Source organism: Actinopolymorpha sp. B17G11 (genome assembly GCF_040196095.1).
Lineage (GTDB): Bacteria > Actinomycetota > Actinomycetes > Propionibacteriales > Actinopolymorphaceae > Thermasporomyces.
This window is the reverse complement of record NZ_JBEFTW010000018.1, coordinates 57,672-115,342: the sequence shown is the minus strand read 5'-3', so window position 1 is coordinate 115,342 and position 57,671 is coordinate 57,672. Positions and strand designations below refer to the sequence as shown.

Annotated in this window: 41 protein-coding genes and 3 pseudogenes (2 of these 44 cut by a window edge); 18 read left to right on the top strand and 26 right to left on the bottom strand. The window is 69.1% G+C overall.

Annotated elements, in window-relative coordinates; all coding sequences use genetic code 11:
• Positions 1-283, bottom strand: partial view of a LacI family DNA-binding transcriptional regulator gene (locus ABN028_RS19200; protein ID WP_349697518.1) — the 5' end (the start) only. 737 nt of this gene lie to the left of the window's left edge; only the first 283 of its 1,020 coding nucleotides appear in the window; the start codon lies at positions 281-283; its stop codon lies beyond the left edge, outside the window.
• Between the two features lie 138 nt (positions 284-421).
• Here ABN028_RS19200 and ABN028_RS19195 point away from each other — a divergent pair, with 138 nt between their 5' ends.
• A complete protein-coding gene (locus ABN028_RS19195) occupies positions 422-877 on the top strand; it encodes a GNAT family N-acetyltransferase (RefSeq protein ID WP_349697517.1) in 456 nt (151 codons plus the stop codon).
• A 253-nt stretch (positions 878-1,130) separates the two neighbouring features.
• Here the strand turns inward: ABN028_RS19195 and ABN028_RS19190 are convergent, their stop codons facing one another.
• From ABN028_RS19190 to ABN028_RS19175, 4 genes are all read right to left on the bottom strand, one after another.
• Complete coding sequence (locus ABN028_RS19190; protein ID WP_349697516.1) at positions 1,131-2,087, bottom strand: phosphotransferase enzyme family protein; 957 nt, start codon at positions 2,085-2,087, stop codon at positions 1,131-1,133.
• Between the two features lie 44 nt (positions 2,088-2,131).
• Positions 2,132-2,545 (bottom strand): cytidine deaminase, encoded by a 414-nt coding sequence (locus ABN028_RS19185; protein WP_349697515.1) that lies wholly within the window; start codon positions 2,543-2,545, stop codon positions 2,132-2,134.
• 86 nt (positions 2,546-2,631) lie between these two features.
• On the bottom strand, positions 2,632-3,306 hold the full coding sequence (locus tag ABN028_RS19180) for a class I SAM-dependent methyltransferase (RefSeq protein ID WP_349697514.1): 675 nt from the start codon (positions 3,304-3,306) through the stop codon (positions 2,632-2,634).
• Positions 3,307-3,450: 144 nt separating this feature from the next.
• The gene (locus ABN028_RS19175) at positions 3,451-6,135 is read right to left on the bottom strand and encodes a bifunctional acetate--CoA ligase family protein/GNAT family N-acetyltransferase (RefSeq protein WP_349697513.1); all 2,685 of its coding nucleotides are present in this window, start codon (positions 6,133-6,135) and stop codon (positions 3,451-3,453) included.
• A gap of 268 nt (positions 6,136-6,403) precedes the next feature.
• Here ABN028_RS19175 and ABN028_RS19170 point away from each other — a divergent pair, with 268 nt between their 5' ends.
• From ABN028_RS19170 to ABN028_RS19155, 4 genes are all read left to right on the top strand, one after another.
• Positions 6,404-9,052, top strand: a complete 2,649-nt coding sequence (locus ABN028_RS19170) for a cation-translocating P-type ATPase (RefSeq protein ID WP_349697512.1) — start codon at positions 6,404-6,406, stop codon at positions 9,050-9,052.
• Between the two features lie 83 nt (positions 9,053-9,135).
• The gene (locus ABN028_RS19165) at positions 9,136-10,830 is read left to right on the top strand and encodes an NAD(P)H-dependent oxidoreductase subunit E (protein ID WP_349697511.1); all 1,695 of its coding nucleotides are present in this window, start codon (positions 9,136-9,138) and stop codon (positions 10,828-10,830) included.
• A complete protein-coding gene (gene fdhF / locus ABN028_RS19160; protein WP_349697510.1) occupies positions 10,827-13,580 on the top strand; it encodes a formate dehydrogenase subunit alpha in 2,754 nt (917 codons plus the stop codon). Before ABN028_RS19165 ends, fdhF begins: the two co-directional genes overlap by 4 nt.
• A gap of 9 nt (positions 13,581-13,589) precedes the next feature.
• Positions 13,590-16,346 carry a cation-translocating P-type ATPase gene (locus ABN028_RS19155; RefSeq protein ID WP_349697509.1) on the top strand — a complete coding sequence of 919 codons (2,757 nt, stop codon included), beginning with the start codon at positions 13,590-13,592 and terminating at the stop codon, positions 16,344-16,346.
• A gap of 11 nt (positions 16,347-16,357) precedes the next feature.
• Here ABN028_RS19155 and ABN028_RS35415 read toward each other — a convergent pair.
• Positions 16,358-16,510: pseudogene (locus ABN028_RS35415) on the bottom strand (RNA 3'-terminal phosphate cyclase); the annotation flags it as partial.
• A gap of 264 nt (positions 16,511-16,774) precedes the next feature.
• Between ABN028_RS35415 and ABN028_RS19150 the strand changes: the two are divergent.
• On the top strand, positions 16,775-17,935 hold the full coding sequence (locus ABN028_RS19150; protein WP_349697508.1) for a site-2 protease family protein: 1,161 nt from the start codon (positions 16,775-16,777) through the stop codon (positions 17,933-17,935).
• 160 nt (positions 17,936-18,095) lie between these two features.
• Here ABN028_RS19150 and ABN028_RS19145 read toward each other — a convergent pair whose 3' ends face one another.
• From ABN028_RS19145 to ABN028_RS19110, 8 genes and pseudogenes are all read right to left on the bottom strand, one after another.
• Positions 18,096-18,974 carry a universal stress protein gene (locus ABN028_RS19145; protein WP_349697507.1) on the bottom strand — a complete coding sequence of 293 codons (879 nt, stop codon included), beginning with the start codon at positions 18,972-18,974 and terminating at the stop codon, positions 18,096-18,098.
• A gap of 60 nt (positions 18,975-19,034) precedes the next feature.
• Positions 19,035-21,467, bottom strand: a complete 2,433-nt coding sequence (locus ABN028_RS19140; RefSeq protein ID WP_349697506.1) for a glycoside hydrolase family 65 protein — start codon at positions 21,465-21,467, stop codon at positions 19,035-19,037.
• A 326-nt stretch (positions 21,468-21,793) separates the two neighbouring features.
• Positions 21,794-22,855, bottom strand: a complete 1,062-nt coding sequence (locus tag ABN028_RS19135; RefSeq protein WP_349697505.1) for a fatty acid desaturase family protein — start codon at positions 22,853-22,855, stop codon at positions 21,794-21,796.
• Positions 22,856-23,882: 1,027 nt separating this feature from the next.
• Positions 23,883-24,443, bottom strand: a complete 561-nt coding sequence (locus ABN028_RS19130) for a class F sortase (RefSeq protein WP_349697504.1) — start codon at positions 24,441-24,443, stop codon at positions 23,883-23,885.
• A 447-nt stretch (positions 24,444-24,890) separates the two neighbouring features.
• Positions 24,891-25,052 (bottom strand): hypothetical protein, encoded by a 162-nt coding sequence (locus ABN028_RS19125; protein ID WP_349325929.1) that lies wholly within the window; start codon positions 25,050-25,052, stop codon positions 24,891-24,893.
• A 35-nt stretch (positions 25,053-25,087) separates the two neighbouring features.
• Positions 25,088-25,732 (bottom strand): annotated as a pseudogene (locus tag ABN028_RS35410) (hypothetical protein); the annotation flags it as partial.
• Between the two features lie 305 nt (positions 25,733-26,037).
• Positions 26,038-26,763: an SDR family NAD(P)-dependent oxidoreductase gene (locus ABN028_RS19115; protein WP_349697503.1), complete on the bottom strand. Its 726-nt coding sequence runs from the start codon at positions 26,761-26,763 to the stop codon at positions 26,038-26,040.
• Positions 26,764-26,918: 155 nt separating this feature from the next.
• On the bottom strand, positions 26,919-27,752 hold the full coding sequence (locus tag ABN028_RS19110; protein WP_349697502.1) for an isocitrate lyase/PEP mutase family protein: 834 nt from the start codon (positions 27,750-27,752) through the stop codon (positions 26,919-26,921).
• On the opposite strand from ABN028_RS19110, the gene ABN028_RS19105 reads away from it, so the two are divergent.
• Positions 27,751-29,355 (top strand): AlkA N-terminal domain-containing protein, encoded by a 1,605-nt coding sequence (locus tag ABN028_RS19105; protein WP_349697501.1) that lies wholly within the window; start codon positions 27,751-27,753, stop codon positions 29,353-29,355. The two genes, ABN028_RS19110 and ABN028_RS19105, sit on opposite strands and share 2 nt — an antisense overlap.
• Here the strand turns inward: ABN028_RS19105 and ABN028_RS19100 are convergent.
• Positions 29,324-30,355 (bottom strand): helix-turn-helix domain-containing protein, encoded by a 1,032-nt coding sequence (locus ABN028_RS19100; protein ID WP_349697500.1) that lies wholly within the window; start codon positions 30,353-30,355, stop codon positions 29,324-29,326. The two genes, ABN028_RS19105 and ABN028_RS19100, sit on opposite strands and share 32 nt — an antisense overlap.
• Positions 30,356-30,461: 106 nt before the next feature.
• Here ABN028_RS19100 and ABN028_RS19095 point away from each other — a divergent pair, with 106 nt between their 5' ends.
• The 7 genes from ABN028_RS19095 to ABN028_RS19065 all read left to right on the top strand — a co-directional run bounded on the left by ABN028_RS19095 (position 30,462) and on the right by ABN028_RS19065 (position 40,807).
• On the top strand, positions 30,462-31,694 hold the full coding sequence (locus tag ABN028_RS19095; RefSeq protein WP_349697499.1) for a YbfB/YjiJ family MFS transporter: 1,233 nt from the start codon (positions 30,462-30,464) through the stop codon (positions 31,692-31,694).
• Between the two features lie 60 nt (positions 31,695-31,754).
• Complete coding sequence (locus ABN028_RS19090; protein WP_349697498.1) at positions 31,755-33,500, top strand: glycoside hydrolase family 99-like domain-containing protein; 1,746 nt, start codon at positions 31,755-31,757, stop codon at positions 33,498-33,500.
• A 175-nt stretch (positions 33,501-33,675) separates the two neighbouring features.
• Positions 33,676-36,534, top strand: a complete 2,859-nt coding sequence (locus ABN028_RS19085) for an AfsR/SARP family transcriptional regulator (RefSeq protein WP_349697497.1) — start codon at positions 33,676-33,678, stop codon at positions 36,532-36,534.
• Between the two features lie 190 nt (positions 36,535-36,724).
• Positions 36,725-37,423, top strand: a complete 699-nt coding sequence (locus ABN028_RS19080) for a hypothetical protein (protein WP_349697496.1) — start codon at positions 36,725-36,727, stop codon at positions 37,421-37,423.
• Positions 37,424-37,615: 192 nt separating this feature from the next.
• A complete protein-coding gene (locus ABN028_RS19075; protein WP_349325919.1) occupies positions 37,616-38,884 on the top strand; it encodes an MFS transporter in 1,269 nt (422 codons plus the stop codon).
• A 10-nt stretch (positions 38,885-38,894) separates the two neighbouring features.
• A complete protein-coding gene (locus ABN028_RS19070) occupies positions 38,895-39,407 on the top strand; it encodes a nucleoside deaminase (protein WP_349325918.1) in 513 nt (170 codons plus the stop codon).
• Between the two features lie 125 nt (positions 39,408-39,532).
• Positions 39,533-40,807, top strand: a complete 1,275-nt coding sequence (locus tag ABN028_RS19065) for an erythromycin esterase family protein (RefSeq protein ID WP_349697495.1) — start codon at positions 39,533-39,535, stop codon at positions 40,805-40,807.
• Positions 40,808-40,839: 32 nt separating this feature from the next.
• Here the strand turns inward: ABN028_RS19065 and ABN028_RS19060 are convergent, their stop codons facing one another.
• The 7 genes and pseudogenes from ABN028_RS19060 to ABN028_RS19030 form a co-directional block, all read right to left on the bottom strand.
• On the bottom strand, positions 40,840-42,477 hold the full coding sequence (locus tag ABN028_RS19060; RefSeq protein WP_349697494.1) for an ankyrin repeat domain-containing protein: 1,638 nt from the start codon (positions 42,475-42,477) through the stop codon (positions 40,840-40,842).
• 218 nt (positions 42,478-42,695) lie between these two features.
• Entirely contained in the window at positions 42,696-44,102 is a 1,407-nt protein-coding gene (locus ABN028_RS19055) for a winged helix-turn-helix domain-containing protein (RefSeq protein WP_349697493.1), read from the bottom strand.
• Positions 44,103-44,251: 149 nt separating this feature from the next.
• Positions 44,252-45,052 carry a metallophosphoesterase family protein gene (locus ABN028_RS19050; protein ID WP_349325913.1) on the bottom strand — a complete coding sequence of 267 codons (801 nt, stop codon included), beginning with the start codon at positions 45,050-45,052 and terminating at the stop codon, positions 44,252-44,254.
• Positions 45,049-45,960, bottom strand: a complete 912-nt coding sequence (locus ABN028_RS19045; RefSeq protein ID WP_349697492.1) for a diacylglycerol/lipid kinase family protein — start codon at positions 45,958-45,960, stop codon at positions 45,049-45,051. The genes ABN028_RS19050 and ABN028_RS19045 overlap by 4 nt, the downstream gene beginning before the upstream one ends.
• A 266-nt stretch (positions 45,961-46,226) precedes the next feature.
• A complete protein-coding gene (locus ABN028_RS19040) occupies positions 46,227-46,808 on the bottom strand; it encodes a hypothetical protein (RefSeq protein ID WP_349697491.1) in 582 nt (193 codons plus the stop codon).
• 120 nt (positions 46,809-46,928) lie between these two features.
• A pseudogene (locus ABN028_RS19035) lies at positions 46,929-47,837 on the bottom strand (DUF418 domain-containing protein).
• Positions 47,838-48,146: 309 nt separating this feature from the next.
• Positions 48,147-48,596, bottom strand: coding sequence for an SRPBCC family protein (locus ABN028_RS19030; RefSeq protein ID WP_349325909.1), 450 nt, complete (start codon positions 48,594-48,596; stop codon positions 48,147-48,149).
• A 166-nt stretch (positions 48,597-48,762) separates the two neighbouring features.
• On the opposite strand from ABN028_RS19030, the gene ABN028_RS19025 reads away from it, so the two are divergent.
• Together ABN028_RS19025 and ABN028_RS19020 are read left to right on the top strand one after the other, a co-directional pair.
• The gene (locus ABN028_RS19025) at positions 48,763-51,357 is read left to right on the top strand and encodes a polysaccharide lyase family 8 super-sandwich domain-containing protein (RefSeq protein ID WP_349697490.1); all 2,595 of its coding nucleotides are present in this window, start codon (positions 48,763-48,765) and stop codon (positions 51,355-51,357) included.
• A 128-nt stretch (positions 51,358-51,485) separates the two neighbouring features.
• Positions 51,486-52,301, top strand: a complete 816-nt coding sequence (locus ABN028_RS19020; protein WP_349697489.1) for a trypsin-like serine protease — start codon at positions 51,486-51,488, stop codon at positions 52,299-52,301.
• Positions 52,302-52,313: 12 nt separating this feature from the next.
• Here the strand turns inward: ABN028_RS19020 and ABN028_RS19015 are convergent, their stop codons facing one another.
• The 3 genes from ABN028_RS19015 to ABN028_RS19005 all read right to left on the bottom strand — a co-directional run bounded on the left by ABN028_RS19015 (position 52,314) and on the right by ABN028_RS19005 (position 55,555).
• Positions 52,314-53,783, bottom strand: a complete 1,470-nt coding sequence (locus ABN028_RS19015) for a right-handed parallel beta-helix repeat-containing protein (protein ID WP_349697488.1) — start codon at positions 53,781-53,783, stop codon at positions 52,314-52,316.
• 62 nt (positions 53,784-53,845) lie between these two features.
• The gene (locus ABN028_RS19010; RefSeq protein ID WP_349697487.1) at positions 53,846-54,010 is read right to left on the bottom strand and encodes a hypothetical protein; all 165 of its coding nucleotides are present in this window, start codon (positions 54,008-54,010) and stop codon (positions 53,846-53,848) included.
• A gap of 189 nt (positions 54,011-54,199) precedes the next feature.
• Positions 54,200-55,555, bottom strand: a complete 1,356-nt coding sequence (locus ABN028_RS19005) for an HNH endonuclease signature motif containing protein (RefSeq protein ID WP_349697486.1) — start codon at positions 55,553-55,555, stop codon at positions 54,200-54,202.
• Between the two features lie 222 nt (positions 55,556-55,777).
• Here ABN028_RS19005 and ABN028_RS19000 point away from each other — a divergent pair, with 222 nt between their 5' ends.
• Complete coding sequence (locus ABN028_RS19000) at positions 55,778-56,545, top strand: 2-phosphosulfolactate phosphatase (protein WP_349697485.1); 768 nt, start codon at positions 55,778-55,780, stop codon at positions 56,543-56,545.
• 24 nt (positions 56,546-56,569) lie between these two features.
• Here ABN028_RS19000 and ABN028_RS18995 read toward each other — a convergent pair whose 3' ends face one another.
• Entirely contained in the window at positions 56,570-57,109 is a 540-nt protein-coding gene (locus tag ABN028_RS18995; RefSeq protein WP_349697484.1) for a histidine phosphatase family protein, read from the bottom strand.
• A gap of 477 nt (positions 57,110-57,586) precedes the next feature.
• On the opposite strand from ABN028_RS18995, the gene tuf reads away from it, so the two are divergent.
• On the top strand, positions 57,587-57,671 hold the 5' portion of the coding sequence (tuf, locus tag ABN028_RS18990) for an elongation factor Tu (protein ID WP_349697483.1). 1,097 nt of this gene lie beyond the right edge of the window; the window shows 85 of its 1,182 coding nt (coding positions 1-85); its start codon is at positions 57,587-57,589; its stop codon lies off the right edge, out of view.

Here is a 57,671-nt window from a genome sequence, read left to right as displayed (position 1 = left end):
CCGCGGTCGTGAGATCCCAAGCGAGCTGCTCGAAATACGGTGCGCCTAGTCGCGGGAGCACCAGGCACACCCGATCGGTCCGCCGACGACTCAGTGCCCGGGCGGACTGGTTGGGCGCATAGCCGAGGGATCGAACCGCGTCGAGTACCCGCTGCCGGGTCTCCTCACTCACCCGACTGCTGCCGGAGCGGCGACCGCTCAGGACATAGGACACCGTCGCCTTGGACACGCCGGCCAACCGAGCGACGTCGGCCACCGTGGGCGCCCGCGGTGGCTCACTCATCGCGGATCGCCAGTTCTATGGTTACCCGATTAACCATGCTCGCGACGATAATGCGCACCCGCGACGAGCGTCAAGATGCTGGGTCGCACCCATCGAGGCATTCTGGAACGAGTTCCGTTGTCCCGAGGGAGTTGAGTCGTGACCGAACGCCACGATGAACACGCGAGCATCACGGTTCGCACCGCCACGATGGCGGATGAGGCCGAGATCCGGCGCGTGCTGCTCGAACTGCATCCGGATGGGGTAGACGCCGTGACGCTGCCTCACGTCCGTCAGGAGGCTCGTACGTTCGTCGCCACGCACAGCGATCGCGTGGTTGGAGTGGCGGTCGCGACGCTTGTCGACTACGGCCACGAGGCGTATGGATCGGTTGAAGAGCTCGTAGTGGAGGCTCAAGGGCGTGGCGTCGGAACCGGAGGGAGTCTGTTGGACGAATGCCGGAGATGGCTCGAAGCGTCAGGCGCCGAAGTCGTCTTTGTCTCAGCCGCCGACGACCAGGCGGCTCACTTCTACCGCTCTTCCGGCTTCGTCCGATGTACCGGACCCTGGCTCTACTGGGTGCCGAATGCTTCCAGACGAAAGGGTGAGCCTTGATGACTCACCCACGATGCACCGTAATCCTCTACTCCACGGACATCTCAGGCCTCACGGAGAGAGATCTCGACGGTGGCTGCGGCTGCGCCAGTACTACGAAGGGCTCGGAATGCAGGCACTTCACAGGCATGGCCGTTCGACGGTGGCACGTACTGAACGGACGGCAACCGTGGGCGGCGTACCCGAAACCTGTACAGGGCCGCAGGGCCAAGCCCGACGGGTCGCCGCGTCGAGCCTTTGCGGGTGCTGCGTCTCAGGGCGCGAGCCCGCACAGGTGGCGCATTCGGGCGACGTGCCCGCGTAGCACAGCCGCTGGGTCTGCGCCTTCTCGCTCTCGTATGCGGTATCGCGCTGCGTTGCGCGCCTGGGTCGCGACGGTGAAGGCCGGCAGTGCTGCGCGCTCGAGGTCGGTCAGATTGAAGTGCTCCTGGAACGCTGCGCTCAGCTCTGGGCGAATCCGATTGCTGGTCGCGTCTTCGCGGGAGAAGCAGAACGTCGCGTGCGCGACGTCCTCGAGACGGTAGCCGCGATGTACGACGTCGAAGTCAAAGACACCGGTCACCTGGTCGTCGACGAACGCGAGATTCGTACCGTGGAAGTCGGCGTGGACCCACGCTGGCGGGAGCTGATCCACAACTTCGATGGGGAAGTCTCGCGTCAGGCTGGCCAACCAGGCGTCGAGGAAGGCGAGCTCGGCGGCCACATCGCGATCGGCGAACATCGTGTGCAACTCGGCGAGATCTTCAGCGCCGTGCGTCCACCACCGGCGCAGGCTGGGAATGGTGTCGTCGTCGACGGCCGGTTCGGCGAAGTCCTCGGCCGCCTCGTGCAGGTCGGCGAGGCAAAGCGCGGCGTTACGCAGTTGCTCGCTGTTTGCGTAGTCGTAGCCGGCCCCAGCAACCTGACGGAAGAGGACCCAGGTTCTCTGCCCGGTGTTGACGAGACGTTCGCCGTCGTTTGTGGCGATGATGTCTGCGGTGGGAATGCCTTTGCCGAGTAGGTGTTCCTGGAAGTCGAGCTGGAACTGGATGCGCGAATGGTCAACGTTGCGGAGGTAGCAGCGGAGCACGTACCGGCCACCCTGCGCGTCGACCATGATCGCGTTGACGTTGCGGCCGGTCGTCGGCATCAGACCGATCTGGCGGAGCCCTGGGATTCGGTACTGCTCGACAAGCAGCGGCACGTCGTCGCTGAGGTCGGGTCCGGTCACGCATGGGTACGTTAGCCGATCACCTGATCGCCCGTTGGCTGCCGCTACCTCGCGCCGTAGGCCATCCCCCACCAGTGGGGTTGGAGCGATCCAAGCCGGTACGCGCGCCAGCCCGTCGGCGTCTGGTCGTCTGGAACGGCGACCTCGACGTCTGGACCCCAGAAGCGCAACCGTTCCTGACATGATCCACACGAAGCGATGACACGGATGACCGGCGAGTCATCATCTCGGACGACGCACGCAGAGGCTGTGACGGGTTCGTTGAGCTTGTGCGCCTCGGCGATCGCTCCGGTCTCGATGCACAGCCCAGCCGACTCGCTCAATGCCTCCACGAACACGCTCGTGAGGACGGTCCCAGCCGCTGTGTACATGGCGGCAGCTCCTCCCCAGCCAGTGTCGCCGTAGCGGGTGACGAGCAGGGCCTTCGCCGCATCCACGAGGTTCTCGTCCAGCTTCATACCGGCATCCTCCTGCAGACACGCAGCCCCGTCCCAGGCCATCAGCGGCAAGGCCGTTCGGCGGTGGCACGCACTGGACGGGACTGTCACCTTGTCGCACGGAAGACCAGAACTCGGGAGTCGACCGTAACCGGCTCGTTGTGCCAGCCGCCGCGCACGTTGACATCGCTGAATCCGGCACGTTCAAGGTCGGCGGTGATGTCCTCAGCGGTACGGAAGTACAGAACGGTGGTGGTGCGCGTCGAACGCCACTCGAGCCACTCGCGGACGTGACCGAACGAGGTGTCGCGTTCGGTGGAGGTCTCAGCCGGGTTCCAGCGCTCCCACTCCCTGGCTTCCGGATTGCGGGTTTCGAAGCTGATCACCCCGCCGGGTCTGAGCGCGGCCGCAAAGGAGCCCAGGACCGTCGGACAGGCCTCGGGACTTATGTGCATCATCGTGTTCCCACTGCTCACAGCCAGATCCGCGTCGCCGGAACCGGCGAGCATCGTTGCGTCGCCGTGGATCCAGGAAACCGCTTCGGCGCCCGGCTGGCGGCGTGCGTAGTCCAGCATCGTTGCGCTCGGGTCGACACCGATCACTACCCGGCCTGGCGTCGCGAGCGCACGAGTGAGGAGCCCGGTGCCGCAGCCCAAGTCGATGATCTTCTTTGCTTCGACCTCGTCAGCGAGCGTCCGGTAGTACACGTGGTCGTCGCTCGGAGGATTGTCGATGTCGTACCGCTCGACGAACCGCTCATCCCGATACGGGTCCACAGCCATGTCGCTGGCACGGTAGCGAGACCGCGCAGTGCACGCGACAGGGTTTCCCTTGGGTGGGCCGACCGTGCCATCCGCGCCGGCCAAGCAGACATCTAGCTCGAATCGCTGAGCTTTCGCAGCAGCTGCACGGCGTGTTGACCGTCCTCAGGCGCGAAGGCGGCGGAGGTACGGGTCGACAGGCTCGGCTGGCCCCACGCGGATTCTGGCGTCCACGATGCGACAGCCGTCTTCTGAGGCGATCACGGGGTTGAGGTCGAGCTCGGCGACCTCGGGTAGGAGTTCGCCGAGGCGGCTGACCCGCAGGAGGACGTCCGCGAGAGCCTCGGTGTCGAGTCGGGGGATCGCGTGTGGGTCGAACAGCATGGGGGACGCGCGCAGGGCGGCGATCATCTCCTCGGCGTCGTGGCTGGTCATGGGTACGAGCCGGTAGGCGCGGTCGGCCAAAAGGTCGGTGTCCACGCCCCCGAGGCCGAAGGCGACCAACGGCCCGAACGTGGGGTCATTGTGGAGGCCGGCCAGGAGCTCTCGCCCGGGTTCGGCCATTGGTTGGATGAGTACGCCGCGCAGTTGAGGTCCGAACCGGTTCCGAAAGCTGGCGAAGGTCGTACGGATCCGGGTCTCGTCCGCCACGGCGAGGGCGACGCCTCCGCCGCGGGTCTTGTGTTGCAGGTTCTCGGCGATCGCTTTCATTGCCACCGGGTGCCCAAGGTCGTGGAAAGCGGCGACCGCCGCCTGCGGATCGGTGACGACGACGCCGCCGAGCAACGGGAGTCCGAAGTGCCCGAGTAGGGCGGCCGCCGAGTCCGGGTCGAGCCAGCAGCCGGCCGGTTGCCTGTGAAGGATGTCGTCGACGAGTGCCCTGGCCGCGTCGATGTCGATGCCCGGCAGGTCCGGCACCGTGCCCGGCGGCCGGACTCGCCAGGTCCCGTACCGGGCGCACCGCTGTAGTGCGTCGGTTGCCACCGCTGGATCGCCGAACGCGGGTACGGTCCTGTCGGTGGGGCGCGTCGGTCGCAGCCCTTCGACAACCGCGGTCTGGCCCACCCGGACGGCGAGCACAGGCTTGCTGGCGCCGGCCACGCTGTCGGCGAGTCCGACGTCCGGGCGGACGAGTGCGGTCGGAGCGGCGAGGACGAGCACGATGTCGACGCACGGGTCGTCGAGGACCGTGCGTACACAGGTATGGAACGTCTGGTCGGAGATGCCGGCCGTCGTGTCGACCGGGTTGTCAAGACTCGCAGTCGGCGGCAGAAGCGACCCCAGCGTGGCACGGGTCTGTTCACCGAGTTCCGGCAGCGACAGCCCCCGTTCGGCCGCGGCGTCGGCCGCGAGGACCCCGATTCCGCCGACGTTGCCGATGACGGCGACGCGGTTTCCCTGGGGCGGCAGCTGCCAGCTCAGCATGCACGCCACGGCCAGCACCTGGGTGAGGCTGTCGACGGAGATGACGCCAGCCTGGTCGAACAGGGCGTCCCTGGCGACGACGGGCGTGGCGGTCGCCGCCGTGTGCGAGGCGGCAGCGCGCTGCGCCGCCTCCGTACGGCCGGTACGCAGGGCGAGGACGGGCTTGCGCTCGGCCAGAGCGCGCGCCACCTTGGCGAACTTGCGTGGGTTGCCGAACGACTCGACGTAGACGACTGCGAGGTCTGTGGTGTCGTCGCGGTGCCACCACATCAGCAGGTCGTTGCTGCTCACGTCGTACTTGTCTCCGGTCGAGACGAGAGTGGAGATGCCGAGACCCACCGCACGGAACTGCTCGAGGAGAGCGATGCCGACGCCCCCGGACTGGGTCACGATGCCGATCCGTCCGACGGGTAGCGGGCCGCTGGCGAAGGTGGCGTTGAGGCGTACGTCCGGATCGGTGTTGGCGACGCCGAGGCAGTTCGGGCCGACGAGTCGCATCCCGTGGCTGCGGACGGCCCGCTTGAGCGCGGTCGCCTGTTCCTCGTCCAGGCCGGAGGTGATGACGACGAGGGCGCGGACGCCGCGGACGCCGCAGTCCTCAGCCGCCTGGGCGACGGCCGCGGGCGGTACGCAGAGAACGGCAAGGTCCACGCCGGAGGGGAGGTCTCGTGCTGTGGCCACCGCCGCAAGGCCGTTCACGCTGGTGGCGTTTCGGTTGACGGCGTAGCAGGCGCCGCCGAAGCCGTCGCGCAGGTTGGCGAGCACGGCGTGGCCGATCGCGTCGGACCGCCGGCTGGCGCCGACGACGGCGACCGACCGGGGCCGCAGAACGGTACGCAGACTGGCCACGTCCGCGCGTCGTTCCCGCTCACCCACAGCCGACGGGTAGCCGCCGACGAGTTGGACGGCGACCTCGTACGACGACCCTTCGGCATGCATGGTGGTGGGGAGCCCGAGGTCGTGGAAGACCCTCACCATGGCCGCGTTCTCGCGGAACACCTCGGCCACGAAGCGGCGCACCCCGCGGGACCGAGCCGCCGACGCCAGGTGCTCGAGGAGCAAGGTGCCGAGCCCGTGCGCCTGGTGGTGGTGATCAACCACGAGGGCGACCTCGGCTTCGGCGGGGTCGGGAAGGGTTTCGTAGTGCGCCACCCCCAGGAGTGACCCGCCGATGAACCCGCCCAGCGCAAGCCGGTGGGCGTCACCGGTGCCCACGAGCTTTCGCAGCAGCGGGTCGATGCCGGCGGGTCGAGCGGTGAAGAACCGGAAGTAGCGGTCGCGCTCCGGCAGGCCGGCGTGAATGCCTCGAAGCTGGCCGAGATCAGCGGGCCCGAGCGGACGAATCACCACGATCCGCCCGTCGGTCAGCGCCGCTCGCACCTCCTGCACCGGAGGCGCCGCGGTCGAGGACTCACTCTCGCGCATGTGCCGGTCTCCCGGTCCACACGTTACGGGTGCGGGAACGTAGGGGGAGAGGAGTTGAACACCCCAGGAGGCGTGAGTGGGCCCGCTGGACAAAGGAGCGACACCGATGCCATCGGAAGGATCGGTGCCATCGGAAGGATCGGTGCCATCGGAAGGATCGGTGCCATCGGAAGGATCGGTGCCATCGGAAGGACCGGTGCCATCGGAAGGACCGGTGCCATCGGAAGGACCGGTGCCATCGGAAGGACCGGCGCCGTCTGAGGGGCCGGTGCGGTCGGAAGGTTTGTCCGAGGCTGAGGCGGCCCGGCGACTCGAGGAGGTCGGCCCGAACCTGCCGCCCAGACCTGGCCGGGTCTCCCTCGTACGGCGGGTCGTGAACCAGCTACGTGACCCGTTGATCGTCGTGCTGATCGCTGCCGCCGTTCTCACCATCGTCACGGCGGACTTCGCCGACGCCGCCGTGATCCTGCTGGTCATCACCGTGAACACGACGGTTGGTGTCACACAGGAGGTACGCGCCGACCGGGCGGTCGAGCAACTCGTCGCTCTCGCCGCACCGGCGGCGCGGGTGATCCGCGGCGGCGTGGAGCGCGAGGTCGGCATCGACACCGTGGTGCCTGGTGATCTCCTGATTCTTGCCGAGGGGGAGATCGTCGCCGCGGACGCACGGCTGGTCGAGGCGGTCGCGTTCGCCGCGGACGAGTCGATGCTGACCGGCGAGGCGGTACCGGTGGACAAGAGCGCCGTCCCGGCCGGCGAGCCGGGTGGCGAGGTGTCGGCGGGCACTGTCGTGGTACGCGGGCGCGGCCGGGCGGTGGTCACGGCGACCGGCGCCGGGAGCGCCATGGGAAGGGTTGCCGCCCTGCTCGCACCGGTTCCGGGGCTGACGCCGTTGCAGAAGCGCCTGGCTGGTGTTGCCCGGACGCTGGCGCTGGCGGCGGCCGTCCTGTGCCTGGTGGTTCTGGTCCTCGGTGTCGTACGAGGGCAACCGGTCGAGTTGATGGTGCTGACCGCGGTCAGCCTCATGGTCGCCGCCGTGCCCGAGTCGCTGCCCGCTGTCGTGTCGTTGGCCCTGGCCCTGGGTGCCCGTCGGATGGCGGCCCGGCAGGCAATTGTCCGGCGTCTGCCGGCGGTGGAGGCGCTCGGATCCGTCACCGTGATCGCCACCGACAAGACGGGCACTCTCACCGAGGGCGCCATGGTCGTGCAGAAGCTGTGGACGGTCGACGGCGAGGCCGACGTCACGGGGCTTGGCTACGCACCGGAGGGTCGCGTTGAGCGTGACGGCATGCCACTTGACCCGGAGCGCGCCCCGGACGTGGCCGCACTGCTTCGCGCGTGTGCGTTGTGTACGGATGCCGCACTTGTTCCGCCTCGCCCACCGACCCCGAAGGGCGGCAGGGGAGGCGGGGACGCCGCGATCGAGTCCTGGACCGCGGCCGGCGACCCGACCGAGGCGGCGCTCCTGGCCGCCGCCGCCAAGGTGGGCCTGACCCGAACGGCGCTCGAACGGGAGTGGCCGCGGGTCGGCGAGGTCCCGTTCGACAACGCCCGCAAGCGGATGACCACCGTGCACCGCGAAGCGTCCGGGCGCTTCGAGGTGATCTGCAAGGGTGCTCCCGAGGTCCTGCTGCGCGCGCCGATCACCAGCGACGACGCCGCGACGCTCCAGCGGGCGGAGCGCCGAGCCGACGAGTTCGCCCGTCAGGGTTACCGCGTACTCGCGGTCGCCGCCGGCGAGCGATCCTCGCTCCCGGCCGCGGGCGGTCCGTCCCCAGGACTCCTGCCTGAGGTGGAGGAAGGGCTGCGCCTGCTCGGTCTCGTCGCCATCGCCGATCCGCCGCGTGCCTCCGCCGCGGCCACCATCGCCGCCTGCCGGCAGGCAGGGCTCACTCCGGTGCTGATCACCGGCGATCACCGGGCCACGGCCCGCGCCCTCGCTGTCCAGGTCGGGATCGGCGGTGACGACCCGGTGGTCATGGACGGCTCCGACCTGGATCCGGAGCGCGTCCCGGATCCGCGCGACTGTGCGGTGTTCGCGCGAACGAGTCCGGAGCAGAAGCTCGGGATCGTCGATGCCTACGGCCGGCGGTCCCAGGTCGTGGCGATGACGGGCGACGGGGTGAACGACGCGCCGGCTCTGCGCCGGGCCGACATCGGGGTCGCCATGGGGCGGCGTGGTACGGAGGTCGCCCGAGAGGCCGCGGACCTGGTGCTGGCAGACGACGAGCTCGCGACCCTGGTCACGGCGGTCGAGGAGGGTCGGCGGATCTATGCCAACGTGCGGAGGTTCCTCGTCTACGGCCTGTCCGGCGGGGCCGCGGAGATCATGGTGATGCTGGTCGGCCCTTTCCTCGGGCTCCCGCTTCCGCTCCAGCCCGCCCAGATCCTGTGGATCAACCTGATGACCCACGGCCCGCCAGGGGTCGCGCTGGGCGCCGAACCTGCCGGTGCCGACCTGATGCGCTCGCCACCACGTCCGCCGGCGGAGCGGATCCTCGGTGCCGGACTCTGGCAGCGGATCCCGCGAATCGCCGTCGTCCTCGCCGCCGTGACGTTGGGCGTGGCGGTCTGGGCGGAGTCGACCGGGCGGCCGTGGCAGTCGATGGCCTACCTCACGCTCGCCACCACGCAGCTGGGTGTCGCCCTGGGCTCACGTGCCCGCCCGGGGACGCGCGACAACCCGTTCCTGCTGGTCGCGGTGGGCGCGTCCTTCGTCCTGATGCTGGCGGGGTTGTACGTTCCCCTGCTGCGGGAGCTGTTGGGTACCGAACCCCTGGCAGTCGCTGACCTCGGAATCGTCTGCGTCGTGTCCGTCGCCGGGTATCTCGCCGTACGCCTGGACCGTCGCCTGCACTCCGAGCCGTCGGCGAAGGCCTCCACCGCGAGGGGGACCGGCCGGAAGGAGCACGCCTGAGGCGGCCCGCGCGATCGTCGGCTGAACTGCACCAGACGTGGGCACGATGACCTCGTGGTCGAACTCGCGATGCCGAGGCCAGCATGAGCAGGCCGCCGACGGGCGCGTCGGTCGAGGGACTCGAGCGGCGCCGGAACGGTCCTGCCCACCGGGTCCTGGCCGAGCTTCGCTCGGCGCGGGCCGACCATGGTCGGATCACTCCTGACGACGAGCGCGCGATCGCCGCGAGGACCGGGCTACCGGTCGCCGTGGTGCATGGGGCCGCGCGCTACTACACCGACCTGCGCGGCACCCAGGGCGAGCGGCACGTACGGCTGTGCGGTGGGACGGCGTGCTTCGTGGCGAGCCAGGGCGGGCGCCACATTCCTGACGTGGAGCGGGTGCTGGGCGTACGGGCGGGGACCTGCGCGCCGGACGGCAGCGTGTCGCTGCAGGTCGTGCACTGCCTGGGTTACTGCTACACGGGCCCGGCCGCCCTCGACGGCGACGAGCCCCGCGCGGGTGCCGACCTTGCCGACCAGCTCGCCGGCCTCTCCACTCCGCGGGCGCCGGAACCGTCCGTACGGGCGGCGACGGCGCCCGTCGTCCTCCGTGGGATCCAGGGCGACGAGGGGGCGTGGGAAGTGTGGCGTGCCCTGGTCGCGGACGACAGGTCTCCCCGTCGCGTCCTGGAGGAGGTCGAGACCGCCGGCCTTCGTGGCCGCGGCGGTGCCGGGTTTCCCGCCGCGGCCAAGTGGCGGGCGTTGTCGGCGGCGGGTCCGGCCGGGCCGCGCTACGTCGTGGCCAACGGCGACGAGGGCGACCCCGGCTCGTACGCCGACCGCATCCTGATGGAGCGCGACCCGTCCGGGCTGCTGGAGGGTCTCGCCCTCGCGGCACTGGCCTGCGGGGCCACGACGGGATTCGTGTACGTGCGGTCGGAGTACCCCAGGGCGTACGAGAGCGTGGCGGCGGCCGTGGCCGCGGCGTACACCCAGGGACACCTCGGCCGCGACGTACACGGCTCCGGCATCGATCTCGACCTGGACGTGGTCATGGGGGCGGGTTCGTACGTCGCGGGGGAGGAGACGTCGCTCCTGCACTCGCTCGCCGGGCTGCGTGCGACGGTCCGGCCGCGGCCGCCGTACCCCGTCGAGTACGGCCTCCTCGGACGACCCACGGCGGTCAACAACGTCGAGACGCTGTCGTCGGTGCCGGCGGTCGTCCGTGCCGGCGGTGCGGCCTACGCGGCACGCGGAGTTCCGCCGGAGACGGGAACCCTGGTCGTCTGCCTGAACGAGCGGTTCGTACGCCCGGGTGCCTACGAGGTCGAGCTGGGCACGCCGTTGCGCGACATCGTCTTCGGGCTCGGCGGAGGGCTTCCCCGCGGGCGACGGCTGCGGGCGATCCAGGTGGGCGGTCCGCTCGGCGGCTTCCTCGCACCCGACCAGCTCGACCTTCCCCTGCTCGACTCCGCACTCACGGCGGCCGGAGTGACGCTCGGCCACGGCAGCCTGCTCGCCGTCGACGACCAGGTGGACCCGGACGACCTGCTCCGGCACCTGTGGGAGTTCGGCGCGAGCGAGAGCTGCGGCACCTGCACCCCGTGCCGCGAGGGCACCCGGCGAGGTGAACGCCAGCCCGAGGCGGCGGCGCGGGACGACGCGCTGCTCGACGTGATGCAGACCGCCAGTCTGTGCCCGTTCGGACGCCGCATCCCGGTGGCGGTCCGCAGCCTGGTGCGCGTCATGGGTGCGGGTCGGTCGGGCCCCGGACCTGGCGGGGATTCGCCGCGATGAGGGTGCGGGTGAACGGCACGCCCGTCGAGGTGCCCGACGGCAGCTCGGTTCTGGCCGCCGTCCGCGCTGCCGGTCTCGAGGTGCCGACGCTCTGCCACGACGAACGCCTCAGCCCGTCGGGTTCGTGCCGGGTCTGTCTGGTCCGCTCGGGCCCGGCGGTCGTCGCGGCATGTACGACACCGGCGGCCGAGGGTGCCGACATCCGTACCGACGACGAGACGGTGGCCGCCACGGTGCGACGCGTCGTGGAGCTCACCGTCGAACGGCTGCCCGCGGGTGCGCTCGACCTGCCGACCGAGCTCGCCGCGGTCTGCGACCAGCTCGGCGTCGGGCCGGAGGCGTTCGACGGCGCCGGACAAGGACCTGGTCGTGGGCTCGGCCGGGACGACTCCCATCCGTACGTCCGGCTCGACGCCGCCCTGTGCATCGCCTGCGGCCGGTGTGTCCGGATGTGCGACGAGGTTCAGGGCACGTTCGCCCTGACGCTCGTCGGACGCGGGGCGGACACGGTGGTGGCTCCGGGGACGGGCGGACCCTGGGTGGAGTCGGCGTGCGTGGCCTGCGGCGGCTGCGTGGACAGCTGTCCCAGCGGCGCGATCAGCGGGCCGGTCCCGTTGCCGGTCGCGGTGGCGCCGACCGCGACGGTGACCAGGACGACCTGCGGCTACTGCGGTGTCGGCTGCGCCCTCGACGTCCACACCCGTACGGCGGACAGCAACCCCGACCCGATCCCCGACCCGGTGGCGGACCCGATCCCAGACCCGATGGGCGACACCGACGAGCCGGCGATCGTGGCGATCACGCCGGCCCACGACGGACCCGTCAACCGCGGCCACGCCTGCGTCAAGGGGCGCTTCGCCTACGACTTCGTACGCTCGCCGGACCGACTCACCACGCCGCTGGTACGCCGCGCCGGCCGGCTCGAGCCGGCGACGTGGGACGACGCCCTCGCGCTCGTGGGACGGGAGCTGACGCGGATCCGCGAAACGCACGGCCCGGACTCCATCGCCGCCATCTCCTCGGCCCGGTCGACCAACGAGGAGAACTACCTGCTCCAGAAGCTGATGCGAACGGTCATCGGCACCAACAATGTCGACAACTGTTCGAGGATCTGCCACGCACCTTCTGCCGCGGGCCTCACCGCGACCTTCGGCCTGGCGGGTGGTACGAACGCCGCGGACGACCTCGACGACGCCGACTGCATCCTGCTCGTCGGTGCCAACCCGACCGAGGCGCACCCGGTGATCGGGGCCCGGATCATGCAGCGGGCGCTGAACGGCGCCCGGCTCGTCGTGATCGACCCCAGGAGGACCGGACTCGCCCGGGTCGCGGACGTCCACCTGCAAGGACGACCCGGCTCCAACGTCGCCGTCTTCCACGGGCTGGCCCGTCTCCTGCTCGACAACGGGTGGGTGGACGAGGCGTTCCTCGCGACCCGCGCCGACGGGTGGGACGAGTTGCGCGCCCTGCTTCACGAGTACCCGCCAGAACAGGTCGCCGAGCTGAGCGGCATCGAGCCGGCGATCCTCGCCGAGGCGGCCCGCCTGTTCGGCACGGCGCGCAAGCCCTCGATCGTCTACGGCCTCGGCGTCACCGAGCACGCACACGGCACGGACGGCGTGCGTACCCTCGCCAACCTCGCGGTCCTCCGCGGTGCCGTCGGCACGCCGAACGGCGGCGGTGTCAACCCGCTGCGTGGTCAGAACAACGTGCAGGGGGCGTCGGACATGGGCGCGCTCCCCGACCTTCTTCCCGGCTACCAGAAGGTGACCGACGACGCGGTGCGCCGACGCTTCGGCGAAGAGTGGGGGACACCCGTGCCGCCGCGGCCGGGGCTGCGGATCCCCGAGATGTTCGACGCCGCGCTCACGGGCCAGGTCCGGGCGCTGTACGTGTTCGGCGAGGACATCCTGCAGACCGATCCGGACTCGGGGCACGTCCGGGCCGCTGTCGAGGCCGCCGAGTTCGTGGTGAGCCAGGAGATCTTTCCCTCCGCCACCGCCCTGGCCGCCGACGTGGTGCTCCCGGGTGCGTCGTTCCTCGAGAAGGACGGCACGTTCGTGAACTTCGACCGGCGGTTCCAGCGGGTACGCCCCGCACTCGACCCGCCGGGACTGGCGCGTACCGACTTCGCGGTGGTGACCGCGGTGGCGCGGGCCCTCGGTGGAGACCTCGGCTGTCCCACGCCGGCGGACGCACTGGCCGAGTGCGCCCGTCTCACCCCCGTCTTCGCCGGCATCTCCCACGACCGCCTCGACAACGAGTACGCGTTGCACTGGCCCTGCCGCGGCCCGGACGATCCGGGTGAGGCCAGGTTGTACGAGCAGGAGTTCGCCACCCCGAACGGGCGCGCCCAACTCGCCGCCCTTCCCTGGGCGCCGCCCGGCGAGTCACCCGATACGGCCTACCCGTACACGCTGATCACCGGCCGCCGACTGGTCCACTACAACAGCGGAACGATGACCCGGCGGACGCCGAACCTCGCGCTGGTCCCCGACGAGCACCTCGAGATCAACCCCGACGACGCGCTGCGGCTCGGACTGCGCGAAGGGGACCTCGTCGAGATCGCCAGCCGGCGCGGCAGCATCACCGCGCCGGGCCGCCTCACCGATGACGTGGCTCCCGGCGAGGTCTTTCTTTCCTTCGCCTTCCCCGACGTGGCGGCCAACCTGCTCACCTCAGGCGAGACGGACGAGGTGACCTCCTGCCCGGAGTACAAGGTCACGGCGGTCCGGCTGCGTAAGGGCTGAGAGCGGTTCATGGGAGAGGGCACGACCGGACGTCCGCCATCAGTAGAGGACGAGGAGACATCTGTCCACGAGCCGCTCGCTCTCCTGCTGGCGCATCTGCGCAGTGGACCCGGCGGCCTGACCCATCGGGAGGCCGAGCGGCGGCTGGTGGTCTTCGGCCCGAACGTGTTGCGGCGGCGGGGCAAGCGGCGATTCGGCCGCGCGCTGGTCCGCCAGTTCGTCCATCCGTTGGCCCTGCTGCTGTGGGTCGCCTCGCTGCTCGCCTTCGTGGCGGGTACGCCGGTGCTGGGATGGGCCATCATCGCCGTGATCGTGCTGAACGCCCTTCTGGCGTTCGTGCAGGAGCAGCAGGCCGAGCGGGCGGTCGAGGCGCTGGTCGCGTACCTCCCGCAGGAGGCAACCGCGGTCCGCGACGGCGTCCGCCAAGTTGTGCCCGCGGCGACGCTGGTCCCCGGTGACGTCGTGATCATCGACGAGGGGGACCGGATCTCCGCCGACGGCCGGCTACTCGACGGCAGCCTCGAGGTCGACCTGTCGGCGCTGACGGGCGAGTCGCTGGCAGTGACGCGGGCCGCCGGTCCCACAGATGCGCGGGCGGCGCTGGTCGAGGCGCAGGACGTGGTGTTCAGCGGGACGACCTGCACAGGCGGTACGGCCCGAGCGGCGGTGTTCGCGACGGGAGCGCACTCCGAGCTGGGCCGGATCGCGGCGTTGTCTGAGCGCCGCGCACCCGAAGCCAGTCCGCTGGAACGCCAGGTTCGCCGGATCGCATGGCTGATCGCGGCGGTCGCACTCGGCGTAGGTGTGGCGTTCCTGCCATTGGGCACGCTGGCCGGGCTGTCCCTGCCGGATGCGTTCGTGTTCGCGACCGGCCTTCTGGTGGCGAACGTGCCCGAAGGTCTCCTGCCGACCATCACGCTGGCGCTCGCGGTCGGCGTCCGCGCGCTGGCTGTCCGGGGCGCCCTCGTCAAGCGGCTCTCGGCGGTAGAGACCCTCGGGTCGACGACCACGATCTGCACGGACAAGACCGGAACTCTCACCACGAACAGCATGCAGGTCCTCGAGGTGTGGACCCCTCGTGAGGGAGACGCGGCGACGAGACCGGTGAGGGAGGTGATGGTCGCCTGCAACACCGCCGACCTCGCTGGAGGTCCCGGGAGCGTCGACGAAGGGGATCCCACCGAGATCGCCCTGTTGCGGTACGCGGCCGACACCGGTACGGACGTCGACCTGTCACGTCGGGAAGGCCGGCGGAGGGCGATCTTCCGGTTCGATCCACGCCTGGCGCGGATGACCACCGTCGACGACACGGGTGAGTCGGACGAACAAGCCGGCTCTCCGCCACACCCAGAGCAGCTTGTCGTCCACACCAAGGGCGCACCGGAGGCGGTCCTGCCCCTGTGCACCCGCGTCCTCGACGGCGCTCCGCGAATCCTGACCGAGGCAGACCGTGCGCGTACCAGGGCTGTTCAGGAGGCACTGACCGCACGCGGACGTCGGGTCCTCGCCTTCGCCAGTCGAGTAACTGTCGCGCCGGGAGGCAGGCGGGGCGTCGAGTTCGCCCGTGAGGAGGTCGAGCGAGACCTCTGCCTGCTCGGCCTTGCCGGGCTGCACGACCCGCCCCGTCCTGAGGTGCCAGCAGCTGTGGCCGCCTGCCACGAGTCGGGCCTCACCGTGCACGTGGTCACCGGGGACCACGGCCAGACCGCGGCCGAGGTCGCCCGCGAGGTCGGCCTGCGCGCTGACCGCATCGTCACCGGAACCGACGTGGCGGCGATGAGTGAGGAGCGCCTCGGAGAACTCCTCGCAGGAGGTCAGGAACTGATCTTCGCGCGGAGCTCGCCCGAGACGAAGCTGCGGATCGTCGATGCGCTGCGCCACCGCGGCGAGGTCGTGGCCGTCACCGGTGATGGCGTCAACGATGCCCCGGCTCTCCGCCGGGCGGACATCGGGGTCGCCATGGGGCGTACGGGCACCGACGTCGCCAGGGAAGCCGCCACGATGGTCCTGACCGACGACAACTTCGCCACCATCGTGGCGGCGGTCGAGGAGGGGCGACGGGCCTTCGACAACGTCCGGAAGTTCGTGCTCTACATCTTCGCCCACGCCGTCCCCGAGGTTGCGCCGTTCCTCCTCTTCGCACTCTCCGGCGGGGCGGTACCCCTCCCGCTTACGGTGCTCCAGATCCTCGCGATCGACCTCGGCACCGAGACGCTGCCCGCGCTCGCTCTGGGCCGCGAACCGGCCGAGCCGGGAGTCATGGCCAGGCCACCGCGAGGGCGCCACGAGGGAATCATCGACCGCAGGCTGCTGTGGCGCGCCTGGGGCCTGCTCGGCCTGGTATCGGCGGTCCTGGTGCTTGGTGCGTTCTTCGTCGTCCTGGTCAGCGCGGGTTGGCATCCGGGCGCGGCAACCGGACCGGGCACGGCGCTCCACGGGAGTTATCTCCAGGCGACGACCGCCACCTTCGCCGGGATCGTCGCATGCCAGCTGGGTACCGCGTTCGCCGCTCGCACCGACCATGCATCCCTGCGGACCGTAGGGATCTTCAGCAACCCGCTGCTCCTCGCTGGGTGCGCATTCGAGATCGCGTTCGCGGCCGCGCTCATCTACCTGCCACCGCTCCAGCGGGTGTTCGGAACGGCCGCTCTGCCAGGCTGGGTTCTCCTCCTGCTCCTGCCCTTTCCCTTCATCGTGTGGGGAGTCGACGAGATCAGCCGCTGGCGGCGGCGTCGCCGACGGGACCGGGGACCTGCGCCGCGGTGAAGGCTCATACCCTCGAGCGAGCCGCCAACAAGGTCCCGCATCGCCAGGACGCCGCACAGGTGCTGGGGCCGCAGTCCGGGTTTGGGGCGGTGTGCGCGGACGTTCCACATCCGGAACGGCGTACCGGTAACGGCCGCGTACGCCAGCGCCTGACGCACGATCATGCCCGACCCCGAGTGCGCGGAACCGTCGATGTCGAGCAACGTGCTCACCCCTGCCGGTGCGTGACGGTCACAGGCGTGGAGGGCTCATCGCCAGTGTAGGTGGGAGCCCGGGTCCGACGGCGAACGCCAGACCGTCCGGGGGAGCGGGGGCCTGCGCTCACTCACGGGGCCGAAGGTCCTTGGCGCTGATGACCGTGCCCCGCTGACCTGCTCCGGCCACCGACGTAGCGTGAACATGGCCGGCGTGAGCGCAGGGGTGGTCGGGTGTTGACGAGTAGCGTGCGCCTGTTCCGCGTCAAGGGCGTCCCGGTAGGGATCAGCTGGACGTGGCTGGTGATCTTCGTGCTGGTGCTCTGGTCGCTGGCGGCGGTGTTGTTCCCGGCCACATATCCGGATCTGTCCGGATCGGCACATCTCGCGATGGCAGCCGTCGCCACCGTGCTCTTCTTCGCCTCGATCCTGGCGCACGAACTCAGTCACACGCTCCAGTCGATGCGCGAGGGCGTACGAGTGCGGGAGATCACGCTGTGGCTGTTCGGTGGCGTCTCTCGGGCGGAGGAACCGCTGCCTGGTCCCGGCGCGGAGTTCCGCGTGGTGATCGCAGGGCCGATCGCGACCGCGGTCCTCGCGCTGGTGTTCGCGGGGCTCGCGCTGCTTGCGGATGTGACCGGACTTCCCGCGTCCGTGACAGGCGTACTCGACTATCTGGCGCTCATCAACACCTTGTTGCTCGTCTTCAACCTCGTTCCCGCGCTACCGCTCGACGGTGGACGGCTCCTGCACGCACTGCTGTGGTGGCGACAGGGGGACAGCGCGTCGGCCACGATCTCGGCTGCTGTGGGTGGGCGGATCTTCGCGGTGCTCCTGATCCTTCTCGGCCTGACCAGCCTGCTGGCTGGCGGGGGCGTAGGCGGTATCTGGTTCCTCCTGCTCGGCTGGTTCCTCCTGCTGGCCGTCCAACAGGAGGTGGTCTCCGCTCGGCTGGAACATGCGTTCACCGGCCTGCGCGTCCGCGACCTGATGGCCCATGCCCCGGTGACGGTGGATCCCGGCCTCACCATCGCCGAGTTCAGTAAGGACATCGGGCGGTGGCCCGCACACGCTTCGTACCCCGTGGTGCGGCACGGCGACCTGGTTGGCCTGCTGTCCCTGTCGAGGGCTGCCGCCGTGCCCAAGCAGGAGCGACGCACGGTGCATGTCTCGGACGTGATGTTCGCTGGCCAGGACGTTCCCACAGTCCGTGCGGACGACCTGGTCGTCGACGCGGCACGCGCACTGCAGCGGGATCCAGGCCGGGCTCTCGTGGTCGACGGCGGCACCGGACACGAGCTCGTCGGGCTGTTGTCGGTCAGCGACCTGAACCGCGCACTGGAGGTCGCCCCGCTGCGGGAGCCTCGGCAGGACGCGGGTCACGACCGCCCCTAGGCCCTGTCTCCCCAATCACGCCTGACTCGCGACGCCCCGCATCCCGGCTGGCTGCGTTCTCGTCGATCGGCGCACAAACCCAGTGCGCCTTCCTCCTCCGCCTTGCCAACCGGGCACGGATGCGCCGCTCGCTTGACCGGCGCCATTTGGGAGACAGGCCCTAGGCTGACGCGCCCTGGTCGGTTACCACCATGGTCGGGCGTTGCGCGTGGGCGAGCAGGTGCAGGCTGACGGATCCGAGGATGGCGGCGGATAGCGGTCGGTGCCCTCGCGAGCCGATGACGAGGAGGTCCGCCACGGAGGCCTCCTCGTCGAGGGCCACCGCGGGATGTCCCGCGATGACCTTGTGCTCGATCGGGACGGCAGGAAAGTCGATCTGGACGGGACCGATCGCCTCCTCGAGCTGACGGCCACCCTCGACCAGGTGATCGTCCGCTGGCCGGTAGATCTCCGTCCCGTAGGGCGGCGGCACGAACACCGCATGGACCGCGATGAGGTGGCAATCTCGGATCAGAACCTCCTCGGCGGCCACCCGAAGGGCCTTCCGTGAGGCGCGCGAACCGTCGACTCCGACCACGATCGGTGCGTGCACCCGGTGCGCGGGGTAGTGGGCGGGGACCACCGTCACCGGACACGCGGCGTGTGGGAAGCAGGCAAGGCTGGTCGACCCGAGGAGCAGTCCGGCGACACCGCTGCGGCCCCGAGCGCCCACCACGAGAATGTCGGCGGCCTGGGAAAGCTCCGTCAGGACCTCCACGGGATCGCCTTGCGCTACCCGCGTGACGATGGAGACTTCTCCACCGTCGAGGTCGGCCAGCTGTTGCTGCTGCATGCGCTCACACGCGTCGACGATTTCGCGTTCGGTCATGTGTCGGGGCCGGTCGGGAAGATGGCGTGGTCGAGACCGGTCCCATACCGTGACCGCTTCGACATCGGCTCCCCGGAGCAGCGCCTCGTTGCGCGCCCAGCGGGCGGCGGCGAGGGAGTTGGCCGACCCGTCCAGGCCCACGACGATTCGATTCGTCCGCTCCGATGTCATCCCCACCTCCTCCTCCTTCGCGTCGGGAGAGATCGACTTCCTCACCTGGCCGGACCTCGCTCACCCGGGCGGCATCTGTGGGCGTCGGTGAGACCGCGCGGGTGTCAGGCGTACCTGCCAGGTTTCTCCGGGGGGCAGGGTTGCGGTCTTCTCGTCGAGTGCCACCGTGATCGGTGCCGCAGCGGATGCCGGCAGCCCGACAATGAGTTCTTCCTGCGTGCACCGCACGGTGACGCCCCAGTGCCCCCGGTATCGCAACGTCAGCTCGAGCGCGGCAAGCTCCCGTGGCAGTCGTGGGTCCAACCGGAGGACGTCGCCGCCGATCTCGAGTCCGGTGTAGCACCGTTGCACGAGGTCGACGCAGCCTGCCATCGCGCCGAGGTGGATACCTTCCGCCGTCGTCCCCCCGGGCGTGTCGGCGACGTCGCTCGCGAGCGCGTCGAGGAAGAACCGCCACGAGGCGTGCCGGTCGGTACGCGACAGCACCCAGGCGTGGACCACCGCACTGAGAGTGGAGCCATGCGACGTCCGGGCAAGGTAGTACTCGACGGTTCGCAGGATGTCGTCGGGCTTCAGCGAGTAGCCGAGGTCTGCCATGACGCGTGTCAACTCGTCCTTGCTCAGGAGGAAGAACAGCATCAGGACGTCGGCCTGTTTGGACACCTGGAAGAGCCGGACGTCGGACCCCTCGGACTCGAGGATCCGGTCGAGCCGCCGGATGTCGCCGTACTTCGCCCGGTAACCAGCCCAGTCGAACTCGGCCAACTGGTCGTACCCCTCGAACTGGCTGATGACGCCGCGACCGTGGAAGTCGACGCGCATCCGGCGGGTCATGTCCTCGAACCGGCTCAGGTCGGCGTCGCTGAGTCCGAGGCGTTCGCGAAGCTCGTCCCGCCGATGCACCGGTATCAACCGGAGCGCCTCCAGGGCTCGACGCATCAGCCAGGCGACCATGACGTTGGTGTAGGCGTTGTTGTCGATTCCGGGGGTCGAGGACGCGGGATATCCGTCGTGGTACTCGTCGGGGCCCATCACACCGCGGATCTGGTAACGCTGGTCGCTGTCGTCGAACGTCGCCAGCGTGCTCCAGAAGAGTGCGATGTCCAGAAGCATCTCGGCGCCGTGACTGGAAAGGAACGCCAGGTCGCCGGTGGCCTGGTAGTAGAGCCAGACGTTGTGGGCCACGGCGATCCCGACATGCCGTTGGAGGTGGGAGTTGTCCGGGAGCCAGCGTCCCGAGCGTGGGTTCAGATGCCACTGTTGCGTTTCGTCACGTCCGTCACTTCCGCTCTGCCACGGGTACATCGCTCCGCGGTAGCCCGCGGCCTCAGCCGCCCACCGTGCCTGCGGAAGTCGCCGCCAGCGGTACATGAGGAGCGCCCGGGCCACCTCCGGCAGTCGCAGCGTCAGGAACGGGAACACGAAGAGCTCGTCCCAGAAGACGTGCCCGCGGTACGCCTCGCCGGACAGTCCGCGCGCTGGAACGCCGACGTCCAGGTCGGTCGTGTGTGTCGACAATGTCTGCAGAATGTGGAAGGCGTACAGGTCGAGAGTCTTCTGCGGCTCTTCGCCGATCGCGCGGGCGCCCGTGAGCGTGGTACGTCCGCTGCGCCGAATCTGCTTCCAGGCAAGGACGTGCTGGTCGAGGAGCTGAGCGAAGTCCCCCGCGTGACGGATCCGGGTGGTAGCTGCGAGGAGGCTCTCGCCGATGGCGCGGTCGAGCGATGTGTGCAGTGCGATCGCCTTCTCGACGGTCACCGGCACTCCCGCCTTCAGGTCCAGGTCGAGGTCGACGCCGACCCAGGAGGCAGTGCAGTCGAACCTGCGACTGATCGCACCAGGAGCACGTATCCGCATCGCCTCGGCGACCCGGATCCGCGAGGATGCCGTCTGCATCTGCAACCAGGCAATCTCCTCCGCGTCGTGACCGGAGCTGACCGGTTCCAGATGCGCACCGGACAGGTCGCGGTAACGCTCGACCCCGCGGTTGGTGATCCGACCGTCAAGTGCTGCTCGTACGCACAACCGCCCAGACCAGTCCTCGGCCACGAACGTCGTCTCCAGCGCCGCCACGTGCGGGTCGGCCATGGACACGAGCCTGCGCTGGACGACCGACGTGGTCCTTCCGGCCGGGTCCACGAAACGCAGCCTCCTGGTCAGGGCGCCGCGCTCGAGATCCAGCTCATGACGGTTGCCCAGCAGTTCGGCGCCCGCCATGTCGAACCAGTCGCCCTGGTCGACGCGAAACGTCAACGCCAGCCAGTTGGGGACGTTGACGAGGTCCTCGTTCTCGAAGGTACGGCCGGCCACGTGGGACTCGAGCCGGTCGTAGCAACCGGCGACGTAGGTTCCGGGGTAGTGCACTCCGTCGGCAGCCGCCTCCGGCACCGCTCCACGAGTGGCGAAGTAACCGTTGCCGAGGGTGCACAAGGTCTCGCGAGCCCTTTCGGCGGCAGGATCGAACCCTTCGTAGATCACCGACCACTGGCTCACGCCAACCTCCCGGAACGACGCGGCAGGCGTCCAGTCAGAGCTGCGCCAGGGTTCAGCGTTGTCGAGCCCAAAAGGCACGTGCAGGGCCTTCCGGCACACCTTCCAGGTGAGGAGGCCACTGGTTATCCAGGGTTCTCAGGCAGTCGCGGGCGCATAGCCTTCAGCAGTTGCATATCGGTCAGATCCGCTCGCGCGAGACAATGCCCCATCCGGGGCAGAACGCCCTGAGACGTTATTCGGTAGCACGAAGCGGGGCGCACGTTCATAGGCGGGCAGCAGTGCGTCGTCTCCTGCAGCGGGCGCGTCCGCTCGTAGGAGCTCGAGCATCAGGTGATGCGTTCCGGGGTGCGCAGGCAGGCGCCGGTTTCGTGCAGGTAGCCGAGGATCTCGCGGTAGGAGCGGATCAGTCCGGTGTCGTGATAGCTGATGTCGTGTTCCCGGCAGAATGCTTCGACCAGGGGTTTGGCGCGGCGCAGGTTCGGCATCGGCATGCTGGGAAACAGGTGGTGCTCGATCTGGTAGTTCAGTCCGCCGAGGGCGTGGTCGACGAACCAACCGCCGTGGACGTTGCGGGAGGCGAGCACCTGCTTGCGTAGGTAGTCCAGCCGTCCTTCCATGAGCGGCATGCCCTTGTGGTTGGGTGCGAACGAGCATCCCAGGTAGAAACCGAAGACCGCCTGGTGGACGGCGAAGAAGACCAGGGCCTTGCCGGGGGAGAGGACCAGGAACAGTGCGGTGAGGCATCCGACGGTGTGGACGGCGAGGAGGACCACTTCGGCTGTTCGTTGTTTGACATCGCGTCGCCACAGGGCGCCTACCCCGGTGACGTAGAGGTGGAGCCCTTCGAGCAACAGCAGGGGGAAGAAGAAGAACGCCTGCCAGCGGGTGAAGATCCGGGCGGCGCCGCGTCGAGTGCCGGCCTGGTTCTGGGTCCACGCGATGCCGCCGACTCTGATGTCCGGGTCGTCGTCGACATGGTTGGGGTTGGCGTGGTGTCGGGTGTGTTTGCCGATCCACCAGCCGTAGCTCAGCCCGATACCGAGGTTGCCCAGCAGCAGACCGGCGATCCGGGCGTGACGTTTGGAGGCGAAGACCTGCTGGTGTCCGACGTCGTGGGCGAGGAACGCGACCTGGGTGTAGATCACGGCGAGCCCGGCGGCGACCGGGATCTGCAGCCAGGAGTCACCAAGGAGGAAGAACGCGACCCCGGCCGCGGCGAACGACGCGAGCGTCAGGGTGAACCTGGCGACATAGTGGCCGGGACGGCGATCGAGCAGCCCAGCCTGGCGGATCCGGCGCGTCAGTCTCGCGTAGTCGGTGCCGCGTGACGTGCCGAACAAGGGCGGACCGGTTCGTTGGGCGGGTAGGTGGATCTTGGATGGAGGCATGGCTGATCCTTGCGTGTCGGTCTTATGGCTTCGCTCAGATCGCGGCCGGTCCTCGGCGGAATGACAAGGAGGTCAACGCGAGCGCCATCCGAGCCGGTCCGTGCATCCACAGGAACAAGAAACTCGGTGGTCCTGTGTCCTTGAGCAGGAACCCGCTCAACGTGACGAATACGAAGGTGGTCGCGTGTTCGGGCCCGTGGACCTGTCGCGGTTTCGGTACATGACATCCCGTTCGGTGGCCGGGTGGCAGGCAACCTCGAGGCGGGGATGTCGTCGATTCCGGATATGGGAAATGGTACGCCGACGAACTTCCGAAAACAGCCACCCTCGGAAGTCGCGCAGGTCGGGCTTCCAGGGTTCGCTGGTGGTTGCGTCGGCATCGGCGCGTTCAACGCCGCCAAGACCTGCTCACTCGCCAGCACGGCGAGCACAAGCATGGGCTCCATCGCTCACTCGCTGGACCGGACACTGGAGGCGGTCCCAAAGGCCCTGGGGAACGCATGGCCTGGTCCGTCTGCGCCGGAACCGGGCGATGAAGTCTCCTGCCTTCAGGTGTGTCCGGGCCAACGAGCGAGGTAGCCGGCTGAGATAAGACCGCGATGCATGCCCCCGAGGCATCCTCCTCCATGACCTCAGGGACGTGCACCACGACTCGTCAAAGATATGCCCCATGAGTCCGATTTGGCTCGACCCAAATGAGTGGGACTGGCCCCCCCGATTGAGTGCAATTCCCGCGTTTTCGCCATTCCGTGCCTCTGACAGAAACAACACTCGGAGGTTGCACTATCGCTGCGATAGATGCTGTGTCAGAGTGGCCATGTGCCATCAGCGGGCGAGACCAGCAGGCGCGCCACCCTGAAGGTGATAGCCGAAGCCAGGCGGTTCCTTCTGGACTTGGACCAGAGCCGGACGCCGAGTGGACAGCGCCCGCGACGCACCGACCAGCGAGAGCTGATCGATCAGAGCCACGAGATGATCGACCGCACCCACGAACTCGTGCGCGACTCACGACGCCGCGTCGCGCGTCTCACAAAACCCGACTCCTAGTCCTCGCGTCGGTGTGCCCGCTATAGGTGCCCGGTCCCGGCGCGGTCGTCGGCCGCCCCCGACCGCGGGCTTGCACCAGGTACGCGAGGACGATGATGTTGTCCCGGTGGTGGCCGCTGGTGCGGTCGATCGGTCCACCGCAGGTGATGAGTCGTAGAGCAGCATGGTTGGTGTTGCCGTAGACGAGCTGTGTCGGGAATTGGTTCTTCCGATACTGGCGAACGGCGTCTACGGCGAAGACCGCCACGGTGCCGTCAGCACGGGCGATGTGGATCTTGTCGTGTGGCTCCAGATCTCCGAGGCGCCAGAAGATCGACCGTCCGCGAGACGAGTCGAGGTGACCGACGATGACTGCGGGCCCGAGCGAGCCAGGGGTGGGCGAGTACCGATACCAGCCGGCCTCGTCATAATGCGGCCCAGGTGGGGGCACTTCGAGCCGTCCGTCGGCGGTCTGGCCGAGTCGCTGTAGGGGTGAGCGCACGTCGATCGCGGGAATGGCGAGTGCGGTCGGAGCGGATGCCGAAAGGACCGGTCCGATCACCCGTGGCCCGGTCGGCGACGTGCGTGGAGACCGGTTGGGTGCAGCTGTATGCGGCGCCGATGGGCTGATCGGTTCGATGGTCGACAGTGCCGGCTGCGGAGGGTGCTGCTGATATTGGATGACGGCGATGCCGACGCACGCCAGGCCAGACAGCGTGAGAACGGCGGTGACCACCGTGGCGCAAAGGCTACGGTGGTCACCGCCATTCACTATGCGACGTGTCCTCATCCGAAGGAGCGTCACACCCTTCGTCGGGTGGCTAACCAGCGCAGCCGGGCAGCGACCGCCCCGGCCAGCAGCAGACCGCCCGTAAGGGCCAGCAGGCCGCCATCGGGTCCGCCAGCCGTCGAACCGGCACCGGCGTCGACCCCACCGTTGGGAACCCGCGGAACCTGCGAACCGGAACCGTTGTCGCCGCTGTTGTCGCCGCCGTTGTCGCCGCCGTCATCAGGCCCCGGACCAGGACCAGGACCAGGCCCGGGTCCAGGTCCGGGCGGTGGCGTCGGACTCGGCGTAGGCGTAGGCGAAGGCGAAGGTGAAGGTGAAGGCGAAGGTGAAGGTGAAGGCGACGGTGCCGGGGTGATGTTGGTGGTGATGCTGGTGGTGCACGTGACGGTACTTCCGCCGCCGTTCCCGGTGCCGTTGCACTGGTTGATCGAGATTGGGAGAGCCGGGCTGATCGTGGACGGCTCGACTGTGCAGCGTGCGGTCCCACCGCCGCCGTTCGCCGATCCGTTGCACTGGGTGACCGTGGCGCCCGTCGTGGTGGCGGGGAACGGGTCGCAATCCACCGTTCCACCACCGCCGGCGCCGGAGCCGTTGCACTGATTGACCGTCGCCGCTGTTACGGGCTGCGCTCCGGGCGTATCCGCACTGATGTTGTTCGTGATCCTGACATTGCAGGTCGTCGTGTTTCCGCCGTCATTGGCAGAATCGTTGCACTGGAGAACGTCAGTGATGAGATCCGAGGACGAGGTCGTGGTCGAGCCGTTTCCTGGTGGGCACGGATCATTGGCACACTGCCGGCTTACGGTAACCGTCGAGCTGGTGACGCCACCGTTGATCGTGTTGACGACGGTCACGGTGCAGGTAATGGCTACAACCGCGCCGCCGGGGCCGGGCCCCTGGTTGTTGCACTGGTTGACAGCGATGTTGGCGGCGCGGGCTGGAGGTGGCGATATGGCAACCCCCGCGATGAGAAATGCGCTGGTGAGCAGCACTATCGCCGCGGCCAGGCGCCAGACGGGTTGGCAGACTGAGCCCCGGGCAGGGGCGGTCTCAGAATTCATAGGCATGGTCTTTCGGAGAAGGCGTGGAACGTCTCATGAAATCGGGAACGAACCACACATGGACGGCAACGTGCTGTAACTGATCAGATACGGCACGTTAGTGTGGGTCGGTACATTCCGGGACGGACTGAGCCGTTTCTCATTCGTCCGGCGGCCAAGGCTTGTGACCGGGAAACACTGACTCGCAGTGCGTAGCTCGGCGTGCCCACGCGTGCCCTAAGCAGAGCCGAGCAAGGTGGTGGGGGACGGTCAGGCCTGCCCGGGTCCGCTGGCGATGCTGGCCGCGGTCGTCGCGTCGCGGTGAATCAGCCCGCCGGCCAGGGAGCGGGAGGCGTGGGCTGGCGGCCGGAGACGATCTCGTCGACCTGGGTCGCGACGGCTGCCTGCCATTCCGCCGGAACGACCGCGAAGACGCCGTTGTCCACGGCCCGAAGCGCGTCGTCGGCGACCAGCGCGGGCGCGATTCCTTCGGGCGACATGCCGGTCGCGACCAGCGCTGGGCAGATCATGCTCACTCTCACCGGCGTGTCGGCAAGGGCCATGGCGGCGTGCTGGGCGACGGCGGTGACGGCGTGTTTTGACGGGCCGTATGCGCCGCCGCCGGGGAAGACGGCGAGTCCGGCCAGGGATGCGGTGATCAGTACGTGCGCCGGTGCGCGCGCGGCGAGCAACTGCGGGACGAACGCGCGTAGTCCATTGACGACCCCACTGACGTTGACGGCGAAGACCCTGTCCCATTCCTCCGGCGGGACCTCCCAGGGCGCACCCAGCGACGGGCCCACCACACCGGCGTTGAGACAGACGAGGCGCGCCTGCGGAGCTTGCGCGGCGAGAGTGTGCATGGCGGCCGGGTCGGAAACGTCAGTGACGACACCGGTCGCGCCCAGTCGTGCCGCCGTCGTGGACAGCGCGTCCGCGTTGACGTCCGCCAGGACCAGACGCGCACCCCGGGCGTGGAGAGCCTCGGCCAGCGCCTGGCCGATCCCGCTCGCCGCCCCGGTGACGACCGCGGTCAGCGTCTCGGCGGTCATGCGTACCTCCCACAGATCCGGTTGTCGGGCGGTCGTGGCGACGAAGGCCGCCGCTCACCCGGTGCCTCGAGACGCCACCGTCGCACACGTCGCCGCGTCCGAGAGGCGGGAGGTGTCTGGTGTCGCGTCCCCGTGGGCCCTCGACGTCAGGGAACTCAACGATCCGTACGCAGGAGCGCGTTGACGTCGGCGAAGTCCAGAGCGTCCGACAGCGCCGCGTACGTACCTGCCGAGAGGAGTTCCTGCGCACTCCGACGGACGACCGCGTAGGCAGCCTGCGCGATTGCCGAGCCGACGCTGATCCGGGCGACACCGAGGCCTGCCAGTTCGGCGATGGCCGGCGCGCCCGGTCCGGTCATCACGTTCACGGGGACGTCGATCCCGTCGACGAGGGCGGAGACGATCACCGGATCGGTGACGCCAGGGACGAAGATGCCGTCCGCGCCCGCGCCGACATACGCACGGGCGCGGTCCAGTGTCGCGGCGAGCAGGTCGCCCGCCTCGCCGACGGCGGACAGGTAGGTGTCGACGCGGGCGTTGATGAACAGCGGCACCCCCTCGGCGTCAGCGGCCTCTCGTGCCACCGCGATCCGTTCGGACTGAGCGGCAACCGAGCGCAGCGGCCCGGGCCCGCCGTGGTCGGCGTCCTCGAGGTTGACGCCCACCGCCCCGGCGGCGAGTACGCCGCGAACCGTCTCGGCCACGTCTGCCGGCTTCTCGGCGTACCCACCCTCCACGTCGGCGGTGACCGGGGCTCGGACCGCCGCGACCACCCGGGCGATCAGGTCGAGCGCGCGGTCGCGGTCCAAGCGTTCACCATCCGGGACTCCGAGGCCCCACGAGACGCCGGCGCTGGTCGTGGCGACAGCCGCCGCCCCGGCGTGCTCGACGAGCCGTGCGCTGGCGACGTCCCAGGCGTTCGGCAGGACCAGCGGGCGGCCGCGTTCGTGCAGGGACCGGAAGTGGCGAGCAGTGTCGGTGGGTGTCATGACGAGCAGTCAACCGACGTGGCTCTCGTCGGGCTGGCGGAAATCCGACCGGGTGGTCTCCGTAGACCATGATGTCGGATTCCTGCGCATCAACCGCGCGGCCAGCGGCTACGTTGGCCGGGTGCACGCCGACTTCGACCGCTGCGCACGTGCGGTGCGGTCCAAGGACGCCCGGTTCGACGGCTGGTTCTTCACCGCCGTGCTCACCACCGGGATCTACTGCCGCCCGAGCTGTCCGGTGGTGCCGCCCAAGATCGCGCACATGAGGTTCTATCCCACCGCAGCCGCCGCACAACAGAACGGCTTTCGTGCCTGCAAGCGCTGCCGGCCCGATGCGAGCCCAGGATCCCCGCAGTGGAACGCCCGCGCCGATGTTGTGGCGCGGGCGATGCGCCTGATCGCGGAAGGCGTCGTCGACCGCGACGGTGTACCCGGCCTCGCCGACCGGCTGGGGTACAGCACCCGGCACATCGAGCGGCAACTCCGTGCCGAGCTCGGCACCGGTCCGCTCGCGCTCGCCCGCGCCCAGCGTGCCCAGACCGCGCGGATCCTGATCGAGACCAGCACTGTGCCCATGGGCGACGTCGCGTTCGCGGCAGGTTTCGCGAGTATCCGCGCGTTCAACGACACCGTCCGAGAGGTCTTCGGTCTCGCTCCGACCGAGCTCCGGCGGCGCGCAGCAGGCGGGCGTCGCGGAGCCACGCCCGGACTGCTCTGCCTACGGCTGCCGTACCGGACGCCGTTGTGTCCCGACAACCTGTTCGGACATCTGGCGGCGACCGGGACGCCCGGCGTCGAGGAGTGGCGGGACGGCGCCTACCGCCGCACCCTCCGGCTTTCGCATGGCCACGGCGTCGTGTCGCTGCGGCCTGAGCCCGACCACATCGGTTGCCGGTTGGCGTTGACCGATCTGCGAGACCTCTCGCTCGCGATCGCCAGGTGCCGGTGGCTGCTCGACCTCGACGCGGACCCGACGGCGGTCGACGAGACGTTGCGGGCCGATCCGGTGCTCGCACCCAGGGTCGACGAGAATCCTGGACGCCGGGTGCCGCGCACCGTCGACGGTGCCGAACTCGCCGTCCGGGCGGTGCTGGGTCAGCAGGTGTCGACCGCCGCCGCACGCACCCACGCGGGGCGGCTCGTCGCCGCCTACGGCGAGCCGGTCAGTGATTCCGGAGGCGGTCTGACACATCTGTTCCCGAGCATCGAGGCACTGGCGTCGTTGGACCCCGCCGCACTCGCGTTGCCGGCCAGCCGGCGTAGGACTCTCACGACCCTGGTGGCGGCTCTCGCCTCGGGTGCGCTCGACCTCGGCCACGGCAGCGACTGGCAGCAGGCCAGGGCCCACCTGGCTGCGCTGCCGGGCTTTGGGCCTTGGACGATCGAGACCATCGCCATGCGCGCGCTGGGCGACCCGGACGCCTTCGTACCCGGAGATCTGGGTGTACGCATTGCGGCCGGCAACCTCGGCCTGCCAGCGACACCTGCCGCGCTCACGAGGTACGCGGCAGCGTGGCGCCCGTGGCGTTCGTACGCCGTGCAGTACCTCTGGGCGACCGGTGACCACGCGATCAATCGGCTGCCGTCCGGTGCGGTGGCGTGATGGCGGCATCCGCGGCGCGGAAGGTTCGGCGATAGGCGCCGGGGGACGTGCGCATGGCCCTGCCGAAGTGATGTCGGAAGGTCACGGCGGTCTCGAATCCGACGGCGGCGGCGATCTCCTCCACGGCGGCGTCGGTGGTTTCGAGCAGGCTGAGGCTGGACTGGACCCGCTGTGCGATCAACCAGCGGATGGGTGTCGTCCCGGTGCAGCGAGCGAAGTGCCGCAGGTAGGAGCGTTCCGACATCGTTGCGCGACGCGCCAGGTCGGGCAGCGTGATGCGGGTGTGCAGGTGGTGCAGGGCCCAGGCCATGCTGGCGCTCACCCGGTCGTCGTCCAGATCGGCGGGCACTGGTTGTTCGATGTACTGCGCCTGCCCGCCGGGTCGGTGTGGAGCCACGACGAGTCGGCGCGCGATCGCATTGGCGATGGCCGGGCCGTGGTCCTTGCGGACCAGATGGAGACACAGGTCGAGCCCGGCGGCGCATCCCGCACTCGTGAGGACGTCGCCGCCGTCGACGTAGAGCGGCCTCGGATCCACCTCCACGAGGGGGTACAGGCGGCGTAGGTCGTCGGCGTAACTCCAGTGCGTGGTAGCCCGCCGGTGATCGAGCAGCCCGGCCGCCGCGAGGGCGAAGGCGCCCGAACAGATCGACACGATCCGGGACCGGCGTCGGTGCGCCTGGCGTAGCGCGGAGATGAGGTCGGGGGAGGGGTCAGGAGGTAGGGGCTTGACGCTCGGGATGATCACCGTGTCGGCCTCGATGAGTGCGTCCAACCCGTGCGGCGACTGGAGCGTCGCCCCGCCGACCATGCGGACGGGCTCGCTGCCTTCGGTGCAGATGGTCAGCGTGTACGCAGGCATGTCGATGTCCGGCCAGCTGAGGCCGAACACCTCGGTGACGATGCCCGTCTCGAACGCGGACATTCCGTCATAGGCGAGCACCGACACCGAACTCGATGCTTCCCCAGCCACGTTCGACACTGCCCCGGCCACTGGCATGGCGAAACCTTAGCGAAGAGTGTCGTCAGCGCCACTCGTCGATCGGTCGTTCGAGATCGACCATCGAGGAATGCGCCTGCGCCTGACCGGTACCTGGTTCTCGCCGATGAGCCTTCGACCCGACCGCACCCCGGTCACCGCTGTCACGACTGCCGGGGTGGCGATGATCGGTGTGGCGTACGGCTTCGCCCGTTACGGGTCCGGGTTGTTCCTCCCCCAGCTCCGCGCGGAGTTCGGGTTCTCGGTGACCCAGGCGGGTCTGATCTCCAGCGCCACCTACGTCAGCTACCTGGCGGCGTTGGTGATCGTCGGCGTCACCGTCGCACACGTCGGCCCACGCCCCCTCATCGTCGCGGCTGGGCTCTCGGCCACCACCGGGCTGGTGCTGGTGGCGACGGCATCGGGACTGGCGCAACTCGTGGTGGGACTGGTGCTGGCCGGCGCCAGCTCGGGACTTGCCTGGGCGCCCTACTCCGATGTCGTCCAGGCCCTCGTTCCCGAGAGGTCCAGGGAGCGGGTCCTCGGCGTACTCCCCTCGGGGACGGCCTGGGGAGTCCTCCTCGCTGGGCCGTTGGCGCTGCTCACGACTGGCCCGGGCTGGCGCGTCTCCTGGTGGATCTTCGCCGCGACGGCGTTCCTCGTGACGGTGTGGAACGCCTTCCTGCTGCGCCGCGTGACATCTCCCCGCCAGGCCAGGACGTCCGGGCGAGCGAGCCCGAGATGGTTCCTGCCAGCAGCGGCCGCACCGCTCTACCTCACGGCCCTCTCCTACGGAGTCACCGGCGCGGTGTACTGGCTGTTCGCCGTCCAGGCCGTCGCCGACGCCACCCGCGCGGGTGCCGCGACGCCTGCGCTGCTGTGGACGCTGATCGGCCTGTCGGGGATCGCCGGAGCATTCACCGGAAACGTGATCGAGCGGATGGGTCTGCGGGCGACCCACACCGTGCTGCTGTCCGTCATCGCCGGCGCGATCGCGCTCTTGGCGATGGCGCCCGAGCACCTTGTGGCGATCGCTGTATCAGGCTCGCTGTACGGAGCGACGTTCATGGCGATCTCCGGCCTGCTCGCGGTCTGGAGCTACCAGGTCTTCCCACAACGACCGGCGACCGGGTTCAGCGTGACGGTGTTCTTTCTCGGCATCGGGACCATCGTGGGCCCGGCGACGCTCGGTGCGGCGGCCGGCGGTCACGGCCTTCCTGCCGCTCTCCTGGCGACCGCCGTGGTCGCGGTCCTCACACTCCCGTTTCGTCCCGCCGTCCGACGTGCACCTGCGCGCCTCGGGCCGAGGACGTCCACGCGGGTGCCATCGTCAAGACATCGCTTCGAGATCGAGATGTGAACGCCGCATGGTGCACTGCGACATGTGGACGTTCTGAGGAGCCGTCGTCGTGTCGGGTTGATGCGCTTGGCCGGGTCGTTGTCGTTCGCCGTCGTTGCCGTTCTGGCGTGCGCCGGCATGACCTCGTCGGCGGTGGCTCTGCCCCATCGTGACGCCGCCGACGGGTTCGGCGCTTCGGCCACCTCGGACGTCGCTCCGGTCGGCGGGTCTGCTGAGGCCAAGGTGACGGACCCGGTTCCCCTGCTCGAGCTTCGTACCGGCGGGGGTGCGGACGCCGGTTGGCTGTGGACGCTGTCGGCACGGGAAGCCGCGTCGGCGGTGACGCAGCACGGCATGGTGCAGCAGGACACCCGCCTGGGCTATCTCCGACGTCAGAAGTTCACCGGCTCGCACCCGATCTACCGGCTGCGGCTGATATCGCGTGCGGCGTACCTGCTCACCGCCTCGCCCACGGAACGCGCCGCGCTCGTGGCGTCTGCGGACTTCGTCGACGAAGGCGTCCTCGGCTATGCGGCAAGCATCCGGCAGCCGGGCACGTCGGCGCTCTGGCGCATGTCCAACGGCACCGAGTGGCGGGTCGTACCTGAATCCCGGCGCGAGGAGTTCACCGGACGCGGCTACGCGACCGACGGCCCGCTCGGTTACGTACGTCCCACCTATCACCGGGTGGGTGCGATCTATTTCGCGACCTGGGACGCACACGGAAACCAGGGGATCATCGACAACTCCGAACTCGTCTACGGCCGACGAGACTGGTGGGGAGGCGTCAAGGACTTCGCCGGCCACGACGCACCGCAACGCACCTGGCACTGGAGTGACGAGGACTGGTCAGACCTGAAGCCGTCGATCGGCTATTACGACGACTCTGACCCGGAGACGCTGGAGAAGCACGTCGCACAGGCGAAGGGCGCCGGGCTCGACCACTTCTCGTTCTACTGGTACTGGAACCCCGCCGGCGTCGGCGACGAGAACTATGTGACTGGACTGCGGGCTTTCCTGCAGGCACGCAACCGATCCGACATCGACTTCGCCGTCATGCCGTGCCTGCACCCCTGGGGCGACGGCTCGACATCTCTCCAGCTTCCAGCTGGTCAGATCGACAGGGCTGCGCAGGTCCTTGTTGACGAGTACCTCGCTCAGCCGAACTACCTTCGCGCCAACGACGGTCGCCCCATCCTCGAGATCTGCGACACTCGCGGCATCGGATCGGGATCGGCGGAGGGCAGCGACCTTCCGGCCGTGCGGCAGTTCACCGATGCGGTCCGAGCCAGGGCAAAGGCCAAGCTGGGCGAGGATGTCCTCATCCTGAGGAACTCCGATCTCGGGCTCGATGACACCGCTGCCGGCATCGACGGCCAACAGTGCCAGGGACAGTTCGACTCCAGCAGGTCCTACCCGCGCTACGTCGACAACCAGCGGGCCTTCTTCGCAAGCAGGCCAGGCATCCTGGTCCGCTGCGCCACCTCCCACTTCGACGAGCGACCGAGGATCGCCATTCAGATACCCGATCCGCAGCCTGCCACGGACGAAAGTCTCGAGGCGGCGTTCCGGTGGTATCCGGACCAGTCCCTCGCCGAGTTCCGGCGGCTCCTCGGATTCGTTCAACAGGACATGGCGGAGTCCACGCGCCCGCAGCTCGTCGACAACATGGTCCTGCTCTACGCCTGGAACGAATGGCACGAGGGAGGCTACGTCGAACCCAACGTGAAGGACGGCTGCGGCTACCTCAACGCGGCTCGCGCCGCATTCCAGTTGCGCGGTTCCGGATGCGTCACGAACCCGCCCTTGCCGACCCGCACTCCATAGCGGGCGGGGCCTCTGGGGCACCCGGCGTCCTTGGCATCGGGTTCTGTCAGGTCGCTCACGATCTCCTCGAGGAACCCCGCCCGTGCTGAGAACGGGACTTCCTCCTCTGTCGAGAAGCCCTGTCATACTGATGGTGGCAACTCACGAGGAAAGTGCTTGGTATCCGGGAGCTCGGGTGGAAATCGGTCTGCTGGGTCCGCTCGAACTGCGCATCGGAGATCGTGTCGTTTCCCTGTCGAGGCGGTTGCGCTGCCTGCTCGGGGCACTGGCTCTGTCGGCAGGTCGCCCGGTCTCGGTCGAAGTTCTGGCTGACTACGTGTGGGGCGAGGACCTTCCGGTTCGCGTGCGGGGGAGTCTGGCCACCTACGTGCTGCGCTTGCGCCGGATCCTTGGCGACGATGCGATCGTCACGCTTCCGGACGCCTATGTGCTGGCGGTCCAGCCGAATCAGGTCGACGCCCTGCGCTTTCTCGACCTCGTGGACGCCGCCGCGAGAGTCGGCGACGAGGTGCGGGAGCGCAGGCTGCTGGCAGAGGCCCTGGACCTGTGGCGCGGCCCGGCGCTCGAGGGGTTGGGTCCCGTGCTCGAGAGCACGGAGCGGCCGCGGCTCACAGAGCGGCGCCTGCTGGCATGGGAACGACGTATCGACCTCGACCTCGCGGCGGGCGATGCCGCGGTGTTGGTCGGTGAACTTCGTGAGCTGACCGTCCGCTACCCGTTGCGTGAGTCGTTCTGGGCCCGCCTGATCAACGCTCTTCGTGCCTCCGACCGTCACGCGGAGGCGCTGGAATGTTACGAGGAATGCAGGAAGGCGCTCGCGGAGGAGCTCGGCACCGATCCCGGCGCCGAACTGCAGCGGCTCTACGGCGACATGCTGAACGCGGGTGCGGGCACCTCGGAGGGTATGGCCACGCCCTCCGGGGCGGACACCTCGGCCGGCATGGAGGCGTCCGCGAACTCCGCGAACTCCGCGACCGCCGAGGGCCCGTCCTCGCCCCGGTCGCAGGTCCCGCCCGAACGTCCTCGCCAGATCCCCGCGGACTCGACGCGGTTCGTCGGCCGTGAGCCGGAGCTGGCCCTCCTGGATGCGTTGCTGGCCGAGCGTGGGTCCGCGTCGCGAGCGCCGACCTGCGTGGTGGCGATCGACGGGCCGGCCGGGGTGGGCAAGACGACACTTGCGGTGCACTGGGCACATGGGGTTGCCGACCGTTTTCCAGATGGTCAGCTCTTCCTCGACCTCCACGGATACTCCGCCGAGCGACCGGTCTCGCCACCGGCCGCGCTGGCTGGGCTCCTGCGTACTCTCGGGGTCGCGGCGGGGGAGATCCCTGGCACTGTCGACGAGCGGGCGGCGCTGCTGCGGACCAGGCTCGCGGGGCGCCGGATGCTGGTGGTGCTGGACAACGCCCGCAGTGCCGAGCAGGTACGCCCGCTGCTACCCGGCACCGGCTGTCTCGTCGTCGTGACCAGCCGCAACCAGCTCCGTGGGCTGGCGATCCGTGACTCGGCACATCGGGTGACCCTGCGACCGCTACCGTCTGACGAGGCCGCGGTCCTGCTGGGCACCGCCATCGGCCAGGAGCGGATCACCGCGGAGCACGACGCCGTACGCAGTTTGGTCGAGCTGTGCGGACGCTTTCCGCTCGCGGTCCTGATCGCTGGTGAGCGCGTCTCCCGGCACCCCGACCTGCCGCTCGCCGACCTGGTGGCAGAGCTGCGCGACCGGCAGCGCACGCTCGACGCTCTCGGCGATGCGGACGATGTGGCGAACGACCTCCGAGCGGCCTTCTCCTGGTCCTATGACGCGCTCGACGACGCCGTGGCGACAATGTTCCGCCGCCTCGGCCTGCACCCCACCGGCGAGGTCAGCCTGGCGGCCGCGGCCTCGCTCGTCGGCGTGGATACCGATCACGCGGCCAGGTGGCTGGACCGGCTGGTGGCCGTGCACCTGGTCGAACATCGGGCCCGGGATACGTACCACCTTCATGATCTGGTGCACGCCTACGCTCGCGAATTGGCTGACCGGCACGATGGCGTGACCGAACGCCGTGACGCCATCCAGCGCGTCCTGGACTGGTACCTCCACTCCGCCGCCAGCGCCGCCGTACTCCTGCGTCCCGCGGTCCGCGGTCTGGTCGTCGACGAGGAGCGGAGCGCGGCCGGCGGCCAGGCGTTCGCCGACTACGACGACGCGCTGCGCTGGCTCGAGGCGCAGCGCCCCACGTTGTCGGCTGTCGTGATGTACGCCCACGACCATGGCTGGCACGACCACGCGTGGAAGTTGGCCTGGCTGCTGAGCACCTTCCTCGCGCTGCGCAGTTACTACGACTGTTGGCTGATGACCGCCCGTGCCGGGCGCGACTCGGCCCGGTGTCTCGACGATCCGGACGCCCGATACCGCTCGGCGAACAACCTCGGTCGGGTATACGGCACGCTCCAGGAGTTCGAGGAGTCCACCCGATATCTCCATGAGGCGTTGGAGATCTGCCGTACGATCGGCGACACCGACGGCGAGTGGGCCATCCTTGGAAACCTCGGTGTCAACGCGTGGGACAACGGCGACTTCGCCGCCTCGATCGACTACCACGAGCAGGCACTCGAGGCGTCCGAACGAGCAGAACGGCCGGAAGGCCGGGCGACAGCCCTCTACAACCTGGCCACGAGCTATGCGGCGCTGCGCGACTACGGCCGGGCCGCTGAGTACGCCGGCGAGGCGGAAGCGTCGTTCGAGGCGATCGGCGAACACCGGAGAGCGGCGAACGCCACCGCGACCCTCGCCGAGATCCATCAGCTGCGAGGCGCTCACACCGAGGCGCTGGACTACGGCCGCCAGGCCCTGACCCGGCTCCGACAACTCAGAGACGACTACGCGATCGCGGATCTGCTGACCGCGCTCGGTCGAGCCCACCTGGCACGTGGCGAACTCCAGGCCGCTCGCCAGATGTGGGATGAAGCGCATGCCATCTTCGCTCGGCTCGATCATCGGCGTACGCTCGAGGTCAGCACATTGCTCGCCGACCTCGCCTCGGCGTGATTCGCCCGTCACGGCAACAAACTGGACCAGCTTCCTTGCACGACAAGGGGGTTCGCTGTCGTATCGATCACGACAACTCTGTCGCTCTGACAGGTCGTCGGCATCGTTATGGCATCGCCGTGCGTCCATCATCGGCAATGCTGCCTATCGAAACATTGGCGATCTACCACGCGCGAGAAGGAGCCTGACGGTGAGTGAAGTGGAAACGCGAAAGTACACGGGAGCCTTCGGAATTGTTGCCAGCCTGCTCATCATCGTGCAGGTGCCGCTGTACTTCATCTACCCGGCGGCACCGCCGGACTGGAACATCCTCACCCGGAGCCTGGTCGGCATCACCGGTTGCACGCTCTTCCTCGTGTTCTTCACCGGGGTTCGCCAGATCGTGCGCCAGGTCGATGCCGGCTATGAATGGGTCGGCTCCGTTGCACAGGTCGCTGGCCTCGTGTGGGTGGCCATGGTCTTCGTACCGCAGTCGATGGAGGTCGGCGCCGCCATCTCGGTCGACCGCGACATCGACACGACCACGGAAGGCCCTTTCGCGGCGGCGCAGTATCTCATGCAGGGTGGCATCTCCAGACTCCTCATGGCACTCTTCGCCATCGCGTTCGGATTCGCCGTACTTCGGCTCGGGCTGTTGCCGAAATGGGTGGGCCGCACGGCGTATGTGCTCGCAGCGGTCAACCTGACCTTTCTTCCCGCCGTCTACTTCGGTGACGATGCCGCCGACTTCTACAGCGCGCAGGGCTGGGGGACCACGGCGAGCATGGGCGCCCTGTGGAGCATCTGGACGCTTGCCGTGAGCATCAGCATCGCGCGGAGCGCGGGTCGAGTCGAGGCGGCAACGATCACGGGAGCCGAGCGCGAACATGCAGAGCATGCCACCGCGTAGGAAGACTCTCACCCACCTGAACACCTGATACCTACCGCCGCTGACCAACCGGTGGAGGAAGGCAGGGGAAGTCGTTTGTCGCCGCTTCCCCGCCGCCGCTAACATGACGCGCCATGAACTCCTAGTCAAGGTCCTGAGCCGACCCGACTCGCAGCTGGGCTGTGCCCTCTCTTTGCGTGGGAGTTCAACGTCATGCGACCGACCTGGTGGGGGCGACCGCGACACGATCGCGGGCGCACGCTGACCGGCAGCAGGCTCGTCACCCTGTTCCTCTGCTGGATCGGCGCCCGCGCCGTGCTCCACAACGGCTGGTGGCTCGTCGTGAGCCTCTACATGGTTCTCGACGCAGGGCTTTCCCCCGCGCAGCTCCTGGCGATCGCCGCGGCCCAGGGTGTGGCGTCGATGATCTTCGAACTGCCCGCCGGGGTAGTGGCGGATACCGTCAGCCGCAAGCGGGCGATCGTGGTGGCGCACGCCCTCATGGGTACGGCGATGATCACGACCGGATTGTTCCCAGACTTCATCCCCCTGATGCTGTCGCAGATGCTCTGGGGCATCTCCTGGACATTCTCCAGTGGGGCGGACGTCGCATGGATCACCGATGAACTCGACCAACCCACGAAGATTCACCTGGTTCTGACCCGACAGGCGCGCTGGCAACTCATCGGCGCGGCTGTCGGCATCATTGCGGTGGGCGGCCTGGCGTCGGTTGCCGGACGCCAGATCGCCATTGTCATGGCGGGCGCAGCGATGCTCGTCCTGGGCACTTTCGTCGCGGCGACCTTTCCGGAGCGGAATTTCGCGCCCGTCCGTACCAGGCGATGGCAGGCGTCGATGGCAGTCGCCCGCCGGGGTGTGGGCCTCGCGGTGCGGGATCGCACCATCCTCGCTCTCGTGGTGGTGACCGTTCTGGTCAACGGCGCCGCCGATTCGTTTGGGCGGATCTATCCCGTCCAGCTGAACGACCTGGGCTTTCCCACAGGCAGCTCAGGAACCGCGTGGTTCACCACTTTGGGAATCGGCGGCCTGCTCACCGGTGCGCTCTCGCTCTACGCGGTGGAAAGGCGTATCCACAGTGAGCATGGCGCCCGCGGAGCAATGGTTCTGGCGTGCTCGGCGGGTGTGCTCAGTCTTGGCCTGCTGGGGCTTGCGCCCAATCTTTCGCTCGCCGTCGCAGCCGTTCTTGCCGCCTCTGGCATCGCCATGCCTCTGGTCCGAACGGTGACGACGATCTGGGTGAACCGTCGCACCTCGAGCGACGTGCGGGCCACCGTGCACTCGTTCCTTGCACAGGCGGAGTATGTGGGAGAAATCATCTGCGCCTCGATCCTCGCGGCGGTCTCCGGGCTTACCGGCGCGTCCGGTGCGATCACGCTGGCAGCAGGCCTGTTCGCCGTCAGCGTCGCGGTGATTGTCGGCCGCCGTCCACGCAGGAAGAGCGCGCCGCGACGCCACTGCTAGCCTGCCGGACATGGGGCCTGCAGACCGACAACCTGGTCAGCTCACCGAAGAAGACCGTCGCTTCCTACGCCGCTGCGTCGATCTCGCGCGGGAGTCCCTGGAGGCCGGCGACGAGCCGTTCGGCTCACTCCTCGTCGACGACGAGGGAGTCGAACGGTTCTCGGATCGGAACCGGGTCAAGGACGGCGATGCCACGCGCCATCCGGAGTTCGAGATCGCGCGGTGGGCGGCGGCGAACCTGTCACCTCGGCAGAGGCGTGGGAGTGTCGTGTACACCTCCGGTGAGCATTGCCCGATGTGCAGCGCCGCCCACGCCTGGGTCGGACTCGGACGGATCGTCTACGCCTCCAGTTCCGCACAACTTGTCGCCTGGCGACAGGGCTGGGGCGCGGCACCCGCGCCCGTGAGCGCCCTCCCGGTCAACGCGGTCGCCCCCGACGTCGAGGTAGCCGGACCGGACCCGCTGCTCGCCGACGAGGTGCGCGCCCTGCACGCGAAGATGCTGGGCGTCGCCGAAAGCTAATGCCCGTCGCCGGTTCGCGACCCGATCTCACTGTGATGTCGGGGCAATGTCACACCATGGTGTTCGGCACGAAAGTGGTGTCGCCGCCGAGGTCGTACCGGATGACTTGTTCTAGCCTGGGCAGCATGTCTTCTGGACACGGCGCTTTCGCCGGCTGGCTACGTACCCATGTCACTCGGCTGGATTCCCTTGACCCCCACGGCCCGCTGGACGATCTGGAGCCGCTGCGCGAGCTGGTCGGCGACGCCCGGGTGGTCGCGGTCGGTGAGAGTGCGCACTTCGTCAGTGAGTTCACCTGTGCACGGCAGCGCATCGTGCGTTTCCTTGTGGAACGTTGTGGCTTCTCCGCCTTCGCTTTCGAGTTCGGGTTCAGCGAGGCGTTCGGCGTCGACCGGTGGGTGCAAGGCGAGGGAGCCGAGGCGGACCTGTCGCGGGTGAGCGAGGCGGCAAGCGCCTGGGGAGCTGGAAACCTGATGCGCTTCCTGCGTGACCTGAGCACCCGCAAGGGCCATCCGGTGCGGTTCCTCGGAATCGACATTCCCGAGGCCGGCGGTTCGTTGTTGCCTGCCCTGCTGCCGGTCGCTGACTACCTGCGTGACGTCGACGTCGAGATCGTGCCGTTGGTCGAATCCGCCATCGCGACCGCGGAACGGTTCGCCGGCAAGTCGGGCGCATCGGCAGCACCGGCCTGGGCGAAGCTCGAGCCTGCCGAGCAGGACGGCCTCACCGCAGCCCTGACCCGGCTGCTGCTGCGGTTCCGGGCGCTGCGACCGTTGTATGTCGAACGCAGCAACCCCTACGACTACGACGTCGCGCTGCACCGGCTCGAAGCGGCCGGGCATGCCGACTACATGCTGCGCGCGATGACCGGACTGTTCGCCGGCACCGGACTGCCGGGCGACCTGTCGATCAGGGACCGCTACATGGCCGAGTCGGTCCGCTGGCACCTGGACCACTCCGGGCCCGGCACCCGGATCGTGCTTGCCGCGCACAACAACCACATCCAGAAGACACCCGTGGCCTACGGCGGCGTGCTGACCACACTGCCGATGGGACAACACCTCGACCGGATGCTCGGCACGAACTACCTGGCGCTCGCGGTCACGAGCACCGCCGACCACACCCCGGACATGCAACTGGACGCGACGTCAGCGGTCGGATTCACCGTCGTCGACATGCCGCTCGAGGCCCCTGATCCGGGCAGCATCGAAGCGGCCGCGCTGGACGCAGGCGTCCACCTCGGTCTTGCCGATTTCAGACAGGCACCTGTCGAAGCGGTCCGGGGACTTGACCGCATCCGCAGCCAGAGCGCATACATGCACACACCGGTGGCTGAGGCATTCGACGGCGTGATGGTGATCCCCACTGTCACCATCGAGGATGTCCTTCCGGGGGAGTGACCACCATGCCGGCGGCCTGACCGGTCGCACGGTCAGGTGTCGTACTGGTCGAGAAGCTCCATGACGGCGGTATGTCCATGCGCGAGGGCGATGTCGCGCAGCCCGCGCCCCTCGGAGTCGCGGACCGAGCGGTCGGCACCGCGCTCGACCAGGAGTCGGGCGGCATCGACCTTGCCGTGGGCGACGGCGTACGCGAGCGGCGTCCACGCCAGGTCGAACGACGGCGTGCCGTCTCCGGGGATGAACTCGCCGAGCGCCCGGTCCAGCGCCGGTGGGTCGTCCGCGAGGACCTCGGTGACGCGGTCCAGTCGGTCGAAGGCGATCGCGTCGATGATGTCGACCGGCCCGTCGAGGATCAGGTCGCGGATCTCGGTGTGGCCGGCATAGTCGGCCCAACCGACGGGCGTGGCGAGATACTTCTCCTCGCGTACGGTACGGCTCGCGCCGTGCCGGAGCAGGACGCGTACCGCCGGCAAATTGCCCTGGAACGCGGCGCCGTGGAGAGCGGTGTAGCCGTTCGTACCGTCGACGGCGGTCTGCGGACTGTCACGGACGTCCACCGAGGCACCACGCCGGATCAACGCATCGATGACCTCCCCGGACGCGCGCCCGCTCGCCCGGAGGACGAGTCTCTCCCAGCGGCCTCCTGGTCGCAGGCAGCCCGGGTCCTCGCGCAGCAGTCGATCGACGTCGGTCACCCGGCCGAGCCCGACCGCGGCGGGCAACCGGACCACCGCGCCACGCTCGACCAGCAGGTCCGCGAGGTCCCGGGCACCGCTCAGCGCGGCCTGGTCCAGCGGTGTCAGCCCGGCCGCGTCCTGGGCCTCCGGGTCGGCGCCGAGGCCGAGCAGGGTGGTGAGTGCCCTGGCCTGTCCTTTGGCGACGGCAAGGTGCAACGGTCGGCGGTGGTGGTTCGTCGCGTCCATCGGACGTTCGAGGTCGGCGGGATCGCGGGCCACTAGGTCTCGGATGGCGTCGGTGTCGCCCATGGCGACGGCGGTGTGGATGGTGTGCCGCGCCCCGTGCGCGAGGAGGTAGCCGGCGACATCCGGGTGGTACGCGTGATCGAAGCACGTCGCCCACCCCAGGGCAGTGAGCTCGTGGAACGTGCCGTCACCGGTGGGGTCCGCGCCATTCTCGACAAGCAGTCGTACGACGTCGAGGTCGCCGCGTTCGGCGGCGAAGTGCAGCGCCGTGGCGTTGTCACCCTCGTCCCGGACGTCGGGGTCGGCGCCGTGGTCGAGCAGCAGCCTGACGACCGGCTCGTGGGCGACCCCGAAATGCAGCGCCGTACGCAGGCCGGACTGACCCAGGGCACCGCGCTCGTCGACGAGGTGAGGGTGGGTGTCGAGGATCTGACCGACCAGTTCGACGTCGCCCTTACCGGCCGCGAGGAGCAGTGCGGGTACGACGTCGGCCTCGCCGGCCGCTGGTCGGTCACCGTGTCGGCGGGACAGTTCCGCCGTCAGCTCCGCCCAGCCGGGGAATCCGTACTCGCGGGCGATCGCCTGTTGCACGTGGCGCAGCCCGGGGTGGGCGGGGGCGTGGGGGTGGGCCCGGACGAATCGGGCACGCGCGTCTGGGTCGTTCGCGCGGAGCGTCCTGAGCCACCGTTTCGCCTCCCTCTTCAGGCCGGCGAGGGAGCTTCGGGACGTGAGGTTCCTGGTCATGGAAACCTTCCTCCAGGTACGTGCCTGAAGTCCGCTGAGTCAGGCGAAGAAGAAGGTTCGGAAACGCAGCACCATGACGATGGGCGGGAGTAGGACTCCCTTGCCGCGGACAGGAGGCGCCCCAGAGCGCGCTGACACGGACTCTCGCCCATACCTCGCCAGGGTGTCAACCCCGGCTGGGCGGCAGTTCCGAGTAGACGAGTGCCAGGGCGTGTGGGTCACGTGCCTCGAGAATGATGTTCTTCAGGCGACCGATCATGGGCTTTCTCCGTTCGTCTCCTCGGCATGCTGATCGCGCGCGAGAGTGCGGGGGCGAGGTCGCCGCGTTCGCTCACGAGTACGCGGTCGAGTGTGAGCCAGTCCGCCATCGCCCGGAGTTCCTCGGCGAGCTCGGCGGATGTTTCGTCTTCACGTACTCCTGGTTCGCCGAACGCCGCCTGGACGAGCAGGGCGGACTGCTGGCGGTCGGCCTTCAGGTCGACGCGGGCGACCAGCCGATCACCGAGCAGGAAGGGGAGTACGTAGTAGCCGTGGGTACGTTTGGCGGCCGGCGTGTAGATGCTGATCCGGTAGTGGAAGTCGAAGAGGCGCAGGGCGCGGTCCCGGTCCCAGATCAGGGAGTCGAACGGCGACAGCAGGGCCCGCGCGGTCACCCGCCGCGGCATCCGGGCCTCGGTCCAGAGGTACATCCGCTGGGCCAGCCCGTCGACGCGTACCGGTGCGAGCTCGCCGGTCTCGACGAGCTCAGCGATACGTGCCTTTGCCTGGTCCCGGGACAGGTCGAAGTAGGTACGCAGTTGTTTCTCGGTGGCGATGCCCTGCGCGCGGGCGGCGATGCGGACGAGCTCCCGTTGGGCGTCCGTCGGATTCGGCGCCGGCGCGTTCAGGACGGCGGCGGGAAGGACGCGTTCGGTGCGGTCGTAGATGCGTTCGAAGCCATTCCGCGTGGCCGTCGTGACGGCGCCCGTGCAGAAGAGCCATTCGAGAGCGATCTTGGCGTCCTGCCAGTTCCACATCCGGCCGCCTTCGGCTGTGGGGCCGCTGCTCCGTCGGCCGTCCGGGCTGGCGGCACCGGCGGCGATGGCGCCGTGGGCGGTGACCCGGTCGAGCACCTCGTGGACCAGGCCGGGTCGCTCGAGGGTCAGCCGCGTCATCCCTTCGATGACCGCCCAGGGCGCGATGATGTCGTCGTCCCAGGTGGTCGCGTAGTCCGGTGGCGGTCGGCCGGGGACCCGGGCGGAGGTCCAACCGTCCCAGACCCACCGCTGCGCGGCCTCCATCCGCCAGCGCACCAGGGGGTACGTCTGCAGGGGGAGCAGCGATGCGGCGTGGCCCCAGTACTCGAACAGCGCCCGCCGGCGCCCCGACCCCCACGCCATCTGGTCCAGCAGGTCCCGTGGATAGGGGCCGAGCCGGGCGAAGACGGGAAGGTAGTGCGAGCGGCACAGGACGTTGACCGAGTCCAGCTGCAGGACGCCCACCCGGTCGATCACCCGGCGCAGGTGCCGGGCGTCCACCCGACCCGACGGCCGCGGATCGGCGAACCCCTGCGCCGCGAGCGCGATCCGGCGGGCCGTCTCGACCGTGATCTGCTCGGGTGGCCTCCCTCGAACCTGGCTCTCCATGCTGCCGCCTCACCTGCCTCCGACGCCTTGGCGTGGATGTGGCCGAATTCAAGGCCATGCGACCGCCGGGCCACAACGGCTGGACGGTAGTGGGCCATCCTGACACCCCCTGTCAGGGGCCTCCTGGCAGCGGGGATGGAGGGCAGGGGTCAGGCGGCGCGCCATCCATCGCTGTCGCGGACGTACCGGCTGCGGTCGTACGCCTCGAACCCCGCTTCGACGCATCGCAGCATCGTCACGGTCAGTCCGGCCTCGTCGGCGTCGATCAGGTTGTAGCCGTTCGGTTCGCCCTTGAGCCGGTTGGAGAACGCGGTCCCGGCCTGCGCCACGACCATGCCGGCGACCACGCCGCTGTATCCGAGATGGACGTGGCCGCCGAGCAACAGGTCCGCCCTGTGCCGCAGGCGCCGGAGCGCGAGCGCCGATCCGCCGACCATCCCGCGGGACCGTCCGGCCGTCGTCAACAGGAACGGGTGGTGCGCCACGACCACCCGCAGGTCGCCGGGCGCCGCGGCGTCGAACGCCTCCTCGATGGCGGCGACCTGCCGGGCGCTGATCCGGCCCCGGGACCAGTCCGGGTGGGGTCCCCAACGGCGGGCCGTGTTGACGCCCACGGCGGCGAGCCCGTCGGCGGTGAGGGAGACCGCCGCGTTCGGGTCGGTGGCCGTGATGTGCCGGCGCCACCGCCGCCACGGCCGCGCGAACCGGGACCACACCCGCCATCCCGGCAGGTCGTGGTTGCCGCAGACGACCAGGGCCGGCGCCGGCAACTCGTCCAGAAAGGCCTTCGCGGCCGCGAACTCCCGTTCCCGCGCACGCTGGGTGAGATCACCGCAGACCGCCACCACCGTCGGGCGCGCCGCCCGCAGGTCGTCGAGCAGCACCTCGGCGATCCGCGGGATCTCGCGACCGAAGTGCAGATCGGAGATCTGTGCGATGCGTACGGTCATGATGTCGCGGTACCGGGAGCGAGGACGGCAAGGCCGCGTGGCTGGATGTCGTAGCGCAGGGGCATCTCCAGTTGGACGATCTCCCCGTCGTTCATCACGCTCATCATCCTGAGCCGCGACGAGACCACCTGCACGGTCTCGCCTTCGTACGTACGCAGTCGACGGTCGGTGAGCCAGGTTCCCGTGGGCACCTTCGCCGCTATGCCGAGAAGGTCCCAGCGGGTCCGGTCCCGGGTGACGTAGACGACGAGGCGACCGGTGTCGAGGTGGTCCCTGTGTGGTGGTCCCGGCCGCGGGGTCAGGGGGTTGTTCGACACCACCATCGCCCTCGTACGCACGAGATGCTCATGCCCGTCGACGACAACGGCCAGTCGCATCCGGGGGTACCGCCGCCAGATCCGGATCGCACGCGCCCACAGCCGGAGCAGCGACAGTCCGATCGTCCCGCGGGACCGTTCGCGGATCCGGCCCAGGTGCGGCATGATCGCCAACGCCGAACTGCACAGGAACACCTGGCCGTTGACCCGTGCCACGTCGATCAGCTTGACCGGTGCGGCCAGGAGGGCGTCGACGGCGGCGTCGGTCTCCTCGGGGATGCCCAGGTCGCGCGCGAGCAGGTTCATGGTCCCGGCGGGTAGCACACCGAGTGGTACCCCGCTGCCCGCCGTGTATTCGGCAACCGACCGAATCGTCCCGTCCCCACCGGCGACGATCACGGCATCCGGCTGGTGGGCAAGCAGCGCGCGGACGTCCTCGGGTAAGGTCGCCGGCTCGAACGCCTGGAGCTCCGCGACGATGCCCCGCCTCGCGAACAGGTCGGCCAGGCGATCCTCGACGGGTTCCGCCTCCGCAGAACCCGACGCCAGCGCACCCGAACGTGCGTTGTAAACGACCGCGATCCTGCGCACGTCTGGCAGTCTATGCAGGCTCTCTCGCCAGCGACGCGACCGACAGTTCGCGGCTCTGGGGACGCCGGCCGCGTGACTGGGCCTATGAGCAGGAACCCTTCCAGCAGCCGCTGTACGACGCCACGCTTGCCGCGCTCGCGCCCCTTGCCGGGGTGGAGTTGCTCGACGTCGGCTGTGGGTCCGGCCTGGCCCTCTCACTCGCCGCCGCCCAGTGCGCGCGGGTGTCCGGGCTACCTGATCGGGATCACGCCGTCGCCCCGGCTGCTTTAGCCCAGGGCCGTCACGAGCACGATCACCAACGCCAGGGCGGTGTCGAGCACAAGACAGAACTCGGCCATGGAACGGGCCACGACCCGGTTGGTCCGGTGGTGATGGGCGTCCCAGGCCGCGTGCCCGAGGAGCCCGGCAGCGACAAGGTATCCGCCCAGATCTGCGTTGATGAGCATCGCGACCACTGCGGCGGCGCCGAAGCCGAGCAGGGCGATGCTCTGTAACGGCAGCCCGTACGTGGGGCGGATCGCGCCGCGCAGCAGTCCGAAGATCGCGAGGGCGACACCGCCGCCGAGCAGGATCCAGGTGGCATCGACGCGGACGTCGAGGAGCTTCGCCAGGGTGATGACGACGACCGTGGCGAAGAACATCGGCCACGCTGCGGCCGGCTTCCGTAGTGCCGCCGCGCCGATGTAGACCACGGCGGACGCGGCGAGGACGGGTGCCAGGTCGACGCCGCTCGCCAGATCGAAGGCGACCAGGGCGGCGAAGCCGACTCCCGCCAGGGCGGGCCAGCGGCGGCGTAGTGGGCCATGGGTACTGGAACCTGGTGGCGCCGTGGGCTTGGTCTCGGTCATCGTGGTCCCCAAACCTCGAGCAGTGCTGTCCCGCATACCATAGGGGGGTATGGTGGCAGGCGCAAGTGACCCCCGGGTTCAGCGCGTCGCCTGTTGGCGACTCGAGCGGGCGAGATCCCTTCAGGGGCGGCGGTAGACGAGCCGGCGAAGCACGACCTCGAACGGCCCACGCTGGCCGGCCCGGCGCATCAGGTCGGCGACGACGACGGTCATCGCCCAGGTGCAGATGGCGAGGACGGAGGTCACCGTGACACCGACACGGGTACCGAGGTCGAGCAGAAACGGCATGAACGCGACGTACCACACCAACGACTACAGCAGATAGCACGTCAGCGACCGCTGCCCGGTGGCCGCCAGGGCGTTCACGAGAGGGCCACGCCGCTCACCCAGGCGTACGGCGAACAGCGCGATCGCCGCGGCGTAGCCGAGCCCGCCGGCGTAACCGGTGAGAGCGTGCAGCGTGCCACTGGCGAAGACGGCCGGGTTGCTGATCGGCAGCAGGTCGGCAGTCTGCAGCGCCAGGGGGAGCCCGCCGACCGCCGCGACGGTGATGCCGACAGCCGCGGTCCGGCGCAGCAGCCGAAGGTGGCGCTCGGGCTCCTCGAGGATCCGTCGTCTGGCCGCCCACGCGCCGAGCAGGACCGCTCCGGCGGCGGTGACGGCGATGACCGGCCCGCTGAAGAGGATCATGAGGGCGCGGTAGCCCATCGCGACCAGCGGGTCGTCGATGGTGGCGAGCATCATGGGTCCCGCGAACTGTTCGGCGCTCTCGTCGACCGGCAGTGAGAAGAGTCCGTAGACCAGCGACCCGAGGGTCAGCCAGACCGCGAGGCGGATCGCGAGGCCGCGCCCCTGTGCGCGGAGGGAGCCGACGAGGACGACGGCGATCAGGCCGTACGACGTGAGGATGTCGCCGTAGAACAGCAGCGTGGCGTGCAGCACGCCGAACACCACCAGCCACCAGCCGCGACGGCGCAGCAGTTTCCGGGTCTGTGGCCAGTCGAGCCCTGCGCGTTCCTGCTTGCGCATGATCTGGACCAGGCCGTAGCCGAACAGCGCGGCGAACATCGGGTACGAACGGCCGTCGACGAACACGGTCAGCACGGCCGACACGGTGGCGTCGAGTGCGCTGCCCCCGCCAGCGTGGGGATGGGCCCGGACGTTCCAGCCGCCGAGATGGAGGAACGTGTGGGTGTTGGCGAGGGCGATGAACAGCAGCATGAAGCCACGGGCGAGGTCCGGCGCGAGCGAGCGCGCCGCGAGTGCGGTGGGACCAGCCGCCCGCGGTGGCGTGGGTGAGGCGTGGACGGCGGCGGAACTGTCGACCATGGAAGCACCCTAGGGGGACGGGTACGCCGTGAGTACGGTGCCGAACCTGCGGAGCGCGAGGGCGAAGAAGGGCTGCGACGCGCGGGCGAGCAGGGTGGGAACGCCCGGAACGCGGCCGAGTAGCGGCCCCGGGTCAAGGTCCTCACGCCACGTCACGCGGCACCGGTCGCGGCCCAGCGGCTCGACCGCGAACGTGCCGGTTCCGCGGAGCCACCGTCCTTCGTGGAGTGTGACGCACCTGCGCGGTGGTTCCCAGGCGACGACCCGCATCGGGTCGGCCACGTGCAACGGGCCGAAGCCCGTCACCGCCTCCAGCCGGGTGCCGATCCCGTGCGTCGGGCCGGGAAGCATGCGTACGGTCGTCGCCGGCATCCACTCACTCTGCCGTTCCCAGTCGACGAGGAGCGACCACGCGCGCTCAGCCGGCGCCGCGATCTCGCGTGTTCCGACGATGACCACACCGGCGAGCCTAGGGCGTATCTGACGATGCCGCTCGGTGCAAGAGCGCGGCCGGCGCAGGAATAGTTCGGCCTCGGTCGGGCGACGAGCCTTGTCGTAGATAGTTACCTCTGCTTGTCTCTTGTCGTCAGAATTTTCCGCCGGCCGGTGTCGTCGAGGAGTGCCCGTGAGAATCAGCCGTCGCAGCCTGCTGTCCGTCGTGCCCGCCGCTAGCCTGCTGCCGGTGGCCACACCGCGACCGGCGGGCGCCCGCACCACTGCCGACACCGCCGCCTCCTCCTCCACTTCCGCCGCCTCCTCCACCACCGCGGCCGCCGACAGCACGCGACTGCTGGACAACACGCGCGGCATCTTCGCCGGCACCCCGGAGTCGAACGCCCGACCCGAGGTCGCCGCCAAGCTGGCCGGCATCGACCGGGCCGCGCGCACGCACCTCGCCGCGATGGACAACGCCGGCGACGGCGAACTCTTCGCCGGCCTGCCCCTCGGCACCAGCGATCCGAACGTCACCACGTCGTTCCGCAACCTCTCCGACATCGCGCTCGCCACCCGGACGCCGGGCAGTGGCTCCGACCTCGAAGACAACCTCGACGTGCAGCGCCGGGTGATCGACGGACTGGTCTGGCTGCACGACACCTACTACGGCGACCAGGAGAAGGGGTACTACGGCAACTGGTTCAACTGGGAGATCGGCATCTCCACCCACGTCAGCAAGGCCCTGGTGCTGCTCGCCGACCAGGTGCAGGCGTACCGCCCCGGCCTCGTCCAGACCTACGTCGCGGCCATGGACGCCTACCTCCGCAACGGCAAGGACGGCGACGTCGACCTCGACTCGCGCTTCCACACCGGCGCCAACCTGGCCGACATCACGACCAACCGGATCCTGCAGGGGGCGCTGCTCGGCGACGACGCGCGGATCGCGAAGGCGCTCGCGGACCAGCTCACCGTGTTCGCCACCATCGATCCGTACGACCTGCAGCACGGTGTCACCGACGGCTACTACGCCGACGGGTCGTTCATCCAGCACCACTCGGTCGCCTACACCGGTTCCTACGGCCGCGGCCTGCTCACGCGGGTGGTGCAGACGATCAAGATCCTCGACGGTACGACGTACGCCCGCGGCGACGGTCTGGTCGCGGTGGTGCAGGGCTGGGTCAGGGACGGGTTCGCACCGCTGATCTTCGAGGGCTGGATGATGGAGGTCGTCAAGGGCCGTGCCGTGTCGCGGACGGGTACCGGCTATGCGGACGTCCGCACGATCGTCGAGGCGATCGTCGACCTCGCCGACTACGCCGCCGGCGCGGACGCGGCCGCTCTCCAGGGTTACGTGAAGTCCATCGCGTCGACGTCGCCCGTCGCGCTGGACCCGACGAGCTTCGTGTCACCGGTCAGCGTGGCCCGCTACGCCGACGTCCTCGGCGACTCCGGCATCACGCCCGCGGACCTCAACCCGCCGGCGCGGAGCGTGGCGTTCAACGCGATGGACCGCAACGTCCACCGGCGTCCGGGCTATGCCTTCGCGCTGGCGCGGAGCTCGGACCGGATCAGCAAGTACGAGTACATGAGCGGCGAGAATCTCCTGCCGTGGTTCCAGGGCGACGGCGCCCACTACCTCTACCTGGCCGGGCAGGACCAGACCCAGGCGTACGGGATCGACTACTTCTCGACGGTCTCGCCCTACGCGCTGGCGGGCGTCACCGCGCCGGTGGAGCAGCGGAGGACGATTCCGGAGCTCTACGGCACGCCGTACTACGACAACCCCGACCACCCGTTGAACTTCACCTCGTCGTCGGAGTCGCAGAACACCTACGTCTACTTCCCGCGCGGGACCAACCGGCATTCCGGCGGCGCCACCCTCGATGCGTACGGCGTGGCCGGGATGGTGCAGTCCGACGACGTTGCGTACGTCGACAAGCAGAGCGGCATCCTGCCGGACGACTTCGTGGTCTACCAGAACGCCACGGCCACCAAGTCGTGGTTCATGCTGGACGACGAGATCGTGGTGTTGGCCGCGAACGTCGGCGACCCGGCCGGCCGCGCGGTGACGACGAGCGTCGACGCCCGGACCGCGGCGCCGTCGGACGAGATCGCGATCAGTGGCGCGCTGCGGGACGGCGGCGCCTGGTCGGGCCCGGGCACGGGAGCGCTGGCGTGGTTGCGTTATGCCAACGCGAGCGAGGGCACCGCGGTCGGGTACGTCTTCCTCGAGCCGCGTCAGGTGGCGGTCGGGCTGGAGACCGTGACCCGTAGTCGCCGGGTCGTGCGTACGTCCAACCCGGACACGCAGGTGACCCGGCAGGTCCTCGGCGTCTCGATCGACCAGCCCGCCGGTGCCGCGCCGTCGTCGCTGGCGTACGCCCTCGTGCCCAATGCCGGCGAGGGCCAGCTGAGGTCGTACGCCGACGGGCCGCTCACCGTGCTGGCCAACAGCCGGAGCGTCCAGGCGATCCAGCACACCGGGCTCGGGCTGACCGCCGCCAACGTGTTCGCCGACGGTCGGCATGAGGCGGCCGGGATGAGTATCGACGGACCGGCCTCGGTGATCACGCAGACGCGGCAGGGTGGTGGCGAGATCACGGTCGCCGTGTCCGACCCGACGATGGAGCGGGCGACGGTGAGCGTCCTGCTCCGCGGCGCCCCGCTGACGGTGGTGTCGGCCGACGACGGCGTGCGGGTGCGGCGCGACGCCGGCGGTACGCGGGTGGAGTACGACACGCGCCATGCGTACGGTCGCAGCCTCCGCGTCACCCTCCGCCGCTAGAACACGAGACGTTGGCCCCCGCCCACCCGGAGCGGCTGGCGACCGCATCGGTCAATGTGCTACGCCACCACGGCGTGGCGGACTACAGTGTCCGCACGTCGTGCAGGAGTGGATCTTGAGGAGCTCACATGGTCAAGAAGGCCGTCACTCTCGCGGTTTCCGTTCTCGCCCTTCTCGCCCTCTCGTGGAGTCCCGCCGCTGCGATCACCGACGGCGAGCTCGACGGCGACGGCCATCCGTACGTCGGTCTGATGGTGGCGCATGACGCCCAAGGCAACCCCCTGTGGCGCTGCAGCGGCACGCTCCTGTCGGCAACGCTCTTCCTGACGGCCGGCCACTGCACCGAGGCTCCCGCCGCCCACGCGGAGATCTGGTTCGATGCCGACGTCGAGTCCGGCATCCCCGCCAACGGCTACCCCGACAAGGGCGACGTTGGTGGCACGACTTACACCCATCCCAGCTACGATCCGGACGCCTTCTATCGGTTCGACCTCGGCGTGGTGGTGCTGAGCAAGCCGATGAAGATGAGTGCGTACGGTTCGCTGCCGAAGCAGGACGTGCTTGACGCGATGGCCTCCAGGCGCGGCGCCCAGGACGTCACGTTCACCGCGGTCGGCTACGGGCTCCAGGAGAGTTTCCCCGACCAGGCCTCGTTCCTCGCCAACAACCAGCGCGTGCGTATGGTCGCCCATCCGCATCTCCTCCAGATCAACACCGGTTTCACCGGGGACTACTCCATCCTCCTGTCCAACAACGCGAACACCGGCGGAACGTGCTTCGGTGACTCGGGTGGCCCCAACTTCATCGGCAACTCCAGTGTCGTCGGTGGAGTCACCTCCTTCGGCATCAACGGCAACTGCGCGGGTACCGGCGGCGTGTACCGCGTCGACCGTGCCGATGACCTCACCTGGCTCCAGTCCGCGTTCGGCAGCCATCTCCGTTAGCGCGCCGGCCCGTCAGTTCGTCAGGTTGTCCTTGACGATCTTGTTTCCTCGTCCCCTGTCGACGATCTGGCCGGTGGCGTTGTCGCGCACGATGTTGTGGGTGACGATGTAGTTGCGTACACCTGGTCCGATGTGGATGCCCTCGCCGAGTTGCCGGCTCGGTTCACCCTCGGGGGAGCCGTTGTCCGACACGATGTTCGCGTTGATGATCGCCTCACTGACCTGGTCGCCCAGCAGCGCGATCCCATGTCCGCCGTTCTTGCCGAGACCGTTGTAGAGGACGTTGCTTCCGGTGATGATCCACTTCCCGGAGCCGGCTGCAATTCCAGAGCCGTACGCATTGAAGATCCGGCACCCGTCCACGATGACGGTGTTCAGCCCTCGGCGGTTCGGTGCGGCGGCGTCGGGGTCGCTGCGGTAGTTGATGTTGTTGCCGCGCGGGAATCCGTCGCTTGGTGGCGGATCCGGTGTTCCGAAGACGTTGCGGCCGCTGGCCGAGACCCAGGTGTTGTTGAGGTGGAGCAATGCCACACTGCCCGCGGCAACGTCGAGACCGTGCCCGCTCGCGCTGTCGATGAAGCATTGGTTGAGGAAGATCTCCCGGTTGATGGTGCCGCTCAGTGCGTCGTCGATCAGAACGTTGGTCTCGTTGACGATGACGTCGACATCCTCCAAGACGATGCCGCCAGAGCTTCCACCGATGTGCACACCGACGCTGCCCTTCTCGAGATCGGCGATGACCCGCGAACCACCGATGAGCCAGAACCCCGCACCGTAGCTCTGGTTGGGCTTTCCGTGCAGGGTCACACCTGCGTGGTGCGCGATCGCCATGACGTTGGAGAGTACGCAGGTGTCGAAGAACCGGAAGTAGAACGCGTCGTGCAACGGGCCGGGACCGACTTCCTGCGGTGCGGCCTTCACGTCGTCGATGCGGTAACGCTCGGCGTGTTCGCAGAAGATGCCGGCACCCGAGACCTTGCGCACCGCCGCCGTCACCGCGAAGTGTTCGAAAAAGACGTTCCGTACTGGCGTGCTCGGGTCGGGCGTACCAGCGTAGATGATGTGTCCCTCAGCAGCGGCGCCTTGGATGACGCTGCCGGCACCGATGCCGACGAGTCCCACGTTGGACTTCTCGATCCGCAGCGTACGGCCGACGCGATACAGACCCGAAGGGAGGAAGACGACGGCCCCGCCACCCTGCGGAAGGCCGTCGGCGGAGGCGGACGCCGCGTCGATGGCGTCCTGGATAGCAGGTTGGTCGTCGGCGTTCCCGTCGCCGGTGGCGCCGAAGTCGCGGACGTCGTAGTAGGACCGCAGTCGTTGCTCGGGTGCCGCGAGGGCCGGGCGTGGAGCCATGGCTCCGGCGGCGCCAAGCCCGGCCGCCATGCCGGCGGCCACGCCAGCTCCGGTGAGGATGCCCCGTCGGGTGGTGCGGTCAGGTGGGTCGCCAACGGTGTGACGGGAGTGCGTTCGACGAGACATGGGTGGGCCTTTCACGGTGGCGGCGGACATCCCGTGGAGGGTGAAGGAGGCGGGCCGACCCGTCAACGCGTACCGGCCGGCGTTGGCCAGCGCTGTCCGGAACGTGCGGTGAGCGCGGCGAGCCCGGCGATGATGCCGAGCAGGGGTTTACGCACGCCACGACGGATGAGCGGACGGCGGAGACGGCGCGCCACCTTGGTCGCGGGGCGTGGAGTGGACCGTGACATGGGGCAGCCTCCAGCTGAGAGTCCGTACGCAAAGACCCCGCGACGCCCAGATCCCGACCGGGCGTGCTGGACGGTAGGTGAGGGTGATCAGGCGGTCAAGGAAGCTGGCCCAGTACGGACGCAAAGTCCCGTGCCTTGGTCCGGGCCGATGTCTCGTCCGACCAGTGCAAGACGAAGAACCGCGCGCCCCTACGTACGAAGCCTGTTGTTGCGTTGGGGTTGCCTTGTCTTGTCGATCCATTCGGGTGGGATGAATTCCGGCTGGCCGTCGTCGGCGAGGCGTACGTGCCAGGCTCCTTGGTGGATGAGCCGGTGGTGGTGGCCGCACAAGAGGACGCCGTTGTCGACGGTGGTGGGTCCGCCTTGGAGCCAGGCGATGATGTGGTGGCCGTCGCACCAGGCGGGTGGGCGGTCGCAGCCGGGGAAGGCGCAGCCGCGGTCTCGGAGTTCCAGCAGTCGGCGGGTTCTGCCGACGAACAGGCGGGTGCCGTCGGTGAGGGCTTGTTGGCCGTTGACGATGCCCCAATAGGAGACTTTCGCGTCGCACGCCATGCGTTGGGCGGTACGAGCAGAAATCGGGGTGCCCGTGCGAAGCAGGGTGGCGTGGCCGGTGCCGTCCGCCAGGTTCGTGTCGGTGATGGTGATGACGAGGTGGGGCTTCTCTCCGGCGTGGGTGGGTGATTCGCCGGAGTCGAGGTAGCGGCGGAGTAGTTCGTGGAAACCGTCGCCGAGGCGTTGGCTGGCGGTGCGGGTATCGGGTCCGTCGGCGTCGGTGGGTCGCGGTTTGGCCAGTGGCTCGATCGCGGTGCGGAGCATGTCGGCCGTTTCGGCGTCGAGTTTTCCGCGGAGGAAGCTCGAGGTCGAGTAGGGGTCGTCCTGGATCGAGAGTTCTCGTCGACGGGCTGCCCTGGCTTCGTCGTCGGCAAGCTTCTTTGCCAGGATCCGGTCGGCAAGATCTGGGTCGACTGTGCCGAGGATGGTGGTGCCGATCCGGGTGAGGTCCTGTGGGTGGAAGACCCGGGCGTGGTCGAGCATGGCCCGTTCGGCGTCGAACCGGACGTCCGGCCCGGCCTCGGAGGGGAGGTTGCGGATCGTGTGGGCGATCACGTCGGCGGCATCGACGTCGATGTCACCGGCGTTCAGAGCGGTGTGGGTCATCGCCAGTGTGGTGTCCAGGTCGCGGGCGAGTTTCACGCGTCGGTTGGCCTTGCCGGGACGGATCCGCAGCAGCCCGGACAACCAGGTGGCGGTCGAGGTGGCGCCGGCGGTCCTGCCCAGATCGCGCCGGTCGACCTCGCGCACCGCCGCAAGGGTCGCGGCTTCAGCTTGGGCGAGCAGACCCTGCAGATCGACAAGTAGATCGACCAACTCGTCCTCGGCCATCGACCACAACACCGGCGGCAATTCCTCGCCAAGCCGGGCACGCATGCGAGACACCAGCACCGACAACCCGTGTCGCGGCGCCTGCCCGTCGGGGCCTGGCCCGGTGGTGGTGCCCGCCCCAGCGCCGGTGCCGCGGGTCGCGGTCGTGGTGGCCGTTTCCATGATCCCAACCCTAGACCCGACCACCGACAGCCCGACCCTGGAAAGCCTGTAAAACAGGGGCCTTTCCATGATCGTGAAGGGAAAGCGGGCCATAGGTCGACAGAACCTTCATGATCACGATCATGATCACGGGAAGGGTGCGCGCACGCCACAGCCGCAAGGCATCGGCGTCGGCATCGCGGCCCTGAGGGGAGGCCAGTGATCGTGGCATACTTGCCGGTTGTGTCAGCGGCTCCGTGGTACGCACAGTCCCCCTACGGCATCCGGTTCGAGTGGGGTCCGGCGGGTGCGGAGCGGATCCGCCAGGGCTGCGCCTGTGTCGTGGTCGTCGACGTCCTCTCCTTCACCACGGCAGTCACCGTTGTCGTCGAGGCGGGGACGCGGGTGTTCCCTTACGCGTGGCGTGACGAGACGGCCGCCACCTTCGCGAAGGACAAGGGTGCCCGGCTGGCCGTCGGCCGCAAGGCGGTGTCGGAGGAGTCCCCGTGGTCGCTGTCTCCCGCCGCGCTTCGCCGTGCCCCGACCGCCGACCGGCTGGTACTGCCCTCACCCAACGGATCCTCGATCTCGGCGGCGGCTGCCAGTGCTGGCGCGACGGTGGTGGCCGGGAGCCTGCGCAACGCGCGCGCCACCGGACGCTGGCTCTCCGCGAACGGCTTCGGGTCACCGGAACGCCCGGTCGCGGTGATCGCCTCCGGTGAGCGCTGGTCGGACGGATCCCTCCGACCAGCGCTCGAGGATCTCCTCGGTGCCGGAGCTGTCATCGCCGCCCTCGCCGACGCCGGGCGCGAAGGCCTGTCCCCGGAGGCGTTCAACGCGCATGCCAGCTTCCGCACGACGGCCGATGTCACCTCCGCGGTCGCTGACTGCGCGTCGGGCCGGGAGCTCATCGCGTACGGATTCGCCGAAGATGTGGCCGTCGCCACTGAGGTCGACGGCTCGGGCACCGTCCCCGTCCTCACCGACGAGGGGTTCGTCGCGGCCACCTGATCCACGCACCTTGCGGGCACGAACTCATGGCGTACGAAGGAACTCCACCGCACAGAAGCGATTGGCGTAGGTCAGCCGGGCACCCTCGCAGCAGCCGAACGGCCGGCCCCACCGGCGGTGATCGGCGTCGGGGAAGCAGGCGACCAGTCCGTATTCCAGGTCGCCGGAGTGCCCGATGACGAGCGCGGCCTGGTCGTGTGACAACGGCGTCAGCAGGTCACGCCAGACGGCGGCGAGCGCGTGGGCATAGCGGTAGCTCGCCCCGCCTTGTCCGATCAGTGCGGCCAACGCGGCGAACGGATGATCAGCCTGCCACCACTGCGACTCCGCCGACTCGGCGTGGAGACCTTCCTCGTCCGAAGCAAGGGTGACCACCTCCTGGTCGACCGCGAAGCCCATCGCGAGGGCGGTCTCCCGTGCCCTCGGGACCACGGAGGTGGCGACGACCGCGAACGGGCCCATGGACTCGCCGAGCCTGCGGGCCAGGTCCACCCCCTGCTGCGAGAGCTGCGAACCGCCGGTGTTCTTGCGCAGACTGTGGCGCCGGATCTCCAGAATCGTCACAACCGCACAGGCTACTGGGCCGTTCCCGTTCGCGCCGGTTTGTCGGCCCGGTACCAGGTAGCTGCCGGCCTGCCGGTTGACCATGTGACGGTAGAGCCGTCCATCGCCGGCAAGGCGTCGCGCCTATCCGTAATCCGGTCGACCGCGGCCCTGCGGAATCCCTATGCTGGTGGGCATGTTCGCCCCGGTCGGCTTCCTGACGCTCGCAGCCAAGACGCTGCTGAGCGCGCTGCCGGCTGCCTGCGCGGCGTGCGCGCCCGTCGACGGCGCCCGAAGCTGACCCCTCTCCGTCCCCTCCGGAGAACCAGCGGAGAGGGGTGGACCAGAGCACGGCGCGGGTCGGATCACCGACCAGGCGACTCGATCCGGATCAACCGGCCGCCTCGAAATAACCGGCCGTACTCCGTGGTTCTCACGTTCCCGCACACTCGCGAGCGCGAGCCCGGGAATTCCATCGTAGGTGAGGACGAAACACCCATGGCCAAGCAGTTGTACGCACGCAGCAAGCCGCACCTCAACATCGGGACGATGGGGCATGTCGACCATGGCAAGACGACGTTGA

What these genes read in the sequence shown, in the direction of transcription:
- ABN028_RS19185 (WP_349697515.1), bottom strand. Translation starts at nt 2,545, where the DNA reads ATGAAGCTGGACGAGAACCTCGTGGATGCGGCGAAGGCCCTGCTCGTC.
- ABN028_RS19180 (WP_349697514.1), bottom strand. Translation starts at nt 3,306, where the DNA reads ATGGCTGTGGACCCGTATCGGGATGAGCGGTTCGTCGAGCGGTACGAC.
- ABN028_RS19175 (WP_349697513.1), bottom strand. Translation starts at nt 6,135, where the DNA reads ATGCGCGAGAGTGAGTCCTCGACCGCGGCGCCTCCGGTGCAGGAGGTG.
- ABN028_RS19165 (WP_349697511.1), top strand. Translation starts at nt 9,136, where the DNA reads ATGAGCAGGCCGCCGACGGGCGCGTCGGTCGAGGGACTCGAGCGGCGC.
- fdhF (WP_349697510.1), top strand. Translation starts at nt 10,827, where the DNA reads ATGAGGGTGCGGGTGAACGGCACGCCCGTCGAGGTGCCCGACGGCAGC.
- ABN028_RS19155 (WP_349697509.1), top strand. Translation starts at nt 13,590, where the DNA reads ATGGGAGAGGGCACGACCGGACGTCCGCCATCAGTAGAGGACGAGGAG.
- ABN028_RS19145 (WP_349697507.1), bottom strand. Translation starts at nt 18,974, where the DNA reads ATGACATCGGAGCGGACGAATCGAATCGTCGTGGGCCTGGACGGGTCG.
- ABN028_RS19135 (WP_349697505.1), bottom strand. Translation starts at nt 22,855, where the DNA reads ATGCCTCCATCCAAGATCCACCTACCCGCCCAACGAACCGGTCCGCCC.
- ABN028_RS19115 (WP_349697503.1), bottom strand. Translation starts at nt 26,763, where the DNA reads ATGACCGCCGAGACGCTGACCGCGGTCGTCACCGGGGCGGCGAGCGGG.
- ABN028_RS19105 (WP_349697501.1), top strand. Translation starts at nt 27,751, where the DNA reads ATGACGAGCAGTCAACCGACGTGGCTCTCGTCGGGCTGGCGGAAATCC.
- ABN028_RS19110 (WP_349697502.1), bottom strand. Translation starts at nt 27,752, where the DNA reads ATGACACCCACCGACACTGCTCGCCACTTCCGGTCCCTGCACGAACGC.
- ABN028_RS19100 (WP_349697500.1), bottom strand. Translation starts at nt 30,355, where the DNA reads ATGCCAGTGGCCGGGGCAGTGTCGAACGTGGCTGGGGAAGCATCGAGT.
- ABN028_RS19095 (WP_349697499.1), top strand. Translation starts at nt 30,462, where the DNA reads ATGAGCCTTCGACCCGACCGCACCCCGGTCACCGCTGTCACGACTGCC.
- ABN028_RS19090 (WP_349697498.1), top strand. Translation starts at nt 31,755, where the DNA reads ATGCGCTTGGCCGGGTCGTTGTCGTTCGCCGTCGTTGCCGTTCTGGCG.
- ABN028_RS19075 (WP_349325919.1), top strand. Translation starts at nt 37,616, where the DNA reads ATGCGACCGACCTGGTGGGGGCGACCGCGACACGATCGCGGGCGCACG.
- ABN028_RS19070 (WP_349325918.1), top strand. Translation starts at nt 38,895, where the DNA reads ATGGGGCCTGCAGACCGACAACCTGGTCAGCTCACCGAAGAAGACCGT.
- ABN028_RS19065 (WP_349697495.1), top strand. Translation starts at nt 39,533, where the DNA reads ATGTCTTCTGGACACGGCGCTTTCGCCGGCTGGCTACGTACCCATGTC.
- ABN028_RS19060 (WP_349697494.1), bottom strand. Translation starts at nt 42,477, where the DNA reads ATGACCAGGAACCTCACGTCCCGAAGCTCCCTCGCCGGCCTGAAGAGG.
- ABN028_RS19055 (WP_349697493.1), bottom strand. Translation starts at nt 44,102, where the DNA reads ATGGAGAGCCAGGTTCGAGGGAGGCCACCCGAGCAGATCACGGTCGAG.
- ABN028_RS19050 (WP_349325913.1), bottom strand. Translation starts at nt 45,052, where the DNA reads ATGACCGTACGCATCGCACAGATCTCCGATCTGCACTTCGGTCGCGAG.
- ABN028_RS19040 (WP_349697491.1), bottom strand. Translation starts at nt 46,808, where the DNA reads ATGACCGAGACCAAGCCCACGGCGCCACCAGGTTCCAGTACCCATGGC.
- ABN028_RS19020 (WP_349697489.1), top strand. Translation starts at nt 51,486, where the DNA reads ATGGTCAAGAAGGCCGTCACTCTCGCGGTTTCCGTTCTCGCCCTTCTC.
- ABN028_RS19015 (WP_349697488.1), bottom strand. Translation starts at nt 53,783, where the DNA reads ATGTCTCGTCGAACGCACTCCCGTCACACCGTTGGCGACCCACCTGAC.
- ABN028_RS19010 (WP_349697487.1), bottom strand. Translation starts at nt 54,010, where the DNA reads ATGTCACGGTCCACTCCACGCCCCGCGACCAAGGTGGCGCGCCGTCTC.
- ABN028_RS19005 (WP_349697486.1), bottom strand. Translation starts at nt 55,555, where the DNA reads ATGGAAACGGCCACCACGACCGCGACCCGCGGCACCGGCGCTGGGGCG.